The sequence below is a fragment of the Burkholderia sp. Se-20373 genome, from assembly GCF_017104705.1.
Lineage (GTDB): Bacteria > Pseudomonadota > Gammaproteobacteria > Burkholderiales > Burkholderiaceae > Burkholderia.
Genome location: NZ_JAAGPH010000057.1, coordinates 1 through 45516, shown reverse-complemented (window position 1 = coordinate 45516; position 45516 = coordinate 1). Strand labels below are relative to the sequence as shown.

Genomic DNA, 45516 nt, shown 5'->3' with positions numbered 1-45516 from the left:
GCCCATCTGCCGGCATGCTTCCGCCACCGGCCGCCGTCATGCGTCCGCCTCCCGCGCCGGGCGGTGAGGGCCGCGCGATGCCGGTACCGGTGCACCCGGGCGGTGGTGGGGGTGGTGGCGGTGGTTACGGCGGCGCGCGACCGCAAGGCGGCGGGAACGGCGGCGGAAGCCACGGCGGTGGCGGAGGTGGCGGCGGCCCGGAAGAATTCCGTCACTGACGATGCCGATGCATTCGGTCGGCGCAGGGCGAAAAAAAGCCGCTCCGGAGAGCGGCTTCTGGATGGGCCGAGCGGGCGGTCGTATAGCCCGTAGCCCGACCGGCTACGTGTTACAAGCAGCCGGCCTTGCGGGTTGTTACCCGAATCAGTCGTCGAGCAGCGACAGGTCGCGCACCGCACCCTTGTCGGCGGACATGACCAGCTTCGCGTAGGCCTTCAGCGCAGCGGACACCTTGCGCGGGCGCGGCTGCGCCGGCTTCCAGCCCTTGGCGTTCTGCTCTTCGCGGCGGCGCGCCAGTTCCTCGTCCGACACCAGCACGTTGATCGTCCGGTTCGGGATGTCGATGCGGATCTTGTCGCCGTCGCGCACGAGGCCGATCGCGCCGCCCGCTGCCGCTTCCGGCGAGCAATGGCCGATCGACAGGCCCGACGTGCCGCCCGAGAAGCGGCCGTCCGTCAGCAGCGCGCATGCCTTGCCGAGGCCCTTCGACTTGATGTAGCTGGTCGGGTAGAGCATTTCCTGCATGCCGGGGCCGCCCTTCGGGCCTTCGTAGCGCACGATCACCACGTCGCCGGCCTTGACCTTGTCGTTCAGGATGTTGTCGACTGCCTCATCCTGCGATTCGGTCACGTGAGCCGTGCCTTCGAACACGAGGATGCTCTCGTCGACGCCGGCCGTTTTCACCACGCAGCCGTCGAGCGCGATGTTGCCCGTCAGCACGGCGAGGCCGCCTTCCTTCGAGAACGCATGCTCGTACGAGCGGATGCAGCCTTCGGCGCGATCGAGGTCGAGGCTCGGCCAGCGCGTGTTCTGGCTGAACGCGACCTGCGTCGGGATGCCGGCCGGGCCGGCCTGGTAGAACGTGCGGACCGCGTCGTCCTGCGTGCGGACGATGTCCCACTGGTCGAGCGCGTCCTTCAGCGTCGGCGTGTGCACGGTCGGCACGTCGGTGTGCAGCTTGCCGGCGCGGTCGAGCTCGCCGAGGATCGCCATGATGCCGCCTGCGCGGTGCACGTCCTCGATGTGGTACTTGTTCGTGTTCGGCGCGACCTTGCACAGCTGCGGCACGACGCGCGACAGGCGGTCGATGTCCTTCATCGTGAAGTCGATGCCGGCTTCCTGCGCGATCGCCAGCAGGTGCAGGATCGTGTTGGTCGAGCCGCCCATCGCGATATCGAGCGTCATCGCGTTCTCGAACGCCTTGAAGCCCACCGAGCGCGGCAGCACGCGTTCGTCGTCCTGCTCGTAGTGCTGGCGGGTGAGTTCGACGATGCGACGGCCGGCGCGCTTGAACAGTTGCTCGCGGTCGGCGTGGGTGGCCACCACCGTGCCGTTGCCGGGCAGCGACAGGCCGAGCGCTTCGGTCAGGCAGTTCATCGAGTTCGCGGTGAACATGCCCGAGCACGAACCGCAGGTCGGGCAGGCCGAGCGCTCGACTTCGGCGACTTCCGCGTCGGAATACGACGGGTCGACCGCGATGACCATCGCGTCGACGAGGTCGAGCTTCTTCACCTCGATGGCCTTGGTGACCGGGTTCGCAAGGCGCGTCTTGCCCGCTTCCATCGGGCCGCCCGACACGAAGATCACCGGGATGTTGAGGCGCATCGCGGCCATCAGCATCCCCGGCGTGATCTTGTCGCAGTTCGAGATGCAGACCATCGCGTCCGCGCAGTGCGCGTTCACCATGTATTCGACCGAGTCGGCGATGATGTCGCGGCTCGGCAGCGAATACAGCATGCCGTCATGGCCCATCGCGATGCCGTCGTCGACCGCGATCGTGTTGAATTCCTTTGCGACGCCGCCGGCAGCCTCGATCTCGCGCGCGACCAGTTGGCCGAGATCCTTCAGGTGCACGTGCCCCGGCACGAACTGCGTGAACGAGTTGACGACCGCGATGATCGGCTTCGAGAAATCGTCGTCTTTCATGCCGGTGGCGCGCCAGAGCGAGCGCGCCCCTGCCATGTTGCGGCCAGCGGTGGAGGTTTTGGAACGGTAAGTGGGCATGGTCGTTGCTGAAGAAATATCGCGGGAAAAGGGTGGAGGCACGGGGAATAAAGGCCTCTCTCGCGCCCGTGCGAACAACCTCTTGAGCTGCGCCCTGGGCAAACTCCGTGATTATCCCACAGCCGCCGGGCGGGCGGCGCCGGCGGGCAAGGCCGACCGGCGCGGGTGGGGCGCGGCGGGCCGCGCGTGGGCGTACAAGCCGAAAGAACCGAACAAAGCGCGGCGCGAAGACAGAGTGGCGGAAACACGCGAAGCCGGCAGCCGGCCATCGCCAGCGGCGCCCGGCAGCGGCTTCATCGCCCGTCTTGCCGACGACGAAGCCGCGCCGCTCGATCGCGCGTCAGTCGAGCAGCGTCAGGATCTCGTCGTACAGCGCCTTCGGAATCCGCACGCCGTTCGCGAGGCTGCGCGCGCGGGCGTCGAAGCGGCGTTGCGACGGCAGCCGCGCACCCTGCGCGACGATCGATTCGAACATCCGTTCGCCGCGCGCGAGCCCCGTATCGAGATCGTCGCCGAGGAACACCTTCGGGTCGAAGGCGATCACGAGTTCGCCGTGGCACGGCGTCGCGCCGACGCCTTCGTCGAAGTCCATCGATTCCCGGCTCGTCATGTCGCCGATCAGCGCGCCGCCGAGCAGTTCGACCATCGCCGCGAGCGCCGAACCCTTGTGGCCGCCGAACGTGCGCATCGCGCCCTGCAGCGCGGCCTTCGGATCGGTGGTCGGCCGGCCGTCGGCGTCGATCGCCCATTCCGGCGGGATCGCCTTGCCTTGCTTCGCATGCAGCTCGATGTCGCCGCGCGCGATCGCGCTCGTCGCGAAATCGAACACGAACGGCACGCCGCCCGGGCGCGGCCATGCGAACGCGATCGGGTTCGTGCCGAACACCGGCTCCTTGCCGCCTTCCGGTGCAACCCAGCTATGGCTCGGGTTCATCGCGATGCCGACCAGCCCCTCGGCCGCGATGGCCTCGACCTCGGGCCACAGCGCGGAGAAGTGGTAGCAATGGTTGATCGTCATCGCCGCGATGCCGTGCTGCTTGGCCATCTCGACGAGCACCGGCAGGCCGGTCTCGAAGCTCAGCAGCGAAAAGCCGCGATGGGCGTCGACCGAGACGATCGACGACGACAACCGGCGCAGCGTCGGCACGGCTTGCGGATCGACCTTGCCCTTCTTCAGCGAACGCACGCAGACGAGCAGCCGGTACACGCCATGCGAATGGCATTCGTCGCGCTGGCCTTGCGTGATCACGCCGGCGATGGCACGCGCATGCGCGTCGGACATGCCGTGGTGCGTCAGCACGCGCAGCGCGAGCGCGTGGACTTCATCGAGCGACAGGACGACTTCGTCGGTGGATGCGGTCATCTCACGCCTCCCGCGGCGCGGGCACGCCGTCGATACGTTGCGGCACGTTCAGCGGATTGCCGTTGCGGATCGCGTCCGGAAGCAGCGCATCAGGCAGGTCCTGATACGACACCGGGCGCAGGAAGCGCTCGATCGCGCGCGCGCCGACGGACGTCGTCCGCGTATCGGACGTGGCCGGGAACGGGCCGCCGTGCACCATCGCGTGGCCGACCTCGACACCCGTGCCGAAGCCGTTGACGAGAATGCGGCCGGCCTTGCGCTCGAGCAGCGGGCGCAGCGCGGCGAACAGCGGCGCATCGCCATCGGCGAGGTGGGCCGCGATCGTCAGCTGGCCTTCGAGCGACTTCAGCACGCGATGCAGCGTGTCGGCGTCCGGGCAACGCACGATCAGCGAAGCGGGGCCGAACACCTCGTCGCGCAACTCGGGATGCGCGATGAACGCGTCGGCCGAGGTCGCGAGCAGCGCCGCGCGGGCCTGCAGGCGGTTGCCTTCGGCGCCTTGTGCGAGCAGCTCGACAGCCGCGTGATCGCGCAGCGCCGCGACACCCTGTTCGTAGCTGGCGTGGATGTGCGGCGTCAGCATCGTTTGCGCGGGCGCGGCACGCACCGCGGCGGCGGCCGTTTCCTCGAACGCGCGCAGCGCAGGCCCGTCGACGGCGAGCACGAGGCCCGGGTTCGTGCAGAACTGGCCGGCGCCGAGCGTGAGCGACGCGACGAACTGCGGCGCGATCGCGTCGTGGCGCGCGTCGAGCGCGGCGGGAAACAGCAGCACGGGATTGATCGAGCTCATTTCCGCATAGACGGGAATCGGCTCGGGGCGCGCCGCCGCGATGTGCATCAGCGCGACGCCGCCGCGGCGCGAGCCGGTGAAGCCGACGGCCTTGATGCGCGGATCGGCGACGAGCGCCTGGCCGATCTCGCGCGACGCGTCGAACAGCAGCGAGAACACACCGGCCGGCATCCCGCATTCACGCGCCGCTTGCTGGATTGCGCGGCCGACGAGCTTGGAGGTGCCCGGATGCGCCGAATGCGCCTTGACGATCACCGGGCAGCCGGCCGCGAGCGCCGAGGCGGTATCGCCGCCGGCGACCGAGAACGCGAGCGGGAAGTTCGACGCACCGAACACGGCGACGGGCCCGACCGCGACGTTGCGCAGGCGCAGGTCGACGCGCGGCAGCGGCTTGCGCTCGGGGCGCGCCGGATCGATCCGGGCATCGAGAAAGCCGCCGTCGCGCACGAGCGACGCGAACAGCGCGAGCTGGCCGACCGTGCGGCCGCGCTCGCCTTCGATGCGCGCACGCGGCAGGCCCGTTTCGACGACGCAGCGTTCGATCAGGTCGTCGCCGAGCGCCATGATGTGGCGGCCGATCGCGTCGAGAAACGCGGCGCGGGCTTCGAGCGACGTTTCGCGATAGGTGTCGAAGGCGTCGTCGGCGAGCGCGCAGGCCGTCTCCAGGTCGTGCAGGCTCGCACCGCCGAAGGCGGGTTCGAGCCGTTCGCCGGTGGCGGCGGCGATCGCGTGGACGGTGCCGTTCTGTCCGGCAATGGCGGACGGGCCGATCAGGAGCTGACCTGTGAGTTGCATGGTTTTCCTCGGAAAAAACAGGAGCCGGGCGTGGGGCGCCCGGCCGAAGGGATCATGGAAAAGGGGCGCGGATGCGTCAGTCCTCGTCGTCGTCGAGTTGCAGCTTCTCCGAGCGCACGCCGGTGTTCGCGCCCCAGTAGTAGATGACGAGCGCGACAGCCGCGACGACGACCGTGTCGTACGGGTGCGCAAGCTGGCCCGTGCCGCCGAAGCCGCCGAGATACGACAGGACGATCATCGCGGCATAGAACGCGATCAGCCATGCGGACGAGCGCACCTGCTCGGCGAGGCTCAGGTGTGCGGTCGGCACCCAGCGGCGGCACGCGAGATAGATCACGAACATCACGATCTGCAGGCCGAGCAGCCAGGACACCGTGCTCCAGCCCGACCAGTAGACGATCAGCGCGGCGATCACGAACGACGCGGGGCCGGTGATGCCGAACGCGCTTGCACGGAACGGCCGGGGCAGGTCGGGTGCGGTGCGGCGCAGCGCGGCGACCGACACCGGCGCGACCGCATAGCTCAGCACCAGCGCGGCCGACACGATGTTGATCAGCGCTTCCCACGACGGGAACGGCAGCGTCCAGAAGATCGCGAGGCCGAACGTGAGCCACAGGCCCGCGCGCGGGATGCCCGACGCTTCGTCGACGCGCGTGAACACCTTGAAGAACGTGCCCGTCTTCGCCCAGCCGTAGACGACGCGCGGCGTTGCGTTCATGTAGATGTTGCCGCAGCCGCTCGGCGAGATCATCGCGTCGGCGACGACCATCACCGCGAGCCAGCCGACGCCGAGCGCCAGCGCGATGTCGCGGTACGGCAGCGAGAACGCCTTGCTCACGTCATGCCAGCCGGCGGCGAGCATCTGCGTAGGGATGCTGCCGATGAACGCGAGCTGCAGCAGCACGTAAATCAGCGTCGACAGCAGGATCGACAGGATCAGCGCGATCGGGATCGTACGCTGCGGATTGCGCACCTCGCTCGCGACCGACACGATCGGCGTGAGCCCGAGGTACGCGAAGATGATGCCGCCGGCGGACACGGCCATCTCGATGCCCGGCATGCCGAACGGCGCGAAGCCCTGGATGGTCAGGTTCGCGGGCTTGAAGAACGTGAACAGCACCGCGATCACGGCCAGCGGCACGATGAACTTGAAGATGCTGATGATGTTGTTCGCCTTCGCGAACGTCTTCACGCTCGAATAGTTCAGGTAAAAGAAGAAGCACAGCAGCGCGGCCTGCACGAGCCAGCCGAGCGTGGTCGGGTCACTCGATCCTTCGACGGTCAGGCCCGGAAACCACGCGGCCGCATACTGGCGCGCGGCGACGACTTCGATCGCGATCAGGCTCGAAAAGGCGATCAGCGTGATGAAGCCCATCAGGTAGCCGAGCAGCGGGCCGTGCGAGAACACCGGGTAGCGCACGACGCCGCCCGCGCGCGGCAGCGCGGCGCCGAGTTCGCAGTAGACGATGCCGAGCAGCAGCACCGCGAAGCCGCCGAGCAGCCACGAGAAGATGCCGGCCGGGCCCGCGATCGTCGACACGTGACTCGCGGCGAACAGCCACCCCGAACCGAAAATGGCGCCGAGACCGATGAACGTGAGATCGGTCAGCGACAGCTGTTTCTTGAACTTGCCGTGACCCGCGTCGGGGTGCGCGGAACGGGAAAGCGGGACAGACGGGTGAGCGTTGCCTTGGCCTGGCATGGGCGTGTCTCCTGGAGGAATATCGGCACAGGCTCGAGGTGCGCCGCGCTCCGACGGAGCAGCGGCGCCAGCCTGCCGGCCGGCGTCGCCCGGTTCGAACGACCGGGGCGGGCTGCGGGGCGTTCACGCGCGGCGCGCTCGGGCGCCGGTATGAACGGGCCCGCAAGCCATGCCGGACCGGAGACGGCGGCGCGTGAGGGGGAAATCCCGCGCGCCGCCGCAGGGGGAGTCGATCAGAGACCGACGTCGGGCAGCGCCGGGCGCGTTTCGAGCGCCTTCGCGACGATGGCCTTCACTTCCGCGAGCGTGTCGCCCTGCAGCGCGAGGCGCGGCGGGCGCGTGATCGCGCTGCCGCGGCCGACCAGCTCTTCGCACAGCTTGATGCACTGCACGAGGTCGGGGCGTGCGTCGAGGTGCAGCAGCGGCATGAACCAGCGATACAGCGCGAGCGCTTCGTCGAAACGCTTCTGCTTCGCGAGGCGGAACAGCGTCTCGCCTTCCTTCGGGAACGCGTTCGACATGCCCGACACCCAGCCTTCGGCGCCGACGGCGATGCTCTCGACCACGACGTCGTCGAGGCCCGCGAACAGCACGAAGCGATCGCCGACTGCGTTGCGCAGGTCGATGAAGCGGCGCGTATCGCCCGACGAATCCTTGAAGCAGACGATGTTCTCGCAATCCTGCAGCGCGATCAGCACGTCGGGTGTCACGTCGTTCTTGTAGATCGGCGGGTTGTTGTAGACCATCACCGGCAGGTCGGTGCTGGTTGCGACCGCGCGGAAGTGCGCGGCGGTTTCGTGCGGCTTCGCCGAGTAGACCAGCGCGGGCATCACCATCACGCCGTCGACACCGACGCGCTGCGCCTCACGCACCGTGTTGCGCGCGAATTCGGTCGTGAATTCGGCGATGCCGGCGATCACCGGAATCTTGCCGCCGGCCGCGTCGCGTGCGGCTTCGATCACCTGCAGCTTCTCGCTCGTCGACAGCGACGTGTTCTCGCCGACCGTGCCGCAGACCACGAGGCCCGATACGCCGTCGTTCACCAGGTTCTTCACCACGCGGTGCGTGGCATCGATGTCGAGGGAAAAGTCCGGCTTGAACTGGGTGCTGACGGCCGGGAAAACCCCGGTCCACTGAATGGCGTTTCGGCTCACTTCAATCTCCTACGTGTTTGTATCGGTCGGCCGACAGGTGTCGGTGTGGCAACCAGTATCGCCGCGCAAATGCCCATCACGCTTGAGTCGTATCGCGGAGCAAAATGACGAAATCGGCACAGCGGCCGGACGGCGCGGGAAGGGCGCTTCGCACTATGCCGATTTCGTCGTCGTCCTCATCGAAAAGCCACAAGCGGGCGGACGCGCGACGGAGGAAGCTGTGCTCCTTTCCCCACTTCGGACGGCTCATGATGAAGCGCATCCAGATCATCGATTCGCACACGGGCGGCGAACCCACTCGGCTCGTCGTGTCCGGTTTCCCCGCGCTCGGCAGCGGCACCATGGCCGAGCGTCGCGACGTGCTCGCGCGCGAACACGACCGCTATCGCACCGCCTGCATTCTCGAACCGCGCGGCAGCGACGTGCTGGTCGGCGCGCTGCTGTGCGAACCCGTGTCGCCCGACGCGGCGGCCGGCGTGATCTTCTTCAACAATAGCGGCTATCTCGGGATGTGCGGGCACGGCACGATCGGCGTCGTGCGCACGCTGCACCATATGGGGCGCATCGCGCCCGGCGTGCACCGGATCGAGACGCCCGTCGGCACCGTCGAGGCCACGCTGCACGACGACCTGTCGGTCAGCGTGCGCAACGTGCCCGCGTATCGCCATGCGCGGGGCGTCGCGCTCGACGTGCCGGGTTACGGCCCCGTGAAGGGCGACATCGCGTGGGGCGGCAACTGGTTCTTCCTGATCAGCGACCACGGGCAGCGCGTCGCCGGCGACAACGTCGCGGCGCTCACCGCGTATGCGTCGGCCGTGCGTGAAGGGCTCGAACGCGCGGGCATCACCGGCGCGAACGGCGGCGAGATCGACCATATCGAGCTGTTCGCCGACGATCCCGAACACGACAGCCGCAGCTTCGTGCTGTGCCCGGGCCTCGCGTACGACCGCTCACCGTGCGGCACCGGCACGAGCGCGAAGCTCGCGTGCCTCGCGGCCGACGGCAAGCTCGAACCGGGCGCCGTATGGCGGCAGGCGAGCGTGATCGGCAGCGTGTTCCAGGCGAGCTATGAGCAGACCGACGGCGGCATCGTGCCGACGATTCGCGGCAGCGCGCACCTGAGCGCGGAAGCGACGCTGCTGATCGAGGAAGACGATCCATTCGGCTGGGGCATTGCGCCGTGAGCGACACGAAGACGGATGTCGTCGTGATCGGCGCCGGCATCGTCGGCGCGGCGTGCGCGCACGAACTCGCGCAGCGCGGGCTGCGCGTGCTCGTCGTCGACGACGCGAGCGGCGGCGCAACCGGCGCGGGCATGGGGCACCTCGTCGCGATGGACGACAACGCGGCCGAACTCGCGCTCAGCCATTACTCGATCGAATTGTGGCGCGCGCTGAGCGGCGAGATGCCCGAAGGGTGCGCGTACCGCAACTGCGGCACGCTGTGGCTCGCCGCCGATGCGCACGAAATGGATCTGGCGCGCGCGAAGCAGGCGACGCTGGCCGCGCATGGCGTGGCGGGCGAACTGATCGACGCGGCGACGCTCGCGCAACTGGAGCCGATGCTGCGTGCGGGCCTGGGCGGTGCGCTGAAGATTCCCGGCGACGCGATCCTCTATGCGCCCGTCACCGCGAACTGGCTGCTGCAGCGCGCGCCGCGCATCACGTTGCGGCGCGACCGGGCCGTCGCGGTCGACGGCCCGAGCGTGACGCTCGCGAGCGGCGACACGCTGCGCGCGGAGCGGGTGCTCGTCGCGAACGGCGTGGCCGCGCGCACGCTGCTGCCCGAGCTGCCGCTGCGCCCGAAAAAAGGCCATCTGCTGATCACCGACCGCTATCCGGGCCAGGTGTCGCACCAGCTCGTCGAGCTGGGCTATGCGGCGAGCGCGCATGCGAGCGACGGCACGTCGGTCGCGTTCAACGTGCAGCCGCGGCCGACCGGCCAGTTGCTGATCGGTTCGTCGCGCCAGTTCGACACCGAGGACGCGCAAGTCGACCCGCCCGTGCTCGCGCGCATGCTGCGCCGCGCGGTCGGCTATCTGCCGGACCTGGCCGACCTGAACGGGATCCGCGCATGGACGGGGTTCCGTTCCGCGAGTCCCGACGGGCTGCCGCTGCTCGGCGAGCATCCGGCGCGGCCGGGCGTGTGGCTCGCGGTCGGGCACGAAGGGCTCGGCGTGACGACCGCACCGGGCAGCGCGCGGCTCGTCGCTGCGCTGATGGCCGGCGAACGGCCGCCCATCGATATCGAACCGTATTTGCCGGGACGCTTCGTGAGCGCGTCCCTCGTCGCCGGAGCGCTGACATGAAACGACCTCCACGCTCACTTTGCTCGCTGTCGGCCGGGGTTGGCGCTTCAGCGCTGACTCCCGTCCCATGCACGGCGCCCCTCGCAGGGGCGGTCAGCCTCCTTGGGGCGGCCCCGCGGAGGCTGACATGATCATTCATCTGGACGGCCGCGCGCTGACGGTGGCCGACGGCGCGACCGTCGCGGCCGCCGTCGCGGCGAGCGGAGACGACACGACGCGCGTGTCGTGCACGGGTGCGGCGCGTGCGCCGTTTTGCGGGATGGGCATCTGCCAGGAGTGCAGGATGACGATCGATGGCCGACGCCGGCTGGCCTGCCAGACGCTGTGCCGCGACGGGATGCAGGTGGCGCCGCCGTCGCCGGGCGGGTTCCGGTTCCCGAGCATCCGGCTGCACTGACGGATTTACATTCGTTACAGCCGGAAACGATTCAGTCGGTAGCGTATGCGAACTTGCGCGTAAGCTACCTGCTCCAACCTTCGCATCGACTCATTCATGCAGGCCACTATGATGAAAAAACTGTTCCTGATCCCCGTTTTCGCGGCGCTGTTCTCGTTCGGCGGCGCAGCCCACGCGCAAGTCGACCAGTCGAACCCGCAGGCGCTGATCAAGACGGCGACGCAGCAGGTGCTCGACGAAGTCAAGCAGCAGACGATCAAGCAGGGCGACACCAACCGCATCATCACGATCGTCAACAAGGACATCCTGCCGTACACCGATTTCCGCCGCACCACGCAGCTCGCGATGGGCCGCAACTGGCGCACGGCGACGGCCGATCAGCAGCAGCAGGTTCAGGAGCAGTTCAAGCTGCTGCTGATCCGCACGTACTCGGGCGCGCTGGCGCAGCTGAAGCCGGACCAGCAGATCCAGTACCCGCCGTTCCGCGCCGATCCGGCCGATACCGATGTCGTGGTCAAGACGGTCGCGATGAACAACGGCCAGCCGGTCCAGATCGACTACCGCCTGTACAAGACGGCCAACGGCTGGAAGGTGTATGACCTGAACGTGCTCGGCGCGTGGCTGATCCAGACGTACCAGCAGCAGTTCAACGAGAAGATCCAGCAAAGCGGCGTGGAAGGCCTGATCCAGTTCCTCACGCAGCGCAACCAGCAACTTGCCGCCGGCAAGCAAGCGTCGTGAGCGGCTTCGAAGCCGGCTCCTCGCTGACCGTCGCGAGCGCGAAGTCCGCGCTCGCGGACGGTCTTGCGCGCATCGGCGCGGGCGCGACCGCCGTCGATTGCGCGGCGCTGACGCAGTTCGATTCGTCCGCGCTCGCCGTGCTGCTCGCATGGCAACGTGCCGCCAAAGCGCGCGGCGCGACCCTCGACATCCACAATCTCCCCCCGAAGCTCGCCAGCCTCGCGCGCGCGTACGGCGTCGACGCACTCATCGACGGCACCGGGCGACATTGATCCTGTCCGACCGGAGCCTGCCGCGCCGCCCGGCGCGCGCAAGCTTCAGGCCGCGTGCCTCCGGCACCGGCTCCCCCAGCCGGTTTGCCCTATAATCAAGCGTTTTGCGGGGCAGCCAATCGGCGTCCGGCCCCCATTTTCATACGCAGCAAGCACAGAATAGGCGTCGCGGCCCTGGCGTCGCGCACAGTCATGTCAGCCATAGAAATCCGTCACGTCAAGAAGCGCTACAAGTCGCTTCAGGCGCTCAAGGGCGTCAGCCTGTCGGTCGAGGAAGGCGAGTTTTTCGGTCTGCTCGGCCCCAACGGCGCAGGCAAGACCACGCTCATCAGTATCCTCGCCGGGCTCGCCCGGGCCGACGAAGGCAGTATCTCGGTGCGCGGTCACGACGTCGTCAAGGACTTCCGTGGCGCGCGCCGTGCACTCGGCGTCGTGCCGCAGGAACTCGTGTTCGATCCGTTCTTCACCGTCCGCGAGACGCTGCGGATCCAGTCCGGCTATTTCGGGCTGCGCCGCAACGACGACTGGATCGACGAGGTGATGGCCAATCTCGACCTCACCGAGAAGGCTGATGCGAACATGCGCGCGCTGTCGGGCGGGATGAAGCGCCGCGTGCTGGTCGCGCAGGCGCTCGTGCACCGGCCGCCCGTGATCGTGCTCGACGAACCGACCGCCGGCGTCGACGTCGAATTGCGCCAGACGCTGTGGAAATTCATCTCGCGCCTGAACCGCGAAGGCCACACGATCGTGCTGACCACCCATTACCTCGAGGAAGCCGAGTCGCTGTGCGACCGCATCGCGATGCTGCGCCGTGGCGAAGTGGTCGCGCTGGACCGCACCGACGCGCTGCTGCGCCGCTTCGCGGGGCTGCAGCTCTACCTGCGCCTCGCGACCGGCGCGCTGCCGTCCGAGCTGCGCGGGCTGGAGTCCGACCCGGCCGCCCGCGCGCCGGGCGAGCACCTGCTGCGCCTGACGAGCTACGACGATGTCGAGCGGATCCTCGCGCAGTGCCGCGCGGCGGGCTGCACGTTCGACGAGATCGAGGTCCGCAAGGCCGACCTCGAAGATGTGTTCGTCCAGGTGATGAACGGAGCCGACGTCATCGAGGGATTGGCATGAGCGGGTTTCAAACGCTGTTCTACAAGGAACTGCTGCGTTTCTGGAAGGTGTCGTTTCAGACGGTGTGCGCACCGATCGTCACGGCGCTGCTGTATCTGACGATCTTCGGCCACGCGCTGTCGGGCCGCGTCGAGGTCTATCCGGGCGTCGAGTACGTGAGCTTTCTCGTGCCGGGCCTCGTGATGATGAGCGTGCTGCAGAACGCGTTCGCGAACAGCTCGTCGTCGCTGATCCAGTCGAAGATCACCGGCAACCTCGTGTTCATGCTGCTGCCGCCGCTGTCGTATCGCGACATCTTCGGCGCGTACGTGCTCGCGTCCGTGGTGCGCGGCCTCGCGGTCGGCACGGGCGTGTTCGTCGTGACGATCTGGTTTATCCCGATGCATTTCGCGGCGCCGCTGTTCATCATTGCGTTCGCGCTGCTCGGCTCGGCGATCCTCGGCACGCTCGGCCTGATCGCCGGGATCTGGGCCGAGAAGTTCGACCAGCTCGCCGCGTTCCAGAACTTCCTGATCATGCCGCTGACGTTCCTGTCCGGCGTGTTCTATTCGACGCACTCGCTGCCGCCCGTGTGGCGCGAGATCTCGCGTCTCAATCCGTTTTTCTACATGATCGACGGCTTTCGTTTCGGGTTCTTCGGCGCGTCCGACATCAACCCGTTCGCGAGCCTCGCGATCGTCACCGGTTTCTTCGTGCTGCTCGCGCTGATCGCGATGCGGCTGCTCGCGACCGGCTACAAACTGCGTCATTGATATCGACAGGCAGCGGCCGCCATCCGGGCGGCGCGCGCCGACAGGAGCCTTACACCATGTTGCCGACTCCCGAACAGGTCAAGCAATACATCGCAGGCGGTCTCGCCTGCACGCATCTGGAAGTCGAAGGCGACGGCCAGCATTTCTTCGCGACGATCGTGTCGGCGGCCTTCGAAGGCAAGCGGCCGATCCAGCGGCACCAGCTCGTCTATGCGGCGCTCGGCGATCGCATGAAACAGGAAATTCACGCGCTCAGCATGAAGACGCTGACGCCCGCCGAATGGCAGAACGCATAAACGGAAATCACTGAGTGCAAGTCACCGTCAACGAGCGCGACGCCGTCCAGAGCGTCGCCACGGCACACCCGGCCGCCAACGGGGAAGCGCATGGCCATGGGATGGACAAGCTCGTGATCGAAGGCGGCCACCGCCTGTCGGGCGAGATCGTCGTGTCGGGCGCGAAGAATGCCGCGCTGCCGATCCTGTGCGCGGGGCTGCTCACCGGTGACCCGGTCGATCTCGACAACGTGCCGAATCTCAAGGACGTGCGGACCACGCTGAAGGTGCTGAACCAGATGGGCGTGAAGAGCGAGACGGACGGCTGCCGCGTGCAGCTCGACGCGTCGCGCGTCGACAACCTCGTCGCGCCGTACGAGCTCGTGAAGACGATGCGTGCGTCGATCCTCGTGCTCGGGCCGCTGCTCGCGCGCTTCGGCGAGGCGAAGGTGTCGCTGCCGGGCGGCTGCGCGATCGGCGCGCGTCCGGTCGACCAGCACATCAAGGGCCTGCAGGCGATGGGCGCCGAGATCAGCATCGAGCACGGCTTCATCGAAGCCCGCGCGAAGCGCCTGAAGGGCGCGCGCATCGTGACCGACATGATCACGGTGACGGGCACGGAAAACCTGCTGATGGCCGCGACTCTCGCTGACGGCGAGACGGTGATCGAAAACGCCGCGCGCGAGCCGGAAGTGAGCGATCTCGCACACTTGCTGGTCGCGATGGGCGCGAAAATCGACGGCATCGGCACCGATCGCCTCGTGATCCAGGGCGTCGAGCGGCTGCACGGCGCGCGCCATTCGGTGATCCCCGACCGCATCGAGGCCGGCACGTTCCTGTGCGCGGTCGCGGCGGCCGGCGGCGACGTGATGCTGACGGGCGTGCGCCCGCACATACTCGACGCGGTGATCGACAAGCTGCGCGAAGCCGGCGTGTCGATCGAGGAGGGCGACAGCTGGCTGCGCGTGAAGATGGACCGCCGCCCGTCGGCGGTGACGATCCGCACGTCGGAATACCCGGCGTTCCCGACCGACATGCAGGCGCAGTTCATGGCCCTGAATTCGGTCGCGACGGGCACCGCGCAAGTCGTCGAAACCATTTTCGAGAACCGTTTCATGCACGTGCAGGAACTGAACCGGCTCGGCGCGAACATCACGATCGACGGCAACACCGCGCTCGTGACGGGGGTCGAGAAGCTGTCGGGCGCGAACGTGATGGCGACCGACCTGCGCGCGTCGGCGAGCCTCGTGATCGCCGGGCTGCGTGCCGACGGCGAAACGCTGGTCGACCGCATCTATCACCTGGACCGCGGCTACGACCGCATGGAAGCCAAACTGACCGCCGTCGGCGCGAACGTGCGCCGCCTTTCCGGGAGCCAAGCATGACCGCGCCGCTGACCCTTGCCCTGTCGAAGGGCCGGATTTTCGAGGAAACCCTGCCGCTGCTGGCCGCGGCCGGCGTGCAGGTGACCGAGGATCCGGAAACGTCGCGCAAGCTGATCCTGCCGACGACGAACCCCGACCTGCGCGTGATCATCGTGCGCGCGAGCGACGTGCCGACCTATGTCGAATACGGCGCGGCCGATTTCGGCGTGGCCGGCAAGGACGTGCTGGTCGAGCACGGCGGCTCGGGCCTGTACCAGCCGATCGATCTGAACATTGCGCGCTGCCGGATGTCGGTGGCCGTGTCGGCCGGTTTCGACTATGCGAGCGCCGTGCGCCAGGGCGCGCGCCTGCGCGTCGCGACGAAGTACGTCGAAACGGCACGCGAACACTTTGCCGCGAAGGGCGTGCACGTCGACCTGATCAAGCTGTACGGCTCGATGGAGCTGGCGCCGCTGGTCGGGCTGGCCGACGCGATCGTCGACCTCGTCAGCTCGGGCGGCACGCTGAAGGCGAACAATCTGGTCGAGGTCGAGGAGATCATGGCGATCTCGTCGCGCCTCGTCGTGAACCAGGCTGCGCTGAAGTTGAAGCGCACGGCGCTCAAGCCGATCCTCGACGCGTTCGAACGCGCGTCGCAGAATGGCGGTTGAGCGCATCACCGTAACGGAACTCCCATGTCCATCACCATCCGCAAGCTCGATTCGACGAGCGAAGGCTTCGGCGCCGAGCTGCGCGCGCTGCTCGCATTCGAGGCGAGCGAAGACGCGGCGATCGAGCAATCGGTCGCGCAGATCCTCGCCGACGTGAAGTCGCGCGGCGACGCCGCGGTGCTCGAGTACACGAACCGCTTCGACCGGCTGAGCGCGACGAGCGTGGCCGCGCTGGAGCTGCCGCAGGACGCGCTGCAGACGGCGCTCGACGGCCTCGCCCCGAAGGCGCGCGCGGCGCTGGAAGCCGCTGCCGCGCGGGTGCGTGCGTACCACGAGAAGCAGAAGATCGAGTGCGGCACGCACAGCTGGCAATACACGGAAAGCGACGGCACGGTGCTCGGCCAGAAGATCACGCCGCTCGACCGCGTCGGCCTGTACGTGCCGGGCGGCAAGGCTGCGTATCCGTCGTCGGTGCTGATGAACGCGATTCCCGCGCGTGTCGCGGGCGTCGGCGAGATCGTGATGGTCGTGCCGACCCCGGACGGCGTGAAGAACGACCTCGTGCTCGCCGCGGCGCTGCTCGGCGGCGTCGATCGCGTGTTCACGATCGGCGGTGCGCAGGCGGTCGGCGCGCTCGCCTACGGCACGGCGACGGTGCCGGCCGTCGACAAGATCTGCGGCCCCGGCAATGCGTACGTCGCGTCGGCGAAGCGCCGCGTGTTCGGCACGGTCGGCATCGACATGATCGCCGGGCCGTCGGAAATCCTCGTGCTGTGCGACGGCACGACCGACCCGAACTGGGTCGCGATGGACCTGTTCTCGCAGGCCGAGCACGACGAACTCGCGCAATCGATCCTGCTGTGCCCGGACGGTGCGTTCCTCGAGCGTGTCGCAAAGGCCATCGACGAGCTGCTGCCGTCGATGCCGCGCCAGGACGTGATCCGCGCGTCGCTCGAAGGCCGTGGCGCGCTGATCAAGGTGCGCGACATGGCCGAGGCCTGCCGGATCGCGAACGACATCGCGCCCGAGCACCTGGAAATTTCCGCGCTGGAGCCGCAGCAATGGGGCCAGCAGATCCGCCATGCGGGCGCGATCTTCCTCGGCCGCTACACGAGCGAGAGCCTGGGCGACTACTGCGCGGGCCCGAACCACGTGCTGCCGACGTCGCGCACCGCGCGCTTCTCGTCGCCGCTCGGCGTGTACGACTTCATCAAGCGCTCGAGCGTGATCGAGGTCAGCGCGGAAGGTGCGCAGACGCTCGGCGAGATCGCATCCGAGCTCGCGTACGGCGAGGGGCTGCAGGCGCACGCGAAGAGCGCCGAATTCCGGATGAAGAACTGACCGCACGCTGCACGGGGCCACGGCCGGCGCTGATGTGCCGGCCGGCCCCCGAACGCCGGGGCAGGAGACACCTGTGCAGGGCGGCAGCCGCCGCCTTGCCGACCCATTGACGCCGGCGCGACGTACGCCGGCTTGAGACCATGACGACGCCACAAGACATCATCCGCCGCGACGTGCTCGCGATGACGAGCTACCCGGTGCCGGACGCGAGCGGGTTCGTGAAACTCGACGCGATGGAGAATCCGTACCCGCTGCCCGAACCGCTCGCCGCGGCGCTCGGGGAGCGTCTCGCGCAGGTCGCGCTGAACCGCTACCCGGCGCCGCGCCCGGCCGCGCTGCTCGACAAGCTGCGCCATGCGATGGGCGTGCCGGCCGGCTGCGACGTGCTGCTCGGCAACGGCTCGGACGAAATCATCAGCATGATGTCGATGGCCTGTGCGAAGCCGGGCGCGAAGGTGCTCGCGCCGGTGCCGGGCTTCGTGATGTACGAGCTCTCCGCGAAGCTCGCGCAGCTCGAATTCGTCGGCGTGCCGCTGAAGGCCGACCTGACGCTCGACGTCGACGCGATGCTCGCGGCAATTGCCGAGCATCGTCCGGCGCTCGTCTATCTCGCGTACCCGAACAACCCGACCGGCACGCTGTACGACGATGCCGACATCGAACGGATCGTCGCGGCCGCGCGGCACAGCCTGGTCGTGATCGACGAGGCGTACCAGCCGTTCGCCGTGCGCTCGTGGCTGCCGCGCGCCGCCGAATTCGACAACGTCGTCGTGATGCGCACGGTGTCGAAGCTCGGCCTCGCGGGCATCCGCCTCGGCTATCTGGTCGGTTCGCCCGCGTGGCTGACCGAATTCGACAAGGTGCGCCCGCCGTACAACATCAACGTGCTGACCCAGGCGACCGCCGATTTCCTGCTCGACCACCTCGACGTGCTGGACGCGCAGGCGGCCGACCTGCGAGCGGAACGCACGCGTCTCGCACAGGAAGTGGCCGCGCTGCCGGGCACGACGGTGTTCCCGAGCGCCGGCAATTTCCTGCTGGTGCGCGTGCCGGACGCGGCCGCCGTGTTCGACGCGCTGCTCACCGAGCGGGTGTTGGTCAAAAACGTGAGTAAAATGCATCCGTTGCTGGCTGAATGCGTGCGGCTGACCGTCGGTTCTCCCGACGAAAACGCGCGCCTGCTGGCCGCTTTGAAACTCGCGCTGCCCGGTTGAGCCTCTGGGCGCCGCAGCGCGAAACGATCAATCCCCATTTACATCGACTCAGTCAAGGAATTGCCATGCGTGTGGCGGAAGTCGTTCGCAATACCAGCGAAACGCAGATCCGTGTGAAGCTCAATCTCGACGGTACGGGCCAGCAGAAGCTGGCCACCGGCGTGCCGTTCCTCGACCATATGCTCGACCAGATCGCTCGACACGGTCTGGTCGATCTCGAGGTTGAAGCGCATGGCGATACGCATATCGACGACCACCACACGGTCGAAGATGTCGGCATCACGCTCGGCCAGGCCGTCGCGAAGGCGATCGGCGACCGCAAGGGCATCCGCCGCTACGGCCATTCGTACGTGCCGCTCGACGAGGCGCTGTCGCGCGTCGTGATCGACTTCTCCGGCCGGCCGGGCCTCGAATTCCACGTGCCGTTCACGCGGGCGCGGATCGGCACGTTCGACGTCGACCTGTCGATCGAATTCTTCCGCGGTTTCGTGAACCACGCGGGCGTCACGCTGCACATCGACAACCTGCGCGGGATCAACGCGCACCATCAGCTCGAAACGGTGTTCAAGGCCTTCGGCCGTGCACTGCGCGCGGCGGTGGAGCTGGACGAGCGTGCGGCGGGGCAGATCCCGTCGACGAAGGGCAGTCTCTGAACCTGAACTGACCGGACGGCGCGTCAAGAACAACCTCACGGCTGCGGCGCGCGGCGCCGGCTTGCGATGGATCTGCTCAAATCGTTCATATCGCTGCTGGCGCTGATCAACCCGGTCGGCGCGGTGCCGTTCTTCCTGAGCCTGACGGCGCAGCAGACGGATGCCGAGCGGCGGCGCACGATCCGGATCGCGTCGGTGTCGGTGTTCTGCGTGATCACGGTGACGACGCTGCTCGGGCAGCAGATCATCGACTTCTTCGGCATTTCGGTCGGGTCGCTCGAAGTGGGCGGCGGGATCATCATGCTGCTGATGGCGATCAACATGCTGAACGCGCAGATCGGCAACACGCGATCGACGCCGGAGGAGCGCCACGAGGCCGAGCTGAAGGACAACATCGCGGTCGTGCCGCTGGCGATTCCGCTGCTCACGGGCCCCGGCTCGATCAGCACGGTGATCATCTATGCGGCGAACTCGCATCACTGGTATGAGCGGGCCGGGCTGGTCGCGATCGGCGCGGTCCTGGCTTTTCTGTGTTTCGTCGCGATGCGGCTCGCCGAGCCGATCGCGAACTGGATCGGCCGCACGGGCATCAACATCGCCACGCGGCTGATGGGTCTGATGCTGTCGGCGCTGGCGGTGGAATTCATCGTCAATGGACTGAGGGCGCTACTGCCTGCACTGAGATGAAAACTTCGATTGCGATTGTGGATTATGGGATGGGCAACCTGCGCTCGGTCGCGCAGGCGCTCAAGAAGGCCGAACCGGCCGCCGACGTGGCGATCGTCGACACGCCGGCCGCGATCCGCGCGGCCGACCGTGTCGTGCTGCCCGGCCAGGGCGCGATGCCCGACTGCATGCGCAGCCTCGGCGAATCGGGCCTGCAGGAGGCCGTGATCGAGGCCTCGCGCACGAAGCCGCTGCTCGGCGTGTGCGTCGGCGAGCAGATGCTGTTCGACTGGAGCGCGGAAGGCGACACGAAGGGCCTCGGCCTGCTGCCCGGCAAGGTCGTGCGTTTCGCGCTCGACGGCCGCCTGCAGGACGACGGCTCGCGCTTCAAGGTGCCGCAGATGGGCTGGAACCGCGTGCGCCAGTCGCAGCCGCACCCGCTGTGGGACGGCGTGCCCGACGACGCGTATTTCTACTTCGTGCACAGTTATTACGTGACGCCGGACAACCCGGCGCATACGGTTGGCGAAACGGCCTACGGCGCGCCGTTTACGTCCGCGGTCGCGCGGGACAACCTCTTCGCGACCCAATTCCACCCGGAGAAAAGCGCGGAGGTCGGGTTGCGTCTGTATCGCAACTTCGTACACTGGAAACCGTGAAACGTGGTGCGCGAGCCACAGTCGATCTGGCCGAACGGCCTGTCGCACGGCGCGCTCGCGCCTAAGCGCCGAAAGAGTTGTACTAAACTAGCGAGACGGCGCGGTACCGGATTGGCCGGTACGCGCCGGATTCTTTTCTTTTTCCACGACGACACCCGATTGCTATGTTGCTGATTCCGGCCATCGACCTCAAAGACGGTCAGTGTGTGCGCCTCAAACAGGGCGATATGGACCAGGCCACGATTTTTTCCGAGGACCCGGCGGCGATGGCCCGCAAGTGGGTCGATCTCGGCGCCCGGCGGCTCCATCTCGTCGATCTGAACGGCGCGTTCGCCGGCAAGCCGAAGAATCTCGAGGCGATCGAAGCGATCCTCGACGAGGTCGGCGATGAAATTCCCGTCCAGCTCGGCGGCGGCATCCGCAGCCTCGAGACGATCGAGAAGTATCTCGACGCCGGCCTGTCCTACGTGATCATCGGTACGGCCGCGGTGAAGAACCCCGGCTTCCTGCAGGACGCGTGCACCGCGTTCTCCGGCAACATCATCGTCGGCCTGGACGCGAAGGACGGCAAGGTCGCGACCGACGGCTGGAGCAAGCTGACCGGCCACGAAGTGATCGACCTTGCGCGCAAGTTCGAGGACTACGGCGTCGAATCGATCGTCTACACGGACATCGGCCGCGACGGGATGCTGCAGGGCATCAACATCGAGGCGACCGTGAAGCTCGCGCAGGCAGTCGGCATCCCCGTGATCGCCAGCGGCGGCCTGTCGAACCTCACGGACATCGAGAACCTGTGCGAAGTCGAGGAGCACGGCGTCGAAGGCGTGATCTGCGGCCGCGCGATCTACTCCGGCGATCTCGATTTCGCGGCCGCGCAAAAGCGCGCGGACGAACTGAACGGCGAACTCGACAACGCGTAAGCGCGGTTGTCCCGCTCGCCGGGGCCGCCTGCAGGCGGCTCCGACCGGAAGCCTCGCGCGAGGCTTTCCGCAACCGGCCGTCCCATCGCGGCATTTGGCGCAACATCATGGCTCTAGCTAAACGCATCATCCCCTGCCTGGACGTGACTGCCGGGCGTGTCGTCAAGGGCGTCAACTTCGTCGAGCTGCGCGACGCCGGCGATCCCGTCGAAATCGCCCGCCGCTACGACGACCAGGGCGCCGACGAACTGACCTTCCTCGACATCACCGCGACGTCCGACCAGCGCGACCTGATCCTGCCGATCATCGAAGCCGTCGCGTCGCAGGTGTTCATTCCGCTGACTGTCGGCGGCGGCGTGCGCGCCGTCGAGGACGTGCGGCGCCTGCTGAACGCGGGTGCGGACAAGGTCAGCATGAATTCGTCGGCGGTCGCGAACCCGCAGCTCGTGCGCGATGCGGCCGACAAGTACGGCTCGCAGTGCATCGTCGTCGCGATCGACGCGAAGCGCGTGTCGGCCGACGGCGAGACGCCGCGCTGGGAAGTGTTCACGCACGGCGGCCGCAAGAACACGGGCCTCGACGCGATCGAATGGGCGCGCAAGATGGCCGAGCTCGGCGCGGGCGAGATCCTGCTCACGAGCATGGACCGCGACGGCACCAAGTCGGGCTTCGACCTTGCGCTCACGCGCGGCGTGTCGGACGCGGTGCCGGTGCCGGTGATCGCATCGGGCGGTGTCGGCTCGCTGCAGCATCTGGCCGACGGCATCAAGGACGGCCGCGCCGACGCGGTGCTGGCCGCGAGTATCTTCCACTACGGCGAGCACACGGTCGGCGAGGCGAAGCGCTTCATGGCCGACCAGGGCATCCCGGTGAGGCTGTGATGAATACGGAAACGAATGCATTGCCCGCGTGGCTCGACAAGGTCCGCTGGGACGACAACGGCCTCGTGCCGGTGATCGCGCAGGAAGCGTCGACGAACGACGTGCTGATGTTCGCGTGGATGAACCGCGAGGCCCTGGCGAAGACGATCGAGACGCAGCGCGCGGTCTACTATTCGCGCTCGCGCAAGCGCCTGTGGTTCAAGGGCGAGGAGTCGGGCCACGTGCAGCACGTGCACGAGGTACGGCTCGACTGCGACGAGGACGTCGTGCTGCTGAAGGTCGAGCAGGTGTCCGGCATCGCGTGCCACACCGGCCGGCATTCGTGCTTCTTCCAGAAATTCGAAGGCACCGTCGACAGCGGCGACTGGGTCGCGGTCGAACCGGTGCTGAAAGATCCCGAACATATCTACAAATGACGCAATCGACCGAAGACACGCTGCTGCGCCTCGCGGCCGTGATCGATAGCCGCAAGGGCGGCGATCCCGATCAATCGTACGTATCGCGCCTGTTCCACAAGGGCGACGACGCGGTGCTGAAGAAGATCGGCGAAGAGGCGACGGAAGTCGTGCTGGCCGCGAAGGACGTGCGCCAGGGCGGCGCGCCGACCGCGCTTGTCGGCGAGGTGGCCGACCTGTGGTTCCACTGCCTCGTGATGCTGTCGCATTTCGACTTGAGCCCGGCCGACGTGATCGGCGAGCTCGAGCGCCGCGAAGGGCTGTCGGGTATCGAGGAGAAGGCCCTGCGCAAGCGTCGCGAGCGCGAGGAAAACGGCGGTTGACAGGCCCTTGTCGCGGGATGGCCACAGTGCGGTAAGCTGTAAGAATTGTCATCTAACGGGGGTAGCATCATGACCGATACGCCAAGCCAGTTTCCGCCGCCGTCGGTGCCGGGGGCCGCGGACGCCGAGCGCCTGAACGGGCTGCGCACGCTGACTCACGTGCTGTACGGCCTCTATGCGTTTCATTGGCTGACGGGCGGCGTCACGGGCATCATCGCGATCATCATCAACTACGTGAAGCGCGACGATGTGGCCGGCACGCCGTATGCGGCCCACTTCGAGTGGCAGATCCGCACGTTCTGGCGCGCGCTGATCGCGTACGTGATCGGGTTCGCGCTGATGTTCGTGGTGGTCGGATTCGCAGTGATGTTTGTCACATGGATCTGGACGCTGTACCGTATCATCAAGGGTTGGCTGTACCTGAACGACAACAAGCCGCTCGATCCGCAGGCCTGGTTCTGACCGGCCGCGCTCGGGCGTCTGCAGGAGCAACATGAGTCACGATCCGAATTGCCTGTTCTGCAAGATCGCGGCAGGCGAGATTCCGAGCACGAAGGTGCACGAGGATGACGAATTCGTCGCGTTCCGCGACATCCGCCCGGCGGCCGAGACACACGTGCTCGTGATTCCGCGTCAACATCTGCCGACGCTGTCGGCGGCGAGCGACGCCGATGCACCGATGCTCGGCCGGCTGATGCTGCTCGTCTCGCGTCTCGCCGGCCAGCTCGGCGTCGCCTATACGGGCGGCGAAACCGGTTTCCGTACGGTGATCAACACGGGCCCGGGCGGCGGGCAGGAGGTCTACCACCTGCACGCACATATCCTGGCCGGCCCGCGCCCCTGGCAGCGGATGGGTTGACGGCGCGGGGCGTTTCCCCGCATCGATGGTCGAAGCCGGCGCGTTGCCGGCGATTTACGCCGCACCGCGGCGTGGTTGAGGAGAGGTTTCATCATGGGTGGATTGAGCATTTGGCACTGGCTGATCGTGCTGCTGATCGTCGCGCTGGTTTTCGGTACGAAGAAGCTGCGCAACATCGGCAACGATCTCGGCAGCGCCGTGAAGGGTTTCAAGGACGGCATGAAGGACGGCGAAGCACCGGCGGACGCGCAGCAACTGCCGCGCTCGGGCTCGGTCGACGTCAACGCGAAGGAAACGACGCGTTCCGACTCGAACAAGGCGTAACGCCGGTACGCTGACAGGCATTCGCGATGCTGGATCTCGGTCTTTCGAAGATGGCGCTGATCGGCGTCGTCGCGCTCGTGGTGCTCGGCCCCGAGCGCCTGCCGCGCGTTGCGCGTACGGCAGGCGCGCTGTTCGGCCGTGCGCAGCGGTACATCAACGACGTGAAGGCCGAGGTCTCGCGCGAAATCGAACTCGACGCGTTGCGGACGATGAAGACCGATTTCGAGTCGGCCGCGCGCAATGTCGAGACGACGATTCACGACAACCTGCGTGAGCACGAGAAGGACCTGAACGACACGTGGCATTCCGCGGTCGGCGGTCTCAACGAAGCGGCGGGCGACGCCGGTTCGACGGGTTCCGATACGCCCGCCATGCCGTCGTGGCGCGGCAGTTCGGCCGCGCTCGCGCCGAAGCGCCGCAACTGGCGCGTCAAGCAGGCGGCTGCGCCTGCCTGGTACAAGCGCGCGACCACCCGCCGTACACACGTGCAGTCGGGCGCCGCGCGTGTCGCGCGCCACCAGCCGGCCAGCCTGCGCCGGCCGACGCGCTTCTTCTGAGCCGAGCGCATGCTCGCTCGTCAATCCTACCGAGGGCCGGTGTGAGCGACCCCCAGCAGAACCCGGGCGACGCCCCGGAAGAAACCTTTATTTCCCATCTCGTCGAGCTTCGCGACCGCATCATTCGCGCGGGCGCGGCCGTGATCGTCGTGTTCCTCGGGCTCGTCTACTGGGCGCCCGACATCTTCCGGCTGCTCGCGCGGCCGCTGATGGAGAACCTGCCGAAGGACGGCAAGATGATCGTCACCGACGTCACCGGCTCGTTCTTCGTGCCGATGAAGGTCACGATGCTCGTCGCGCTGGTGATCGCGCTGCCGATCGTGCTGTACCAGATCTGGGCGTTCGTCGCGCCGGGGCTGTACCAGCACGAGAAGAAGCTCGTCGCGCCGCTCGTCGGCAGCAGCTACCTGCTGTTCCTGTGCGGGATGGCGTTCGCGTACTTCCTCGTGTTCCCGACGATCTTTCGCGTGATGGCGCACTACAACGCGCCGCTCGGCGCGGAAATGACCACCGACATCGACAACTACCTGAGCTTCGTGCTCGGGATGTTCATCGCGTTCGGGGTCACGTTCGAGGTGCCGATCGTCGTCGTGCTGCTCGTCCGGATGGGCGTGCTGTCGCTGAAGAAGCTGAAGGAAATGCGTCCGTACGTGATCGTCGGCGCGTTCGTCGTCGCGGCGGTCGTCACGCCGCCGGACGTGTTCTCGCAACTGATGCTCGCCTTGCCGCTGGTCGTGCTGTTCGAAATCGGGCTGCTGGCGGCGCGGTTCTTCGTGCCGAAGAAGCCGGCCGAGGAAGGCGAGGCGGAGAACGGCGAAGCCGCCAGTTGACGGCAGCGCGCCGGGCGGTGCGCGGCGGCCGGACTTCCGGGCGCCGGGCTTGAGCGAAACCCGGTGGCGTCGCAGCCGGTCGGAAAGCGGATGGCGGGGCCATCTGCCTGGCAACAAGGGGCTTTCGATACAAAGCAAAAGGGCAGCCAACCGGCTGCCCTTTTTTCATTTCCGACGGTGTCCGGGCATGCGGCCGTGCGCCGCTCGCCCGACGTCACTCCGTATCGCTGTCCTGCTCGTCGAGCGCCTGCTTCGGCGGCGGCGGGCGCTTGCCGATCACCACGTTCAGGTCGAACGCCTTGCCCTTGCGCACGACGTGCACCTTGGTCGCCGTGCCGGGCTTGATTTGCGCGACGGTGTTCAGCAGCTTCGTGGTGTCGGTGATCTCGTCGCCGTTGACCGAGATCAGGATGTCGCCCGGCTTGATGCCGGCTTTGTCGGCCGGGCCGCCCTGCAGCACGCCGGCGACGATCGCGCCCGATTTCTGCGTCAGCCCGAACGACTCGGCGATCTCCGGCGTGACGTCTTGCGGCTCGACGCCGATCCAGCCGCGCGTGACCGAGCCCGTCGTGATGATGCTTTCCAGCACCGTGCGCGCGGTCGACACGGGGATCGCGAAGCCGATGCCGAGCGAGCCGCCCGAACGCGAGTAGATCGCGGTGTTGATGCCGAGCAGGTTGCCGTTCACGTCGACCAGCGCGCCGCCCGAGTTGCCGGGATTGATCGGCGCATCGGTCTGGATGAAGTTCTCGAACGTGTTGATGCCGAGGTGGTTGCGGCCCAGCGCGCTGATGATCCCCATCGTGACCGTCTGGCCGACGCCGAACGGGTTGCCGATCGCGAGCACGACGTCGCCGACCCGCGACTGGTCGGAGCGGCCGAGCGTGATCGTCGGCAGGTTCGTCATGTTGATCTTCAGCACGGCGAGATCGGTTTCGGGATCGCTGCCGATCACCTTCGCGGTGGCCGTGCGGCCGTCGGCGAGCGCGACTTCGATCTGGTCGGCGCCGTCCACGACGTGCTGGTTCGTTAGAATGTAACCTTCAGGGCTCACGATAACGCCCGAGCCAAGGTTGGCGGCCGGTTCGTCCTGCTGCTTGCGGGCGTTGCGGTCGCCGAAGAAGTAGCGGAACAGCGGATCTTTCGCGCGCGGGTCGGGCGGCAGCGAGCCGTCCTTGCTGGAGAACACGTTGACGACGGCCGGCATCGCCTTTTGCGCGGCTTCGGCGTACGACGTGGTCGCCGGTGCGCCGCCGATGCCCGGCGCGACTTCACGCAGCGCAACGATCGGCGTCGCGAGCTGCTTGCCGAGCTGTCCTTGCCGTTGCAGCCATTGCGGCTTGAGCGTCACGACGATGAACATCAGCGCGAGCAGCACGGTAACCGCCTGCGCGAAGAACAGCCAGAAGCGTCTAAGCATCTGAATGGATTAGAGGTTTATATGGATCGGATCGAACTTGAATTGTACTTGAACAATACCCTTGAAACCGCGCGCTTCAAGGACTATTGCCCGAATGGCCTCCAGGTCGAGGGGCGCCGCAAGATCGAGAAGATCGCGACCGGCGTGACGGCGTCGGTCGCGTTTCTCGAAGCCGCGCTCGAATGGGGGGCAGATGCCGTGCTGGTCCACCACGGCTATTTCTGGCGCAACGAGCCGCCGCAGATCACGGGCCGCAGGTACCAGCGCCTGAAGCTGCTGCTCGCGAACGACCTGAACCTGTTCGCATTCCACCTGCCGCTCGACGCGCATCCCGAATACGGCAACAACGCGCAGCTCGGCGACCGGCTCGGCCTGATCGGCGAGCAGCGGTTCGGCGAAGGCGACCTCGGCTGGATGGCGACGCTGCCGATGCCCGTCACGCTCGAGCACTTCGTCGCGAAGGTCGAGCGCACGCTCGGCCGCGCGCCGCTCGTGCTCGGCGATCCGGACATGCAGCTGCGTCGCATCGCGTGGTGCACGGGCGCCGCGCAAAGCTATTTCGACGCGGCGATCGACGCCGGCGCGGACGTGTTCCTGACCGGCGAGGTGTCCGAATACGTGACGCACACGGCCGCCGAGAGCGGTGTCGCGTTCGTTGCGGCAGGGCACCATGCGACCGAGCGCTACGGAATCCAGGCACTTGGCGCCCACTTGTCGGAAGAATTCGATATCGAACACCTTTTTATCGATATCCATAACCCGGTCTGAATGCCGGATTTGCGGCAGCGCATCGAAATTTCGCAATGTAGCGGATGCTTAAAAGAGAAATGATTTAATCGCTCCGATAGTGGGGGAAAACCCTTAACTATCAAACACTTCGAAGGGATTTTCATCTCCGGGCCTTGTAAATGGCGACTCCATTCGCGCAAACTAGCGGCGGAATGAAAAGTCGTGACGGAAAATCCAACTCAGAAGTGGGGCGTGTGATGCGAGACAAGGAAGAGAAACGCGTCGACAGCGGCCGCCGTACCTGGCTGATTGCGACATCCGTAGCAGGTGGCGTGGGAGGCGTAGCCACCGTCATACCTTTCGCGGCGTCGCTTGCGCCGTCCGCGAAAGCGAAAGCGGCCGGTGCACCGGTCGAAGTCGACATCAGCGGGCTGAAGCCTGGTGAAATGGTCACGGTGCCGTGGCGCGGCAAGCCGGTGTGGATCCTGAACCGCACCGACGCAATGCTGGCCGACGTGGTCAAGGCCGACAAGGAAGTGGCCGATCCGACCACCGAAAAGCCCTATACGATGCCGTTGCCCGCGTATTGCGCGAACGAATATCGCGCGCGGGCCGATCGCAAGAACATTCTCGTCGTGATGGCCGTGTGTACGCACCTCGGCTGCACGCCAAGCCAACGCTTCACGCCGGGTCCGCAGCCGAACCTGCCGGACGACTGGCCGGGCGGTTTCCTCTGCCCGTGCCATGGTTCGACCTACGACCTCGCCGGCCGTGTGTTCAAGAACAAACCGGCGCCTCAGAATCTCGACATCCCGCCCTACATGTTCACGTCGGCAACGACCCTCGTGATCGGCAAGGACGAGAAAGGAGAAGCGTGATGGCCGACAACAAGGAAGTCTCCACGACAGGTCTCACCGGCTGGATCGATCAGCGCTTCCCGCTCACGTCCACCTGGAAGAAGCACGTTTCCGAGTACTACGCGCCGAAGAACTTCAACTTCTGGTACTTCTTCGGCTCCCTCGCGCTGCTGGTGCTCGTCAACCAGATCGTCACCGGCATCTTCCTGACGATGAACTACAAGCCCGACTCGACGCTCGCGTTCGCGTCGGTCGAGTACATCATGCGCGAGGTGCCGTGGGGCTGGTTGATCCGCTACATGCACTCCACGGGTGCGTCGATGTTCTTCGTGGTCGTCTACCTGCACATGTTCCGCGGGCTGCTCTACGGGTCGTACCGCAAGCCGCGCGAGCTCGTGTGGATCTTCGGCTGCGCGATCTTCCTGTGCCTGATGGCCGAGGCGTTCTTCGGCTACCTGCTGCCGTGGGGCCAGATGTCGTTCTGGGGCGCGCAGGTGATCGTGAACCTGTTCTCGGCGATCCCGTTCGTCGGCCCTGACCTGTCGCTGTGGATTCGCGGCGACTACGTCGTGTCGGACGTCACGCTGAACCGCTTCTTCGCGTTCCACGTGATCGCGATTCCGCTCGTGCTGGTCGGCCTCGTGATCGCGCACCTCGTCGCGCTGCACGAAGTGGGCTCGAACAACCCGGACGGCATCGAGATCAAGGCGAAGAAAGACGAGAACGGCGTGCCGCTCGACGGCATCCCGTTCCACCCGTACTACTCGGTGCACGATTTCCTCGGCGTGTGCGGGTTCCTGATGGTGTTCGCGCTGATCGTGTTCTTCTCGCCGGAGATGGGCGGCTACTTCCTCGAGGCGAACAACTTCGTCCCGGCGAACCCGCTGCAGACGCCGCCCGAGATCGCGCCGGTCTGGTACTTCACCGCGTTCTACGCGATGCTGCGCGCGACCACCGACCCGTTCAAGATCGTGCTGATGCTCGTGATCGTGCTGCTCGGCGTGCTCGCGCTGATCCGCGCGCGCGGCAAGTGGAAGGTCGGCCTGCCGGTGCTGGCCGCGGCGATCGTCGTGTTCATGTACCTGACGGAGTCGAAGTTCTGGGGCGTCGTCGTGATGGGTTCGGCGGTGATCACGCTGTTCTTCCTGCCGTGGCTCGACCGCAGCCCGGTGAAGTCGATCCGCTACCGGCCGCTGTTCCACAAGGTGTTCCTCGGGATCTTCGTCGTGGCGTTCCTGACCCTCGGGTTCCTCGGCACGCGGCCGCCATCGCCGGCTTCGACGCTGATCGCGCAGGCCTGTGCGCTGATCTACTTCGCGTTCTTCCTCGGCATGCCCGTCTGGACGCCGCTTGGCACGTTCAAGCAGCCGCCGGAGCGGGTGCGCTTCAAGCCCCATTAACGTGAGCGAGGAGAGAACGACATGAAGAAACTGCTTTCGACACTCGCGCTGATCGGGGCGACCGCCTGTGCGCTGCTGGCGGCGCCGGCGGTTCGGGCGGAAGGTAATTTTCCGCTCGACCGGGCGCCCGATAACACGGAAAATCTCGTTTCGCTTCAGCACGGCGCGCAATTGTTTGTAAACTATTGCCTGAACTGCCACAGCGCGAACCTGATGCGCTACAACCGTCTGACGGATCTGGGCATATCCCAGAAGGAGATCGAAAAGAATCTCCTGTTCACGACCGACAAGGTCGGCAACACGATGTCCGTCGCGATGCGGCCCGAAGACGCGAAGAACTGGCTCGGCACCTCGCCGCCCGACCTGTCGGTCGAGGAGCGCGCGCGCGGCCGCGACTGGCTGTATACGTATCTGCGGAGCTTCTACCGCGACGATACACGGCCGAGCGGCTGGAACAACGCGGTGTTCGAGAACGTCGGCATGCCTCATGTACTGTGGCAGCTGCAGGGGCAGCGCACCGCCAAATTCGAAGACAAGACGGACGAGGAGACGGGCGAGAAGGTCCATACGCTCGTCGGCTTCCAGCAGGTCACACCGGGGACACTGTCCGCGGTGGATTATGATTCTGCGGTTGCCGACCTGGTGGCGTACATGACCTGGATGTCCGAGCCGGCTCAGCAGACCCGCAAACGCCTCGGCGTATGGGTGCTGATCTTTCTCGGTGTCCTGACTTTCCTGGCCTGGCGGCTCAATGCCGCGTACTGGAAAGATATCAAGTAATCACGCCTGACCGGCGTGGGGCCGGCGCAAGGTGGAACCCCGGAAGGGGTTCGCCGCGTGCCGGCCCTCGGCTTTTTTGAGGAAACGCAAACATGATGGTTCTGTATTCCGGCACAACTTGCCCGTTCTCCCAGCGTTGCCGGCTGGTGCTGTTCGAGAAGGGCATGGACTTCGAAATCCGTGACGTCGACCTGTTCAACAAGCCGGAAGACATTTCGGTGATGAACCCGTACGGTCAGGTGCCGATCCTGGTCGAGCGCGACCTGATCCTGTACGAATCGAACATCATCAACGAGTACATCGACGAGCGCTTCCCGCATCCGCAACTGATGCCGGCCGACCCCGTGCAGCGCGCACGTGCACGCCTGTTCCTGCTCAACTTCGAGAAGGAGCTGTTCGTCCACGTCAGCACGCTCGAGAACGAGAAGGGCAAGGCAGCGGAGAAGAACCACGAGAAGGCACGCCTCGCGATCCGCGATCGCCTGACGCAGCTCGCGCCGATCTTCGTGAAGAACAAGTACATGCTCGGCGAGGAATTCTCGATGCTCGACGTCGCGATCGCGCCGCTGCTGTGGCGTCTGGATCACTACGGCATCGAGCTGTCGAAGAACGCGGCGCCGCTGATGAAGTACGCCGAGCGGATCTTCAGCCGTCCGGCCTACATCGAAGCACTGACGCCGTCCGAAAAGGTCATGCGTCGTTGATGGTGCAATGAGTGCATGACGGAGAGGGCGGCGCGGCGTGCCGCGCCCCCGCTCCGGGTTCGAGGATTGTGATGCAAGAGATTTCAACGAAGCCTTATCTGCTGCGCGCGTTGTACGAGTGGTGCACCGATAACGGTTACACGCCGCATATCGCGGTGAGGGTCGACAACTCGACGCGCGTACCGCGTCAGTTCGTGCGTGACGGCGAGATCGTGCTCAACATCAGCTTCGAGGCGACGAGCCAGTTGCAGATGGGCAACGAGTGGATCGAGTTCACGGCCCGGTTCTCCGGGAAGGCGCACAAGATCGAGATTCCGGTTGCCAACGTGCTCGCGATCTATGCGCGCGAGAACGGGCAGGGCATGGCGTTCCAGGTCGATGCGGTCGCGGGCGAAGGCGCGGATTCGGGTGCGTTCGACGATGAAGCCGCGCAGGCGGATGAGGCGCCGCGCGACGAATCGCCTGCCGTATTGACGCCGGTGGCCGACAGCGGCGCGAACGAGGAGCCCTCCGAAGGCGCCGACGAACCGCCGAAAACCGACGGCGATGGCGACGGTTCAAAAGGTGGCAGCAGACCTCGCCTCAAGATCGTGAAATGAGGTAGAATCTCGCGCTACGCCGGCTTAGCTCATCTGGTAGAGCAGTTGATTTGTAATCATCAGGTGGCGGGTTCGAGTCCTGCAGCCGGCACCACATTGAACGAAGGGCTACGAGATCCTGTCTCGTAGCCCTTTGTCGTTTTCAGGCCAGTTTCCAGCAGGCCTGATGAACAGGCAGACCTCGCCGATCTGCATCACATCTGCCTGAACAACCCCGCATACGCGCGACTGACCGGCAGCATCTCCCGCTGCCCGTGCACACGGATCCGCAATCTTCCCAACAGATCGCGTTCGACGCGATCGATCGCTGCGTACGCAACGATCACGCCGCGATGCACCTGCGCGAAACGCTCTGGATCGAGCCGCTGCATCAGTTCCTTCAGCGGCGTGCGAATCACGAGCCGTTCGCCGGCCGTGACGACTTCCGTGTATTTCTCCGACGCCTGGAAGTACAGCACGTCGTCGACCGAGACGAGCCGCGTCGCATCCTTCACGCCGACCGTCAGCCAGCGGATCGGTGCCGCCTCTCTCGCTTGCGCCGCCTGTGCGAGCGCATCGGCCTGCGCAAGCGCCGGCCCGCCGCGCTGCAGCTTCGCGATACAGCGCAGCAGCCGCTCGTCCGTCACCGGCTTCAGCAGGTAGTCGACCGCCGCACGATCGAACGCGTCGACCGCGTATTCGTCATAGGCCGTGACGAACACGACGTGCACGTCGGGTGCCAGCGCCGCGAGCTTCAGCCCGTCGATGCCGGGCATCCGGATGTCGAGAAACGCGATGTCCGGGCGCGGCGACGCGTTCAGCGCGGCCAGCGTGTCGATGCCGTTGCGCGGCATCGCGACGATATCCAGTTCGGGCCAGAGCTGATCCAGCCGCTGCGCGAGGGCGGCGGACAGGTTCGGTTCGTCGTCGGCGATGAGGGCGGTCGGCATGTCAGTCGATCGGAATCAGCAGGGTAGCGGTGACGCCATGCGCGGCGGCGGTGTTCGTCTCGACGCAGACGCGGCCGCGCTCGCCGTGCAGCGTCCGGATGCGCGCGGCGACGTTGGCAAGGCCGACGCCGCCATGCAGGTGCGTGTCGCTTTTGCCGAGGCCGACGCCGGTATCGATCACGTTCAGTTCGAGGCTGCCGCCGCGCATCCTGCCGCGAATCACGATCACGCCGCCGTCGATCGACGGCTCGATCCCGTGCAGCAGCGCATTCTCGACGAGCGGTTGCAGCAGCAGCGGCGAGAACGGCAGCGCATGCAGATCCGCCTGCACGTCGATCGCATACGAAAGCCGTTCGCCGAGCCGGATCGTCGCGATCTTCAGCAACGCGTCGACGAGCTCGAGCTCCTCGCCGAGCGTCGACGTCGCATCGCGCGTGCGTCGCAGGCTCGCGCGCAGGTAGCGGTTCAGGCTGTCGAGCATCGTCGACGCGCGCGCCGGATCGCGCTCGATCAGGCTCTGCACGTTCGCGAGCGTATTGAACAGGAAGTGCGGCTCGATCTGCGCCTGCAGCAGCGCCAGGCGCGCGGCCGTCTCGGCCTGGCGCGCTTCGGCGGCTTCGCGGCGCTCGGTCTCGAGCGTCGCGCGCATGCGCATCGACTGCAGGAACAGCGACACGCACACGAACAGGATCGCCGAGATGAGAAACGACGGCCCGTAGTTGTCCCACGTGCCGATGTGCGCGCGCCCGAATACGTGCGGCACGTTTCCGCTGATGATCGCTGCCGTGATCTCGAAACCGATGAGCACGCTGGCCGGTGCGATCACGATGGCCTTGAGTGCGAGCCCCGGCTTGTGCGGCAGAAGCCAGTCGGCGGCGTGACTGAGCAGCAGCGCGGAGAAACCGATCGCGTTGGCGACGACGAGGTCGGGCAACAGCGGTTCCTGGAAATGGAGCGCCCAGAAACCCAGGCCGACGACCGAGTTGAAGCACGCGAACGCGAGCAGTGCGGCCGGATCGCGCAACAATCGCGGTGCCGCGCTGGCGGGTGGCGGCGAAATCGGCGAAGGGTCGGACGTGGCTCGCATGGTGTCGGGTGAGGAGGGCGCGCGGTGCGCCGATGGTCTGACCTTACTGCCGGGCAGGCCGACTGCGCACGCATTGCGACGAACGGCGCGCGGCCTCGACGAAGCGCGTCGGCTGCCGACGGTTGGCCGGTTTCCGTCACGAGTGTAGTGGAAGGGGCGGCGGAAGGACACCGCGCGCGGCCGGTGTCGCGTCGAGCATGAGGCGCCGGCCGGCTGGTCGAAGGCGGGCCTTTCGGTTCGGAAGTGGCGGGCCTCCGGATTCGTGGGCGCATCGGTCCGCTCGATCAGCCGAACGACCGTCGCCGCGACGCGCCACTCGTCCGCGAATTCCGGCCGCCCGTCGCAAGCCCCGCCGCCTGCCGGGATCGGGCAGTACGGTGTTGCCGTGTCCATTCCGATCAGGCGACTCCGACCATGTCCGCGCTCCTTCACCTGAAACCATACGTGTACGTGATGTTTTGCGTGCTGCTCTATATCGGCATCAAGCGCTGTTTCTCGCGCGAGGTGTCGGCTGTCCGACCGCTGATCTCGCCGGTCGCGTTCGGGATGCTCGGCATCGTCAGCCTGAACGGACGCTTTCCGCATGCGGGCATTGACGCGAACGCAGTCGCGCTGGCGGCCGTCCTCGGCGGCGCGGCGCTGGGCTGGCTGCACGCGAGCCGGTGGCGGCTCGCGTTCCGTCCGGCCTCGTCGGGCCTGCGCGTGCGCCTGCCCGGCGATGCGAGCCTGCTCGTCACGCTGATGCTGACGTTCGTCGCCGAAACCGGCATCCATTACGCGGTCGCCGTGCATGCGCCGTGGGCGGCGACGGGCGGCTTCGTGATGCTGTCGTTCGCGGTATGGGGCGTGCTCGTCGGGATGACGCTCGGGCGCGCGGTGAACGTGGTCATGCGCTGCATGCGCCATGCGAACGGATCGAAGCATGGGAGTTTCCCGTATTCGGTCGATTCGCGATGAAGGGGGCGAAACGGCCCGTGAACTGGCAACTGACGGCCTGACAGGCGATACGCCCAGTCTTCGTCACTCGTGGCGGCATCGAACCGAAACGGCATGCGACGCGCCCCGTTTTCCTGTCACGGTCGCGTCATGGGGCGCCCATAACGTTGCACGTTCCCGTCGCGGCGGCACCGCCGGACCGGGAACGTGCGCAACCCGCTCGCGACGACGTGCCCGCGTCGCAGATGGGGGCCGACCGGGATCTCGCTCCCGGCGGCGCAGCGGTCATGCATCGCGCCATTTCATTCGAAAATACGATCGACGACGGTTCGAACCGGACCGCGGACGATCAGGAGACAGGGACCATGCTGAGTCCGCATGAATTCTCGATGCTGTTGCGCGTCGCGCGTGCGCCGGACAGCGTCGATCCGTCGAATCCGGCCTTCACCGTGCTGGTCGAGAAGCGGCTGGTCGACGATACGCAGGTGCGTGTGAATGCCGTGGCCGCGCGCCCGGCGCTGACACCGATCGGCCAGATGCTGCTGGCGCGCTTCGACGAAGCGGCTTGAGGGGAAGCGTCACGCCTTCATCGAGACGAAGGGCGTGACGCATTGAAGCGCCGGGCCGCTTACTGCGCGACCGGCACGGTCACGTCGCTGCCGAACCAGTGCATCGAGATCTTCTTCAGCGTGCCGTCCTTGTGCAGCGAATCGAGCGCGTCGTTGATCGCTTTCTCGAACTTCGGGTTGCCCTTGCGGAACGGGATCGCCATTTCCTGCTTGCCGCCGTTCAGCACCGCGCCCGCGCGCAGCGGCAGGTTCGACGTCTTGATCATGTACGGCAGCATCAGGCGGTCGTCGAGCGTCGCCTCGATCCGGCCCGCGGCGAGGTCGCGCAGCTTCTCCGGCGCGCCCGGGTACGTCTGCACCTCGATGCCCGGCACGGTGCGGGCCATCTGGTCATAGTTGGTGCCGAGCGTCACGCCGAGCTTCTTGCCCTTGAAGTCGTCGAGCGACTTGAAGTTGCGCGTGTCGTCCTTGCGCTGGATCAGCTGGGCGGCCGAGTACGTGTACGGCTGGCTGAAGTCGAGCGCTTCCTTGCGCTGCGGCGTGATCGTGACCTGGTTGACGATCACGTCGAATTTGCCGGCCTGCAGGCCTGCGATGATGCCGCTCCATTCGGTCGGGACGAACTGCGTCTTCACGCCGAGCTTGCCGGCGACCGCGTTCGCAACGTCGACGTCGAAGCCTTCGAGCTGGCCCGACGTGCCGCGCGAGTTGAACGGCGGGTACGTGCCTTCGAGGCCAACGCGCAGCACGCCGGCTTTCTTCACTGAATCGAGCAGGTCGTCCGCGTGCGCGGCAACGGCCGTGAAGCCGAGGGCCGACGCAAGCAGCAGGCCCGACAGCAGGAACTTCGAACGTTTCATCGCAGATCTCCAGTGGTCAGCGTGGTGTGGGGTGAGCGCCGGCGCCGGGTGGGCGCGGCGGGCCGCAAGACGGGCACGTAGACACTACTCGCAACCGGGCCGCGCCGGAAGTCGAATTGGCCCTGATTGAAAGCGATTTCATGGGGGGCTGAAGACGACAAACAGCAGATGGGATCGTCACGGGCAGGGCCGGTTGGCGGCGCGCAACCGGCCTGCGCGGCCCGTACGAACTGGTTTCGATTGTCGAGAAAATGTTCTTTTAAATCAGGTCATTTTTCCAAATCGTGCCGTAATTTGTCTGTAAAATCGCGCGGGAGAAATCGAACACTGCGCCATCCGAGGGCGCGTCAAAAGAAAAAAGGCCGTTCATGAACATGCAGAACTCAATCGCCGCCTTGCGCGGCGGATTGCTTCAGCAGGATCGGTTGCTGAAGCTCGATACGCCATTGGGGCCCAACGTCCTGACCGTTCAGCGGGCAGTCGGCCGCTCACGAATCGGGCGCGCGTACGAGTTCACGCTCGACGTGCTGTCGACCGACAGCGATGTCGAACTCAAAAGGCTGATTGCGCAGCCCGTCACGCTTTGGATCCAGCAGGCTGATCTCGGCTATCGGCCGATCAACGGCTACGTGCACACTGCACGTCGGCTCGGCGCCGACGGCGGGCTCACGACGTATCAGCTCGCGTTCGCCGATTTCACCCACTTCCTGAAGTTTCGTCGCGATCAGCGGCTCTGGAACGACACGACCGTCGACCAGATCATCAGCGACGTGCTGAACCAGCATCCGCAGGCGCAGGGCCATTTCCGCTTCGCGCTGACGAAGCCGCTGCCGAACCGCTCCTACACGCGCCAGCACGACACCGACTGGCATTTCGTGCATCGGCTGATGGAGAACGAGGGGCTCTACTGCGCATGGCAGCAGGCCGACGACGGCAAGTCGCATACGCTCGTCATCACCGACAACCTGCAGGCGTTCGCGCCGCTGTCGCCGGAAACCGTGCGTTTCTATCGCGGCGACGCGGCCAGCGAACCCGACGCGTTCACGCAATGGTCGGGTACGCGCACGCTGCAGAGCGTGACGCGTACGACGCGCACGTTCGACTACAAGAATCCTTCGCAGCCGTCGAACCCGAAAGGCACGTCGCTGCCGACGATGGGCGGCCAGGGCGAGTTGCCGGATCAACTCGAAGTCTACGAGTACACGGGCGCCTACACCTATCTCGACCAGACGCGCGGCGACCATCTGACGAAGATCAAGATGGAGGAGTGGGAGTCGCGGGCGAAGCGTTTCCATGCCGCGGGCGGAGTGCGCGCGATCGATGCCGGCCGGCGCTTCACGCTGGCCGACCATCCCGAGCACGATCGTGATCCCGCCGATCAGCGCGAATTCGCCGCGATCGAGGTGGCGTGGTGGATCGAGAACAACCTGCCCGTCGCAAGCGACAGCGCGGACTTTCCGTACAGCCTGCGCGAAGCGTTGACGCAGGCACAGGACAACTACGGTACCGATCCCGCGTTTCGCGTGCAGCACGACGACGGATCGGCCGGCTTCTATCTCGTCGAAGTCGAAGCGCAGCGCGTGAGCGTGCCGTATCGCAGCCCGTTCGAGCATCACAAGCCGGACATGCATCTCGAGACGGCGATCGTCGTCGGGCCGCAGGGCGAGGAGGTCTATACCGACGAGTTGAACCGGATCCGCGTGCAGTTCGTGTGGGACCGGTTGAATCCGGGTAACGAGAACGCGTCGTGCTGGGTGCGCGTCGTGCAGTCGGATACGGGCGGCGGCTACGGCGGCGTGCACGTGCCGCGTATCGGCGAGGAAGTGCTGATCGACTACGTCGGCGGCGATTGCGACCGGCCGCTCGCGGTCGGGCGCGTGTACAACGGCGCGAACCAGCCGCAGTGGCATACCGACGGGATCCTGTCCGGGTATCGGTCGAAGGAGTATTCGGGCGGCGGCTACAACCAGCTCGTGATGGACGACGCGACCGGGCAGAACCGCGTGCAACTGATGAGCAGCAGCGCGAACAGCCTGCTGCATCTGGGCTACATCATCGACCAGAGCGGCAATTCGCGCGGGTCGTATCTCGGCAGCGGGTTCGACCTGCGCTCGGATGCGTACGGCGCGGTGCGGGCGAGCCAGGGCCTGTACGTGACGACGCACCCGAAGGCGGCGAACAGCCAGCCGCTCGACGTGAAGGAAGCGCAGCAGCAGCTCGTGACGGGCGAGAGCCTCGTCGAGGCGATGTCGGGCGTGAGCGAGCAGCATCAGGCGGAAAGCCTGAAGGACGCGCAGGACACGATGCGCGCGTTCACGGATGCGACGCAGGACAGCGCATCGGGCAGCGCGTCGGGCGGGCGCACGGCCGGCGGCGGCACGGGTAACGCGAACGCGTTCAAGGAGCCGGTGATGCTGTTCGGCAGCCCGTCGGGGATCGGGATGTCGACGCAGCAGTCGGTGCATGTGGTCGCGAACGATCACGTGAACGTGGCGAGCGGGCAGAGCGTGCACGTCGCGGCGGGCAAGTCGCTGATCGGCAGCATCGGGCAGAAACTGAGCCTGTTCGTGCAGAACGCGGGGATGAAGCTGTTCGCGGGCAAGGGCAAGGTGGAGATCCAGGCGCAGTCGGACAACATCGAGGTGACCGCGCAGAAGGCGGTGAAGGTGGTGTCGGCGACGGACCGGATCGAGATCGCGGCCGATCAGGGGATTCTGCTGACGAGCGGCGGCGGGTATATCCGGATCCAGGGTGGAAACATCGAGATTCATGCACCCGGTGCGATCGATGTGAAGGGCGCGTCGCATACGTTCGCGGGGCCGGCGAGCATGGGTTATCCGTTGCCGAGCCCGCGGCCGGATCAGCCGGGGCAACTGGAGTTGTTCCACAAGTATGTGAACGGCGAGGCGGTCAAGGGCGGGTTGTTCACGGTGAAAGACGTGAACGGCGCCGTGCTCAAGAAGGGCGCGCTCGACAACGGCGGGTATACGGTCGTGAGCGGGCTGCCGCCGGGCGCGGTGCGCGTCGAGTTCGGCAAGGATCCGCGCGAGTCGGATCAGCCGGCGAATTACTTCAAGCAGGCGAAGTGGCCGGCGGAGCCGATCGAGCCGTCGCCGGAGGCCGCACAGGCTGCGGCGACGGGGCAGCTAGCCAGCCAGTTGCAAGGGATGGCGCCTGCCGCGGCGACGGCTGCGATGGGGCTCGTGAGCGGCGGTGGTGCCGGTGCGGCGTTGGGCGGACTGGCGAGTTCCGCGTTGCCGGCGGCGGCAGGTGCGCTAGGCGGGGCAGGTGCGGTGTCTGCCTTGCAGACGGCTTCGAGCCTGGGCAGCGCCGCGAAGCAGGTGGCCGGGATGGTGCAGGCCGCGCGGCAGGGCGGCCTTGCGGCGCTGGCCGCACCGGTGGCGAATGCGGCTTCCGGAGCATTGCAGGGGGCGCTGCCGGGTGTTGCGGGAATCGCTGGCAAGGGCGCCACGACGGTGGCGTCCGCTGCCGGGGCCACCGGCATGAAGCTGCCGACGAGCGGGTTCGGCGGACCGCTGAAATCCTGAGAGGGCGGCGCCTCAGCCGTCTAGAACAACAATTCGTGACTTGAACGAAGAACGACATGGCACAACAGCTTCCACCTGGCGCTGAGAAGGAACAGGCCGTTACCTGGCTCAGCGATGTTTCGGCCAAGGACGTCGCGGCAGTCGGCAACCGCTTTGACGCGTGGTTGCGCAAGATCAGCGGCAACCACATCACATTCGAGGACGTGAAGACGTTTGCCGGTGCTGTGCCGATTGTCGGCAACATCATGGCAATGGTTGACGCGCTCGGCGATATCGCCGAAATCGTCGAGAAGCGCGGCGGTCAGGTGCTCGATTACATGAGCCTCGCGATCAACCTGCTCGGCATCATTCCGATTCCGCCGACGCTCGCACCATTCCGGATGTCGGCGCGCCCGCTGCTCGCACTCGTTCGCCACGAATTGCTGATGACGCGCAACAATCTCGGCGCAGCGATCATCTCCGTGCTGGTGACGCACATCAACGCGACGTGCGCGACCGAGATCGAGGATTTCCTCAACAAGCTGAAGGCCGGCCTCGTCGAACTGCTCAACGGATGCGCGTCGAAATGCGAGGAGCTGATGATCGCGCTGGCGACCGGCATGGACAAGGCGCTGCACGGACAGCTCTTCGATGCCAACGCCAATCTGAAACGCCAGCAGCAGCTCGCGAAGAAGATGGCGGACAACCGGCCCTGGTACAGCCCCAGTCGGGTGGGTGACGGCATCCAGTTCGCGTACGAGGGCACGAAGGCGCTCGGCAAGAAGGTCGCGAACAAGACTGCGGGCACGATGGCGAAACTCGCGCCGGATGCCTGGCTCGAGCCGTTTCGCGGCACGGTGACCTTCCTTCGGAGCGAAGCGCCGAAGATCGCGACGTCGATCCGTTCGCTCGCCGGCAGCGAAGAAGGCAAGATGATGTGGCTGGTTTTGCAACTGATCGAGGCTGTCGGGCGCGTCAAGGCACGCGCGAAGCTTCACGAGCAGAGTGCGGACGTCAAGGTGGGCGGAAGGAGCCAGGCGAAGAAAACGCGTGGGCAGGAAGGGCTCGAGAAGACCAATGGTCAGGCGCCGGCGGAGGGGCCGGGGAAGAGCGGATGCAAGGCATGCGGGCTGGGTGCGTCGCCGGCTTCGATCGATTTCGCGTTCGGCGATGAAACGTTCTCGCACGTGGATTTCGAGTTGCCGGGCGCGCTGCCGCTCGTCTGGGAGCGTACCTATCGCTCGCGGCTCTCCGCGTATGACGATGGCGAACTGGGCGCGCGCTGGATTACGCCGTATACGACCCGGATCGATATCGATAACGGACGGTGGATCTATCGCGATGCGGAAGGGCGCAGCATCGACTATCCGGCGCTCGCGGTCGGCGCGGTGCACGACGACCTGTCGGAGAACCTGACGCTGTCGCGTCTCGACGAGACGTGGGTGACGATCGCCTACGGTCACGTCGCGCTGCATGTGTACGAGCGCCGCGGCGACGCGTTCCGGCTCGCGATGCAGAAGGACCGCGCAGGCAATACGATCACGCTCGACTACGATACGCTCGATCGCCTCGCGCGACTGATCGACGCGAGCGGCAACGTGCTCGCGTTCGAGCACGACAAGCACGGCCGCATCGTGCAGATCGAGCAGGTGCTGAAGGACGGCGGGCGCCGTGCTCTGGCGAGCTACGAATACGATGGCGAAGGCGATCTCGTGCGCGCGGTCGATCGCCATCGCAACGCCCGGACCTATCAGTACCATCGCCATCTCGTGACGCGCTATACCGATCGCACGGGGCGCGGCATGACGCTCGAGTGGGACGGCGCGGATGCGGACGACAATGCGGACGCGAAGTGCATCCGCGAATACGCGGACGACGGCAGCCTCGATATCCGGCTCGCGTGGAATCCGAATATCCGCCTGACCTATGTGACCGATGCGCTGGGCCAGATGACGCGGTACTACTTCAACATCCACGGCTACGTGTACCGGATCGTCTATCCGGACGGCAACCAGGAGTGGTTCCGGCGCGATGCCCATCACAATCTGGTGCTGCACATCCGCCAGGATGGCAGCATCGAGCGGAGGGAGTACGACGCACGCGGCAATCTCGTTCAGCATGAGCGCGCGGACGGCAGCGTCGTCGAGATGGCGTACGACGACAAGGACCAGATGGTTCGCCTCGTCGATCCGAACGGGTACGTGTGGCAGCGGAAGTATGACGATGCGGGCAATCTCGTAGAGGAAACGGATCCGCTCGAGCGTGTGACGAAGTACGTCTACAACGACCAGGGGCTGCCGGTGAAAATCACCGATGCCAAGGGCGGGTCGAAGTCGATCGAATACACCGACGCTGGGCAATTGGCGAGCTATACCGATTGCTCCGGGAAAAAGACGGAGTGGCGGTACGACGACGTTGGCCGCGTGTCCGAATCAAAGGATGCGTCCGGCGGCGTCGTTGCCTATGGCTATGGTTCGAACGGACAGTTGACCGAGATTCGTTCGCCCGCCGGCGTCGAGCGAGTGCAATACGATCCCGAGGGCCGGCTGCTGCGGCACACCGATCAACTCAACCGGTCGACCGGATACAGCTACGATGCCGCCGGCCGGATCGCGAGCCGCGCGGATGCGCTAGGGCAGACGCTGGCGTATCGCTACGATCGACTGGGCCGGCTGAGCGCGCTGACCGATGCGAACCTTGCGACGTACCAGTTTCGCTACGACCCGGCGGGGCGCCTGATCGAGGAAGTCGGCTTCGACGGGAAGTCGACGCGTTATCGATACGATCAGGAAAGCGGCAGTCTCGCTTCCGTCGACGAGGCGGGGTGCGTGACGTCGATCGATTCTGACGCGTACGGCCGCTTGCTGAAGCGGGTTGCGGGGGAGCGCGAAGAGTGCTTTGCCTACGATCCGGGCGGCCGGTTGATCGAGGCGGTGAATCGATACAGCCGTGTCCAGTTCTTCTTCGATCCGGTCGGCAATTTGGTGCGCGAGCATCACGCCTACGATCTGTTCGGCGAGCGGCGCAGCTATGTGTGGCATCACGAATACGACGAACTCGGCAATCGGCGGAAGACCGTGCGGCCGGATGGCCACACGGTCGACTGGCTGATGTATGGCTCGGGGCATGTGCATGGAATGCTGCTGGACGGCGAGGAGCGCGTGCAGTTCGAGCGTGACGACCTGCACCGGGAAACCGTGCGCGTGCTGTCGAGCGAAGTCGGGCAGCGCACGACCTACGATCCGGCGGGGCGAGTATTGCAGCAGACGGTTCAGCGGTCGACGTCGCCCGTGCCTTTGGTCGAACGTCGGTATCGCTACGACGCGGCGGGGCAGTTGTCGCGCATCGAGGACAGCCGCAAGGGCGGGACGGACTATCGCTACGATCCGGTCGGCCGATTGATCGAGGCGATCAGTCCGGTCGCGAAGGAGCGGTTTGCGTTCGATCCGGCGAGCAACATCATCGATCCGGTGCAGGCGAGAGAGGTGCCGGCGTCGCGGCCGAGCCCGGTGAGGGCGGAAAGCACGTTGCCGGTCGATGTGCCGAAGGTGCTGGGCAACCTGTTGAAGTCCTATGCGGGGGCGCACTTCGAGTACGACGCGCGCGGGAACCTGGTGCGCAAACGCACGCCGGCGGGTGAGCAGGAGTACGAGTGGGACGAATTCAATCGCCTGCTGTCGGCGCGGGTCGCCGAGGCGTCGAGGCAGAGCCAGTCGCGGTATTTCTACGACGCGTTCGGCCGGCGGATCGCGAAGGAGGTGAACGGCGAGCGCACGGTGTTCGGGTGGGACGGCGACGCGCTGGCGTATGAAAGCGATGGCGAGCGCGGGACGCACTATATCTACGAGCCGGGGACGTTCGTGCCTCTGGTGCAGTACGTGGCCGAGCCGGTTGAAGGGATCGAGACGCCGGAGTGGAAGAGTACCGACCGGTATGTGCCGGAGGAGGATCCGCTGCAGAAGGTGCCGGAACGGCGGGCCGGCGCGAAGCTGTTCTATTACCACTGTGACCAGATCGGCACGCCGCAGCTTCTCACGGATGACTATGGGGACGTGGTGTGGGAGGCGTCGTACAAGGCGTGGGGGGAAGCGCGGGAGGTGATTGCGCGGGCCTCGAAGGCGGCGGGGATCGTACCGAAGAATCCGTTACGGTTTCAGGGGCAGCAGGTTGATGAGGAGTCGGGGCTCGCTTATAACCGGTATCGGTACTATGATCCGACCGTCGGGCGATACGTTTCGACAGACCCCATAGGCCTGCGCGGTGGTATTAATCTGCATCAGTACGCGCCCAATCCAATCGAGTGGGTTGACCCGCTGGGTCTCGCTCGGTTGGGAGGCGGTAGGAATATCGGGGAGCAGTCCCGTACCAAGTGCCCCAAGTGTTGTCCTGATACGTCGAACCTTCATGGGCCATTCCATAGAGTCGAGTCTCCGACGCAGCCACCAGAGCGAGCCGCCGAACAGGAAGCAACTGGCGTCCATACGGGCACCGCTTCTCACAAGGGGATGGGTGTCGTTCGAATCAATGCCTACGATGGCCCACTTCCGGATGGACAGCGAGGACTCGAGTTTTATACGCCAGCTAAACCGACGAGTGTGATTCCCGGCGGCTTAGTGACGTGGCACCCGGGCCACAGCTCTCATTGCACCCTCTCAGAGAGTGGCGACGTGGCGCAAATTGCCATCACCGTAACCAAGAACACACAGAAATGACGACCTACTACCATTCCTTGGATGAGGCTTTCCGGGCTAATCCGGCCAAAATTGCAGATTGGGGGTACATCAAGTGCTCGGAGGCGGACCTAGTGAAGCGTGGGGTTGAGTTCTTCGACGACATAGAAGATCCAGGCCCCTGTCGGCGGGCAGTGTTTCTTGGACAAAAAAACACGCTGGTCGTGCTGACCATCGACAGTCATTCAAGGACGAACGCTGCAATATTCTCATCGAGCGAACGGATCGATAACGACGCTGATTTCGTGAGCGTATTCCCAGAGGAACATTCGGGGTTGACCAAGGATTTTGAAGTTGTCTACTTCGGCATCCCGACATGATTGGCATCGATGTTTGTGGGATGCGGTGCTCGTACGGGACGGAAAGGGTGCCACGGAGCCATCGTCGGATTGTGCATATTACATATGTGAGTAGGCGCTGGCACTCATACCGATAGCGTTTCGTAACCGAGTGGATACGGACTACAATCTGGCCGCCCGAACATTGTTTTGGGCGGATTTGCGTCAAAGCAGCGACTGGCCATGGCTGCATAATCCCGCTTCTCTGAACCCGTGGGAAACGGATGGGTTACTCCATGGGTGTGGCTAAATGGGCATAATCACGGCTCGCTGACACGAGCGCTGCGACTCAGGCGCTTTCGAGCACCTGCTGCGTCGGACCTATCCGTGATTTCGTGGGCGAGGCATATCATGAGGTGTAAAGGCCATGGATATGCCGATGAAGAAAAAGAGACAAACTGTAGCGCGTCAGGCAGCGGCCCGAGGGCCGCTGCCTGAACTGC

At 66.0% G+C, this 45516-nt stretch carries 44 protein-coding genes and 1 tRNA gene; 36 read left to right on the top strand and 9 right to left on the bottom strand.

Features of this window, described 5'->3' with window-relative positions:
- Positions 1 to 363: 363 nt before the first annotated feature.
- The 5 genes from ilvD to G3N96_RS19795 all read right to left on the bottom strand — a co-directional run bounded on the left by ilvD (position 364) and on the right by G3N96_RS19795 (position 8027).
- Positions 364 to 2223 carry a dihydroxy-acid dehydratase gene (gene ilvD / locus G3N96_RS19815; protein ID WP_089442700.1) on the bottom strand — a complete coding sequence of 620 codons (1860 nt, stop codon included), beginning with the start codon at positions 2221 to 2223 and terminating at the stop codon, positions 364 to 366.
- A 340-nt stretch (positions 2224 to 2563) separates the two neighbouring features.
- Positions 2564 to 3586, bottom strand: coding sequence for an Ldh family oxidoreductase (locus G3N96_RS19810; protein ID WP_206138206.1), 1023 nt, complete (start codon positions 3584 to 3586; stop codon positions 2564 to 2566).
- A gap of 1 nt (position 3587) precedes the next feature.
- Positions 3588 to 5171: an aldehyde dehydrogenase (NADP(+)) gene (locus tag G3N96_RS19805; RefSeq protein ID WP_206138205.1), complete on the bottom strand. Its 1584-nt coding sequence runs from the start codon at positions 5169 to 5171 to the stop codon at positions 3588 to 3590.
- A 76-nt stretch (positions 5172 to 5247) separates the two neighbouring features.
- The gene (locus G3N96_RS19800; RefSeq protein ID WP_206138204.1) at positions 5248 to 6873 is read right to left on the bottom strand and encodes an APC family permease; all 1626 of its coding nucleotides are present in this window, start codon (positions 6871 to 6873) and stop codon (positions 5248 to 5250) included.
- Positions 6874 to 7106: 233 nt separating this feature from the next.
- Complete coding sequence (locus tag G3N96_RS19795) at positions 7107 to 8027, bottom strand: dihydrodipicolinate synthase family protein (RefSeq protein WP_006484863.1); 921 nt, start codon at positions 8025 to 8027, stop codon at positions 7107 to 7109.
- A gap of 251 nt (positions 8028 to 8278) precedes the next feature.
- Here G3N96_RS19795 and G3N96_RS19790 point away from each other — a divergent pair, with 251 nt between their 5' ends.
- From G3N96_RS19790 to tatC, 24 genes are all read left to right on the top strand, one after another.
- Positions 8279 to 9211, top strand: coding sequence for a 4-hydroxyproline epimerase (locus G3N96_RS19790; protein WP_124577986.1), 933 nt, complete (start codon positions 8279 to 8281; stop codon positions 9209 to 9211).
- A complete protein-coding gene (locus tag G3N96_RS19785; RefSeq protein WP_206138203.1) occupies positions 9208 to 10335 on the top strand; it encodes an FAD-dependent oxidoreductase in 1128 nt (375 codons plus the stop codon). Before G3N96_RS19790 ends, G3N96_RS19785 begins: the two co-directional genes overlap by 4 nt.
- Positions 10336 to 10462: 127 nt before the next feature.
- Positions 10463 to 10732: a 2Fe-2S iron-sulfur cluster-binding protein gene (locus G3N96_RS19780; protein ID WP_206138202.1), complete on the top strand. Its 270-nt coding sequence runs from the start codon at positions 10463 to 10465 to the stop codon at positions 10730 to 10732.
- 111 nt (positions 10733 to 10843) lie between these two features.
- On the top strand, positions 10844 to 11473 hold the full coding sequence (locus tag G3N96_RS19775; RefSeq protein WP_124583786.1) for an ABC transporter substrate-binding protein: 630 nt from the start codon (positions 10844 to 10846) through the stop codon (positions 11471 to 11473).
- Positions 11470 to 11745 carry an STAS domain-containing protein gene (locus tag G3N96_RS19770; protein WP_089424333.1) on the top strand — a complete coding sequence of 92 codons (276 nt, stop codon included), beginning with the start codon at positions 11470 to 11472 and terminating at the stop codon, positions 11743 to 11745. The genes G3N96_RS19775 and G3N96_RS19770 overlap by 4 nt, the downstream gene beginning before the upstream one ends.
- Positions 11746 to 11937: 192 nt before the next feature.
- On the top strand, positions 11938 to 12864 hold the full coding sequence (locus tag G3N96_RS19765) for an ABC transporter ATP-binding protein (protein WP_011350722.1): 927 nt from the start codon (positions 11938 to 11940) through the stop codon (positions 12862 to 12864).
- The gene (locus G3N96_RS19760) at positions 12861 to 13616 is read left to right on the top strand and encodes an ABC transporter permease (RefSeq protein ID WP_011350723.1); all 756 of its coding nucleotides are present in this window, start codon (positions 12861 to 12863) and stop codon (positions 13614 to 13616) included. Before G3N96_RS19765 ends, G3N96_RS19760 begins: the two co-directional genes overlap by 4 nt.
- A gap of 56 nt (positions 13617 to 13672) precedes the next feature.
- On the top strand, positions 13673 to 13912 hold the full coding sequence (locus G3N96_RS19755) for a BolA family protein (RefSeq protein ID WP_006477131.1): 240 nt from the start codon (positions 13673 to 13675) through the stop codon (positions 13910 to 13912).
- 14 nt (positions 13913 to 13926) lie between these two features.
- Entirely contained in the window at positions 13927 to 15276 is a 1350-nt protein-coding gene (murA, locus tag G3N96_RS19750) for a UDP-N-acetylglucosamine 1-carboxyvinyltransferase (RefSeq protein ID WP_206138201.1), read from the top strand.
- Entirely contained in the window at positions 15273 to 15926 is a 654-nt protein-coding gene (gene hisG, locus G3N96_RS19745) for an ATP phosphoribosyltransferase (RefSeq protein ID WP_011350725.1), read from the top strand. Before murA ends, hisG begins: the two co-directional genes overlap by 4 nt.
- A 24-nt stretch (positions 15927 to 15950) precedes the next feature.
- Positions 15951 to 17267 carry a histidinol dehydrogenase gene (hisD, locus tag G3N96_RS19740; protein ID WP_089424335.1) on the top strand — a complete coding sequence of 439 codons (1317 nt, stop codon included), beginning with the start codon at positions 15951 to 15953 and terminating at the stop codon, positions 17265 to 17267.
- Positions 17268 to 17407: 140 nt separating this feature from the next.
- Complete coding sequence (hisC, locus tag G3N96_RS19735) at positions 17408 to 18481, top strand: histidinol-phosphate transaminase (RefSeq protein WP_206138200.1); 1074 nt, start codon at positions 17408 to 17410, stop codon at positions 18479 to 18481.
- Positions 18482 to 18546: 65 nt separating this feature from the next.
- Positions 18547 to 19134, top strand: a complete 588-nt coding sequence (gene hisB, locus G3N96_RS19730) for an imidazoleglycerol-phosphate dehydratase HisB (RefSeq protein ID WP_011350728.1) — start codon at positions 18547 to 18549, stop codon at positions 19132 to 19134.
- Between the two features lie 66 nt (positions 19135 to 19200).
- On the top strand, positions 19201 to 19821 hold the full coding sequence (locus G3N96_RS19725; protein WP_039366649.1) for a YchE family NAAT transporter: 621 nt from the start codon (positions 19201 to 19203) through the stop codon (positions 19819 to 19821).
- Complete coding sequence (gene hisH, locus G3N96_RS19720; protein ID WP_089439072.1) at positions 19818 to 20459, top strand: imidazole glycerol phosphate synthase subunit HisH; 642 nt, start codon at positions 19818 to 19820, stop codon at positions 20457 to 20459. Before G3N96_RS19725 ends, hisH begins: the two co-directional genes overlap by 4 nt.
- 164 nt (positions 20460 to 20623) lie before the next feature.
- A complete protein-coding gene (gene hisA, locus G3N96_RS19715; protein ID WP_039366646.1) occupies positions 20624 to 21379 on the top strand; it encodes a 1-(5-phosphoribosyl)-5-[(5-phosphoribosylamino)methylideneamino]imidazole-4-carboxamide isomerase in 756 nt (251 codons plus the stop codon).
- Positions 21380 to 21486: 107 nt separating this feature from the next.
- Positions 21487 to 22260 (top strand): imidazole glycerol phosphate synthase subunit HisF, encoded by a 774-nt coding sequence (hisF, locus tag G3N96_RS19710; protein WP_011350732.1) that lies wholly within the window; start codon positions 21487 to 21489, stop codon positions 22258 to 22260.
- A complete protein-coding gene (gene hisI, locus G3N96_RS19705; RefSeq protein WP_039366640.1) occupies positions 22260 to 22676 on the top strand; it encodes a phosphoribosyl-AMP cyclohydrolase in 417 nt (138 codons plus the stop codon). Before hisF ends, hisI begins: the two co-directional genes overlap by 1 nt.
- A complete protein-coding gene (locus G3N96_RS19700; RefSeq protein WP_006751798.1) occupies positions 22673 to 23038 on the top strand; it encodes a phosphoribosyl-ATP diphosphatase in 366 nt (121 codons plus the stop codon). The genes hisI and G3N96_RS19700 overlap by 4 nt, the downstream gene beginning before the upstream one ends.
- 69 nt (positions 23039 to 23107) lie before the next feature.
- The gene (locus G3N96_RS19695) at positions 23108 to 23500 is read left to right on the top strand and encodes a membrane protein (protein WP_046544796.1); all 393 of its coding nucleotides are present in this window, start codon (positions 23108 to 23110) and stop codon (positions 23498 to 23500) included.
- 31 nt (positions 23501 to 23531) lie between these two features.
- Entirely contained in the window at positions 23532 to 23897 is a 366-nt protein-coding gene (locus tag G3N96_RS19690; protein ID WP_059491979.1) for a histidine triad nucleotide-binding protein, read from the top strand.
- Between the two features lie 93 nt (positions 23898 to 23990).
- Positions 23991 to 24221, top strand: a complete 231-nt coding sequence (gene tatA, locus G3N96_RS19685) for a Sec-independent protein translocase subunit TatA (RefSeq protein ID WP_021161850.1) — start codon at positions 23991 to 23993, stop codon at positions 24219 to 24221.
- 26 nt (positions 24222 to 24247) lie between these two features.
- Entirely contained in the window at positions 24248 to 24778 is a 531-nt protein-coding gene (gene tatB, locus G3N96_RS19680; protein ID WP_089493976.1) for a Sec-independent protein translocase protein TatB, read from the top strand.
- A gap of 41 nt (positions 24779 to 24819) precedes the next feature.
- Positions 24820 to 25608, top strand: coding sequence for a twin-arginine translocase subunit TatC (gene tatC / locus G3N96_RS19675; protein WP_046544799.1), 789 nt, complete (start codon positions 24820 to 24822; stop codon positions 25606 to 25608).
- Between the two features lie 214 nt (positions 25609 to 25822).
- Here tatC and G3N96_RS19670 read toward each other — a convergent pair whose 3' ends face one another.
- Positions 25823 to 27028, bottom strand: a complete 1206-nt coding sequence (locus G3N96_RS19670) for a Do family serine endopeptidase (protein ID WP_089424342.1) — start codon at positions 27026 to 27028, stop codon at positions 25823 to 25825.
- A gap of 21 nt (positions 27029 to 27049) precedes the next feature.
- Between G3N96_RS19670 and G3N96_RS19665 the strand changes: the two genes are divergently transcribed.
- From G3N96_RS19665 to G3N96_RS19635, 7 genes are all read left to right on the top strand, one after another.
- On the top strand, positions 27050 to 27796 hold the full coding sequence (locus G3N96_RS19665; protein WP_206138199.1) for a Nif3-like dinuclear metal center hexameric protein: 747 nt from the start codon (positions 27050 to 27052) through the stop codon (positions 27794 to 27796).
- A 218-nt stretch (positions 27797 to 28014) separates the two neighbouring features.
- Positions 28015 to 28635 (top strand): ubiquinol-cytochrome c reductase iron-sulfur subunit, encoded by a 621-nt coding sequence (petA, locus tag G3N96_RS19660; protein WP_039366620.1) that lies wholly within the window; start codon positions 28015 to 28017, stop codon positions 28633 to 28635.
- Positions 28632 to 30014, top strand: a complete 1383-nt coding sequence (locus G3N96_RS19655) for a cytochrome bc complex cytochrome b subunit (RefSeq protein ID WP_206138198.1) — start codon at positions 28632 to 28634, stop codon at positions 30012 to 30014. Before petA ends, G3N96_RS19655 begins: the two co-directional genes overlap by 4 nt.
- Before the next feature lie 21 nt (positions 30015 to 30035).
- Positions 30036 to 30794: a cytochrome c1 gene (locus G3N96_RS19650; protein WP_071335456.1), complete on the top strand. Its 759-nt coding sequence runs from the start codon at positions 30036 to 30038 to the stop codon at positions 30792 to 30794.
- 92 nt (positions 30795 to 30886) lie between these two features.
- Positions 30887 to 31498, top strand: coding sequence for a glutathione S-transferase N-terminal domain-containing protein (locus G3N96_RS19645; protein ID WP_006400565.1), 612 nt, complete (start codon positions 30887 to 30889; stop codon positions 31496 to 31498).
- 71 nt (positions 31499 to 31569) lie between these two features.
- Positions 31570 to 32097 (top strand): ClpXP protease specificity-enhancing factor, encoded by a 528-nt coding sequence (locus G3N96_RS19640; protein ID WP_206138197.1) that lies wholly within the window; start codon positions 31570 to 31572, stop codon positions 32095 to 32097.
- An 18-nt stretch (positions 32098 to 32115) separates the two neighbouring features.
- Positions 32116 to 32191: transfer RNA gene (locus G3N96_RS19635), tRNA-Thr, on the top strand.
- A gap of 100 nt (positions 32192 to 32291) precedes the next feature.
- On the opposite strand, the gene G3N96_RS19630 is transcribed toward G3N96_RS19635, so the two are convergent.
- Together G3N96_RS19630 and G3N96_RS19625 are read right to left on the bottom strand one after the other, a co-directional pair.
- Complete coding sequence (locus G3N96_RS19630; RefSeq protein WP_206138196.1) at positions 32292 to 33026, bottom strand: LytTR family DNA-binding domain-containing protein; 735 nt, start codon at positions 33024 to 33026, stop codon at positions 32292 to 32294.
- A 1-nt stretch (position 33027) separates the two neighbouring features.
- The gene (locus G3N96_RS19625) at positions 33028 to 34053 is read right to left on the bottom strand and encodes a histidine kinase (protein ID WP_241022737.1); all 1026 of its coding nucleotides are present in this window, start codon (positions 34051 to 34053) and stop codon (positions 33028 to 33030) included.
- Positions 34054 to 34527: 474 nt separating this feature from the next.
- On the opposite strand from G3N96_RS19625, the gene G3N96_RS19620 reads away from it, so the two are divergent.
- Together G3N96_RS19620 and G3N96_RS19615 are read left to right on the top strand one after the other, a co-directional pair.
- Positions 34528 to 35070, top strand: a complete 543-nt coding sequence (locus G3N96_RS19620; protein ID WP_206138194.1) for a hypothetical protein — start codon at positions 34528 to 34530, stop codon at positions 35068 to 35070.
- 344 nt (positions 35071 to 35414) lie between these two features.
- Positions 35415 to 35618, top strand: coding sequence for a hypothetical protein (locus G3N96_RS19615; RefSeq protein WP_206138193.1), 204 nt, complete (start codon positions 35415 to 35417; stop codon positions 35616 to 35618).
- Between the two features lie 59 nt (positions 35619 to 35677).
- On the opposite strand, the gene G3N96_RS19610 is transcribed toward G3N96_RS19615, so the two are convergent.
- The gene (locus G3N96_RS19610; protein ID WP_089455481.1) at positions 35678 to 36478 is read right to left on the bottom strand and encodes a transporter substrate-binding domain-containing protein; all 801 of its coding nucleotides are present in this window, start codon (positions 36476 to 36478) and stop codon (positions 35678 to 35680) included.
- A 368-nt stretch (positions 36479 to 36846) separates the two neighbouring features.
- Between G3N96_RS19610 and G3N96_RS19605 the strand changes: the two genes are divergently transcribed.
- From G3N96_RS19605 to G3N96_RS19595, 3 genes are read left to right on the top strand one after another with little or no spacing between them, the layout of a single operon-like run.
- A complete protein-coding gene (locus G3N96_RS19605) occupies positions 36847 to 40026 on the top strand; it encodes a type VI secretion system Vgr family protein (RefSeq protein ID WP_206138192.1) in 3180 nt (1059 codons plus the stop codon).
- A gap of 56 nt (positions 40027 to 40082) precedes the next feature.
- Positions 40083 to 44717: an RHS repeat-associated core domain-containing protein gene (locus G3N96_RS19600; protein ID WP_241022736.1), complete on the top strand. Its 4635-nt coding sequence runs from the start codon at positions 40083 to 40085 to the stop codon at positions 44715 to 44717.
- Positions 44714 to 45055 carry a hypothetical protein gene (locus G3N96_RS19595; RefSeq protein ID WP_206138191.1) on the top strand — a complete coding sequence of 114 codons (342 nt, stop codon included), beginning with the start codon at positions 44714 to 44716 and terminating at the stop codon, positions 45053 to 45055. The genes G3N96_RS19600 and G3N96_RS19595 overlap by 4 nt, the downstream gene beginning before the upstream one ends.
- The last annotated feature ends 461 nt before the right edge of the window (positions 45056 to 45516 follow it).

Excerpts from the sequence above, each read along its gene's own strand:
- ilvD (WP_089442700.1), bottom strand. The coding sequence starts at position 2,223 with ATGCCCACTTACCGTTCCAAAACCTCCACCGCTGGCCGCAACATGGCA.
- G3N96_RS19810 (WP_206138206.1), bottom strand. The coding sequence starts at position 3,586 with ATGACCGCATCCACCGACGAAGTCGTCCTGTCGCTCGATGAAGTCCAC.
- G3N96_RS19805 (WP_206138205.1), bottom strand. The coding sequence starts at position 5,171 with ATGCAACTCACAGGTCAGCTCCTGATCGGCCCGTCCGCCATTGCCGGA.
- G3N96_RS19800 (WP_206138204.1), bottom strand. The coding sequence starts at position 6,873 with ATGCCAGGCCAAGGCAACGCTCACCCGTCTGTCCCGCTTTCCCGTTCC.
- G3N96_RS19790 (WP_124577986.1), top strand. The coding sequence starts at position 8,279 with ATGAAGCGCATCCAGATCATCGATTCGCACACGGGCGGCGAACCCACT.
- G3N96_RS19780 (WP_206138202.1), top strand. The coding sequence starts at position 10,463 with ATGATCATTCATCTGGACGGCCGCGCGCTGACGGTGGCCGACGGCGCG.
- G3N96_RS19775 (WP_124583786.1), top strand. The coding sequence starts at position 10,844 with ATGAAAAAACTGTTCCTGATCCCCGTTTTCGCGGCGCTGTTCTCGTTC.
- G3N96_RS19765 (WP_011350722.1), top strand. The coding sequence starts at position 11,938 with ATGTCAGCCATAGAAATCCGTCACGTCAAGAAGCGCTACAAGTCGCTT.
- G3N96_RS19760 (WP_011350723.1), top strand. The coding sequence starts at position 12,861 with ATGAGCGGGTTTCAAACGCTGTTCTACAAGGAACTGCTGCGTTTCTGG.
- G3N96_RS19755 (WP_006477131.1), top strand. The coding sequence starts at position 13,673 with ATGTTGCCGACTCCCGAACAGGTCAAGCAATACATCGCAGGCGGTCTC.
- hisG (WP_011350725.1), top strand. The coding sequence starts at position 15,273 with ATGACCGCGCCGCTGACCCTTGCCCTGTCGAAGGGCCGGATTTTCGAG.
- hisD (WP_089424335.1), top strand. The coding sequence starts at position 15,951 with ATGTCCATCACCATCCGCAAGCTCGATTCGACGAGCGAAGGCTTCGGC.
- hisC (WP_206138200.1), top strand. The coding sequence starts at position 17,408 with ATGACGACGCCACAAGACATCATCCGCCGCGACGTGCTCGCGATGACG.
- hisB (WP_011350728.1), top strand. The coding sequence starts at position 18,547 with ATGCGTGTGGCGGAAGTCGTTCGCAATACCAGCGAAACGCAGATCCGT.
- G3N96_RS19725 (WP_039366649.1), top strand. The coding sequence starts at position 19,201 with ATGGATCTGCTCAAATCGTTCATATCGCTGCTGGCGCTGATCAACCCG.
- hisH (WP_089439072.1), top strand. The coding sequence starts at position 19,818 with ATGAAAACTTCGATTGCGATTGTGGATTATGGGATGGGCAACCTGCGC.
- hisA (WP_039366646.1), top strand. The coding sequence starts at position 20,624 with ATGTTGCTGATTCCGGCCATCGACCTCAAAGACGGTCAGTGTGTGCGC.
- hisF (WP_011350732.1), top strand. The coding sequence starts at position 21,487 with ATGGCTCTAGCTAAACGCATCATCCCCTGCCTGGACGTGACTGCCGGG.
- hisI (WP_039366640.1), top strand. The coding sequence starts at position 22,260 with ATGAATACGGAAACGAATGCATTGCCCGCGTGGCTCGACAAGGTCCGC.
- G3N96_RS19700 (WP_006751798.1), top strand. The coding sequence starts at position 22,673 with ATGACGCAATCGACCGAAGACACGCTGCTGCGCCTCGCGGCCGTGATC.
- G3N96_RS19695 (WP_046544796.1), top strand. The coding sequence starts at position 23,108 with ATGACCGATACGCCAAGCCAGTTTCCGCCGCCGTCGGTGCCGGGGGCC.
- G3N96_RS19690 (WP_059491979.1), top strand. The coding sequence starts at position 23,532 with ATGAGTCACGATCCGAATTGCCTGTTCTGCAAGATCGCGGCAGGCGAG.
- tatA (WP_021161850.1), top strand. The coding sequence starts at position 23,991 with ATGGGTGGATTGAGCATTTGGCACTGGCTGATCGTGCTGCTGATCGTC.
- tatB (WP_089493976.1), top strand. The coding sequence starts at position 24,248 with ATGCTGGATCTCGGTCTTTCGAAGATGGCGCTGATCGGCGTCGTCGCG.
- G3N96_RS19670 (WP_089424342.1), bottom strand. The coding sequence starts at position 27,028 with ATGCTTAGACGCTTCTGGCTGTTCTTCGCGCAGGCGGTTACCGTGCTG.
- G3N96_RS19665 (WP_206138199.1), top strand. The coding sequence starts at position 27,050 with ATGGATCGGATCGAACTTGAATTGTACTTGAACAATACCCTTGAAACC.
- petA (WP_039366620.1), top strand. The coding sequence starts at position 28,015 with ATGCGAGACAAGGAAGAGAAACGCGTCGACAGCGGCCGCCGTACCTGG.
- G3N96_RS19650 (WP_071335456.1), top strand. The coding sequence starts at position 30,036 with ATGAAGAAACTGCTTTCGACACTCGCGCTGATCGGGGCGACCGCCTGT.
- G3N96_RS19645 (WP_006400565.1), top strand. The coding sequence starts at position 30,887 with ATGATGGTTCTGTATTCCGGCACAACTTGCCCGTTCTCCCAGCGTTGC.
- G3N96_RS19640 (WP_206138197.1), top strand. The coding sequence starts at position 31,570 with ATGCAAGAGATTTCAACGAAGCCTTATCTGCTGCGCGCGTTGTACGAG.
- G3N96_RS19630 (WP_206138196.1), bottom strand. The coding sequence starts at position 33,026 with ATGCCGACCGCCCTCATCGCCGACGACGAACCGAACCTGTCCGCCGCC.
- G3N96_RS19620 (WP_206138194.1), top strand. The coding sequence starts at position 34,528 with ATGTCCGCGCTCCTTCACCTGAAACCATACGTGTACGTGATGTTTTGC.
- G3N96_RS19615 (WP_206138193.1), top strand. The coding sequence starts at position 35,415 with ATGCTGAGTCCGCATGAATTCTCGATGCTGTTGCGCGTCGCGCGTGCG.
- G3N96_RS19610 (WP_089455481.1), bottom strand. The coding sequence starts at position 36,478 with ATGAAACGTTCGAAGTTCCTGCTGTCGGGCCTGCTGCTTGCGTCGGCC.
- G3N96_RS19605 (WP_206138192.1), top strand. The coding sequence starts at position 36,847 with ATGAACATGCAGAACTCAATCGCCGCCTTGCGCGGCGGATTGCTTCAG.
- G3N96_RS19600 (WP_241022736.1), top strand. The coding sequence starts at position 40,083 with ATGGCACAACAGCTTCCACCTGGCGCTGAGAAGGAACAGGCCGTTACC.
- G3N96_RS19595 (WP_206138191.1), top strand. The coding sequence starts at position 44,714 with ATGACGACCTACTACCATTCCTTGGATGAGGCTTTCCGGGCTAATCCG.